The organism is Desulfobacter latus (assembly GCF_013389365.1).
Taxonomy (GTDB): domain Bacteria; phylum Desulfobacterota; class Desulfobacteria; order Desulfobacterales; family Desulfobacteraceae; genus Desulfobacter; species Desulfobacter latus.
Map to the genome: position 1 here is coordinate 1 of NZ_JACADJ010000009.1, position 57,671 is coordinate 57,671.

Genomic DNA, 57,671 nt, shown 5'->3' on the forward strand with positions numbered 1-57,671 from the left:
GCCATGTATTACTATCTTTTATTTAAAACTAGTAATTTATAACTATTTGAATATACGTCAGAATACGTTTTCTATTGTGCATAACATAGATGATAAAAGTTACGTTTTTTTAGGTCCTGAATAATTCTTAAAATACTGATAACATGAACTATTCTGATCCTCTCTAAAAGAGCCACACCCTAATCATTTTCAGGTTTTCCTGGTGCCTTTACCGGTGGCGCAGGGTCTACTGCTGTCCGCTGGTGCAGGATACCTTCTGCCAAATATACCCCTTTTAATGAATAAACCTGGACGGTATCCTGGTTGGAAAAGGGATCATATCTGACCTCTACCCGATCACCGCGAAGCCTGGGATCTGTTTTGTAATATCGTTTGTTCAGCTGGATATCAGAAAATGTAGCGTGCACCGTTCGTTTGACGGTTTGCATAAAGGATGTACAAAAGGCATTTAAATCCATCCGGCGAGTAACACGAGTCCCTTGATGAAGAGCCTCTTCCGGTGTGGTTCCGATTTCTGTATGGCGGGTTTTATGGTAATCCTGTGCCAACCATGCAGCAAAAGCATGGTTTAACTCATCCAGGCTCAGAATGTCGCCGGCACGGACTTCCGCCTCAAATCGTTCCTGGATCGTTCGAAACAGGCGTTCAATGATCCCACCGCCTTCCGGGTCACCTTTTTTTCGATACAACAGACGGATACCGGTACGGTAACATGCGGCTTTAAGGCCGTTGGAATGGTAGACCTTGGCATTATCAATATATAAGCCAAGCGGCATCCCGTGGGTTGCCAGGGCGCGTAGCAATGTGTCGATCAGAACGTCCAGATTTTGCCGGTAATAATACCGTGCTGAAACCCCATACCGGCTGCAGCAGTCAATAAACGCCGACAGATAAGTAGGAACTGCATCCGGGCCGTTCATGACATAAGGCCCCTCCTCGAAGTCACCGACCCACATATCGTGTGCATTTTCACAGGTCCAGCGTTTACGCACCGGTTTTGTGGTTACCCCCAGTTTGAGACGGGTGGCACCGGCATCTTTTAAATGACGATAAAGGGTGGACCGGGGGATGGTGGTACCAAACTGTTCCTCAAGAATCCTGTTGATGGTGATATCCGACCGGTATGGCTGCTCTTTTTTTATGGCAATAGCCGCTTTGATGATCTCTTCAGCGACACTTCTGCTTTTCCCCTGATCATTCCTTTTTTTACGGCCCAGGGCGTCAAATCCTCCGATCCGGTATGCTGCCAGTTTTCGCTTCAGGGTCGAAAGGGAGGGTTTTTTGCACTTCCCGTCCGGATAAACGACGGGTTCTTGAGCCAGATTTTTCAGATACCTGTTCGTTTCTTCCGGCGATATTTCCGAATAAAGAATCGGTCGTAACAGGTCACACCAGAAAACTGCCAATTGTTCGTTTTTTGGGTCCATAATTGCCTCCTGTTTTTGGGTTCTGGAGGCAATATACGTCAGGTATAACCGGCACGGGTTGCCAACTTGGGGAAAATGGGGACCCGGAATTGGGCCAGATACAGGGGCACAAGAGTTACCAGCTGGAAACAGGTAAGAAGTATCTGTTTTCTTTTCGAAGACATGTATTTTAGAGGAGAGATTTTCAGGCCTGCCAGGTCACGGCACAAGGACGTCGTTGGATTCGCTTGAACCATCAGGTCTGTAGCATTTTGAACCACACCGGCATATCCGCCAAGGGTGGTGATCCACCTGTGAATAGTGGAATGTTCCATCATGGGCTCATGATCGGTCTTAGAATTTGGGTCAACCTGGTGTGGCAATGGACATTCATCTACCAACCGGCGGTACGAATGGGTAGGGTCATTGACATATGCCTGACTGAATGCCAGGATCGTGGGAATGGTATAGCGTTTGTACGGAAGGGCAAAATCGGGATAGGCTGTTGCTGTTTTATTGCACCCCGGGCACTTCCATCGCAGCAACAGTCCTTTTATAGGCACGACAGTTTGCTCGACAATCACGTAAAATGTACGTTTGCGCTTTTCGTGCGGCTTGAACCGGCTTGATTCAACATTGCAACGCGGACAATCCGGCAGTCAACAGGGCGACAGGCCTTGATTTACCAAATCCGTGTGATGTTGAATTTGGTCTTCAGTTGCTGATATCATAAGTTGGGGCTTGAGATTAGCAATGGATTTAGTGTAATTCATAGGAGTCCCCCTTTTTGGGTTTGAAGTTTGGGTTGTGGAGACTCATGACTTAGTGCCTTTTGGTGTAGTCGTCAACCTCAGACGAAAAAGGGGGGCTTTCATATCATGATGAGGGGCGCGGGGTAAGCGGGGGATTTCTAAACTCTTTTTTCGCGGGATATGCGGGGTCTGCTACCCTAAATATTCTCGGATATTCCACCCATTTATTCCAAGACTTAGCATCTCAGCGCAAGTTATCCCAACAAATAGATAATAATATCATTGAATTCGGTAGTATTGAGGGTGACAGGCTTGATCAACAAATGCCGGCAAAACTAATCACGCTTTGCGAGGATGAAACCTTTCATCCTGAAATTTGTCTTGTGGCCATGGAACCGGTATCAAACTTTATCCTTGTAGAGAAATATGCTCTCAATCGAGAGGCCAAAACCTGGAACGAGGCGGTAGACGATGCTCTTTCCAATTTACCGGTTGAGGTCATCCAAGTTACCAGTGATGAAGGTCGCAGCCTGATCAGTCATGCACTCAAAGGTTTGAAGGTTCACCATTCACCAGACTGCTTCCATGTCATCTATGAAATTGGGAGAGGTACTTGCGGAGCCTTGATGTCGAAAGTAAGACAAGCTGAAAAAGAACACGAGAAAATGGTCAAACAGACCCATATCATCAAGCAGAAAAAAGACAAATTCGACAATGCTGATAAACGGCCTCGGGGACGAAGACCCAATTTTGAAAAGAAAATCCAAGAGGCTGAAATTGCTGAGCAAAGCGCCAAAAAGAAGTGGGATCAAGCCAGCTTAAACCACGAAACTGTACTCACTGAAAAGGCCCAGATAGGGCAAGTATACCACCCATACAACCTTAAAACCGGCCAAAGGCAGGATTCAGAAACCGTCTCCGGTCTTTTGGCGGACTGTTTTGATAAAATTCACACTGCGACAACTGATCTCACGGATCGGTGTAAGGAACGCGTCAATAAAGCCCAACGTGTTGTGGGCAGCATGGTGGCAAGCATCGGTTTTTTCTTCCAAATGGTAGAAATTTATCTTGATAATATGCAAGTATCGACTCGTGACAAGCACTTGATGCACAACTACTTGATCCCGGGCAATTATTTAAAACTGGTTGCCAATAAAGAAAGGGATGTTCAACGAAAAGCCGAAATCCTTCAAGTTGCTCAAAAATTGCTATTGATTGTTGAGAGCACCGGTGACGCATGTTCAGATTGTAATATAGAGGAACTGAATAAAGCGGCTATTGAATGTGCCCAATTGTTTCAGAGATCAAGTTCCTGCGTTGAAGGGAGGAATGGGCAATTAGCACTTCGTCACCAAGGAATTCATCGGCTTAATGATCGACAGTTAAAAGCGTATACAATCATGCACAACTATTATATTCGAAGACGAGATGGAACTACAGCTGCTGAGCGTTTTTTTAATGCTAAACCGAACGACCTTTTTGAATATCTGTTGGATCATGTGGATTATCCAGTGCGACCACGGAACAGCTTAAAATCAGTTGCTTAGCACTTAGTGGGCGAAGTTAGAACCAAGCCCCCTTTTTTAATTTCTTCACGTTTCCGGCCTATATCTGGGCTTTCTGCTATCATTTGCAGCTTTTTTTCAATTAGTTTTAAGTAAGTGATGGTCTGTTGTTCACCAAATTTTTCAAATGAATAGGCTTTGATGTCACGCAAACTCTTTTGCGCATTGGGAGAAAGAATATATTGATTCATGTCAACCGATCAATTCATCCATAAAAGATTGGCCGTCAATCCCTTGTCCTTTGTCAAGCTGCGCTTCACCTTCAGCCAGTCTTGCGCGTAACACTTCCAGCTTGGTTTCTTCAACTTCTAGAAGCCGCAAACCCGCACGAACGGCTTCGCTTGTATTATCAAAACGGCCTTGTGAAATTTTTGATTTGATAAAGTCGAAAAAATGATCACCCAAGGTGACATTGGTATTTCTTTGCATGGCAGGCTCTCCAAATTTTTTTATACCAATATATAATACACAGTTTTTAATATAATATACAGTTTTTTCCCTTCACATGATTACAACTCTTTCAATGCGAGACAGAAGACCGTTGACTTTGTCTATGAAAAAACTCTATTGTTCCAAAAAACCCCATGAGCACTGGCGTTTCTATTGTTGGGGATTGGAATCACCCCAATCCCCTTCGATTTTTACCGGTAAATATTCTCAATCCAATACATGGCCTCGGTGTCGCTGGTTTTTCCAAGATACCTCTGGGTGGTGGACAGGTTAGAGTGCCGGAGGATAATTTTTGAAACGATTTCAATCGGAACTCCTGATCGGCTTGCATAAGTGGCGGCATGTCTGCGGAGGTCATGAGGCTTTACATCAATTCCGATTTTCCTGCCTGCGCTTTTAACTATCTCCCTGGCCCGGGTATATCCCAGAGGGAAAATACGCTTATCATCCAGGATATTCTCAGCGGCAATATAATCACGCAACCGGTCTGCCACCTTTTGGGGTATAAAAACGACTTCGGAGGTACGGCCACTCTTGGGATTGGGCAAATGAAGTTTTCGATCCTGGACATCTTGAGGCTTCAATTTCAGAACTTCACCGATCCTCATTCCACCCCTTGCCATCAGTTCAAGCATCAGCCGGTTTCTGGGACTCTCCGTTTTGAAAATGAATTCATCAACGGCATCTCGTTCCAAGATTGTCCAGGGCGGCAACTTGGAAACTCGAAATGTTTTTGATAGGACTGCGGACTCACATGGATTGGGAAGATCGGGCACGGCAGTATTTTTCACAAAATTGAAGAGGCTTTTGAGAAGGGAATATTTGAGTTTCTTGGTTGAGGGTTTCAGGCCTTCAGCGATTTTGACCAGAAACTCCATGATTTCGTCCGATGTTACTTCCGATACATCCCGTCTGCCGAATTGCTTTTGGAAGACCGCCAGAAAGTACCGATAATTTTGAATGGTGTTTTTTTTGAATTGAGTTCTTGATACGCCAGAAAATTCTTGATTGCCTGTGACATTTTCATGATGATGCCCTCCTTTTTAAAATGTTGGAATCATCCTGATGGATCAGGACAAAGACAGTATACAAAATTTCCGGGGTAAAAAAACTAGACTTTTTTCAGAAATGCTCAGAAAAAGCCAGATCCGAAGGCATGTGTACTTGATCTGTTATTGGTGAGGTAGCCGAAACGCAGAATTGAGTTTTTTCATACCATTATTGTTTAGCCAACTTTCAATAGAAAAAAATGGGCAGGGTTATTTGAAAACCCTGCCTATAAAAAAATTATTCAACTTTAAATTATTGTCTTTTTCTGCTAAATCCAGCAATTCCTAACAGGCCAAAGCCAAATAATAACATTGTAGCCGGTTCTGGGACTGGGCTATTCGATTGTAGAACAATAGATGTATCAATTCGAAAGTTAGATGTAGTTGTATGGCGTTCAGCAAAAAACAAATCAAAATCGTACTCATTTCCACAGGGTCGTTCACCTTTGAAATCATTAAGGTTCAGTCAATTTTATCCGGTATTAACTTGAATCTGATGAATGCGCTCGGTTAGTATCATGTATTTCATCGGAAAGTATGTTTAATGATTTTGCTAATTGGCCACATTCCTCACAGGATTTGTTGATATGATTAAACATACTTGGGATATCATGCATATATTCCTTCATTTTATTATTAACGTTTATATCAAGTATTAATTGTTGTAATGTTAGTCTTTTGGCAGAGATATTAACAGCATCGCTTATATATTTCATATACAAATCTAAATGCTGTTTAGCTATCCCGGAAAAGTACTTTTTATTTTTAAAATAAAAAGTGCTCACATGAATTTTAAAGGCAGATAGGTCTTCATGTGCCATATTAAGTTCATCTACGCATTTTTGATAAACTCTCTTGTCAAAAATAGCATGGAGAATCCGCCAAAAGCTGTCAATTCGGCCTCTGGTTTCGTGGAATTTTTTTATTTTATCTTCACCGAGTTTCAGAATTTTATTAAACTCTTTTCCAATATCCTTTTTGGGCATATGAACTCAACTTTAAAATTAATTTTTTATATGAAAGAATTACCTAACATGCTGCTTTATTTCATTTTTTGTTGCGCCTATCAGGCGTATGGCCGTTATTGGAAATTAAACATTCTCTGCTAAAAATTGTAATAGTCAACTTTATGCTCTGTTAAAATTTCATTTTATTCTGGGCCAGAAAAACTGTTGACTATGTCTATCATCGGTCGTGATAGAGCTTTCAAGATTCTGAGCCATAGGTCTTCAAATAGTTTTCGATCTTTGCTTTCATTTGGTCATCCAGAACAATTTTGCCCCCGATATCCCGGTTGTGCAGAAAATCAATGATCTCCCGTATGGTAACAATGGCAAAAATGGGAATGCCAAGGGTGTCTGCCACCTCTGCCAGGGCATTTTTGTCTGTTTTTCCCTTTTCCTGGCGGTTGACGCTGATGATAATGCCGCAAACCTGGGGATTGCCGCAGCCTTTCAGAACTTCCAGGGATTCCCGGATGGCCTTGCCCGAGGTGATGACGTCATCCACCAGGATCAGCCGGGTGTCGGAGGTCAACGGCATGCCCACCACAGCGCTTTTGTCTGCATAGGTTTTGGCTTCCTTGCGGTTGAACACATACCCTTTGTCAATACCCATGTCGGCCAGGGCACAGGCTGCTGTGATGCAAAGAGGAATACCCTTGTAGGCAGGTCCGTAAATTCCGTGAAATTCTTCTTTTTTAAAACGGGCGTCGATGGCCCTGGCATAATAGGTACCCAGCTTTTTAATCTTTGATCCAGTGTCAAACATGCCGGTGTTGATAAAATAGGGGGCAATTCGGCCGCTTTTCAGCTCAAACTCACCAAACTTCAGGGCGTTGCACTGAACCAGAAACTCAATAAATTCCTCTTTATAATTCATCTTTCTTTTTTAACCTCTTATTTTCATACACAAACTGATTCAATTGAATATTTTATTTTACCATGAAGGACATGAAGAGCATGAAGAATATCAATCTTCATGTCCTTGTATGGTTGAACATAAACTACTGGCAGCGCCAGGACGCATATTCATCTAAAGGAACCGGCTTTCCGGTTTTCAACAGTGCCCGGGTATTAAAATCCGCCATGGTTCTCAAGGCCTTTGATCCAAACACCGGTCCGTCCATGCACACCACGGCATGACCACAGACACAGGCCCCGCAAACCCCGAATCCGCATCGCATGTACCGTTCCAGGGAAACCTGGCAGGGGATACCGTGGGCTTCACAGATATCAAACACCTTTGCCATCATGATTTCCGGGCCGCAGGCATAGACCATATCAAAATCAGGGCTGCCGGCAGCCGACAACGCTTTGATTTTTTTCACCAGGATATCCGTCACAAACCCTTTATATCCTTTTGATCCGTCATCCGTACAAATTTCGACGTTTCCCGTAAACCGGTCCGGGTAGAGCAGAAAAGACTTGGAGCGGGCCCCCTGGATCAGCAGAATATCAGGCCCGTTACCGGCCTGAAAGGCCTCCACAAGAGGGGCAAGCGGTGCCATGCCGCAACCGCCGGCCACAACGGCAACCTGTTTGTGATCGCTTCCCATATTAAATCCGTTGCCAAAAGGCCCGCGGATACCGATTTTATCACCAGGTCCAAGGGATACGGCTTTTTTAGAAAAAACACCCTTGGCCTCCACGGTAATGCCGAAGCGGTCCGGATTGTGATGGGAAATGGTATACGGTTTTTCATCCACGCCGGGAATCCACACCATGACAAACTGCCCCGGTTTAAAGTCAATGGCCTGGTTGACATACAGGGTGGCAAACTCAGGGCTGTGAACTTCCTTGTCCGCCACCTCGACCATGGCGGGCATCAGCTGCGTAATCATAAGACCTCCCTGTGAGCTGCACCCCGGATCTCTTCCATGGTGGTGTCGTGGGCCGTCAGCCAGTCGTTGATCTCTTTATTTACCTTATCAAACACGTTTATCCCCCGGTACCTCACGGCCGTGCCGATTCCCACAAGCGTGGCCCCGGCCATGATGATCTCTATGGCGTCTTTCCCCGTGCTGATGCCGCCCAGGCCAATGATGGGAATGGAAACGGACCGAAAAATATCGTACACACAGCGCACGGCAATGGGTTTGATCATGGGACCGGAAAGCCCGCCCGTTTTAAAGGCAAGCACCGGACACCGGGACTCAATGTCGATAATCATGCCCGGCCCGGCCGTATTAATGGCGCAGATGGCATCGGCACCGGCATCCTCACACGCCTTTGCTATACCTGCGATATCCGGGGCCGCCGGCGTCAGCTTGGCAATCAGGGGCACATCAATCACTTTTTTTACCGCGGCCACAACATCATGGGAAGACTGGGCGTTGACCCCGAACAGCATGCCGTGCTTATCTGAATTGGGACAGGAGATATTCAGTTCAATAAAGTCCGGTCCCTGGGCTGCTACAAATCCGGCCACCCGGACAAATTCGTCCACAGACCCGCCGTAGATGCTGGCGTTTACGGGAAACGCCCGGCCTGACAGCTCCTGCCATTCGTCTTCCATATTCAGGTAGCCCGGGGAAGGCAGTCCCACGGCATTGATCATGCCGTTGCCAAGGTCAATGACCGTTGGATTCTTATGGCCCTCCCGGGGGGCAGGCCCAATGGACTTCATAGTGGGCAGCCCGCACCCGTTTTCCCAGACCCGTTCCAGAATGGCTTTATTGTTGCCAAGCACGCCCGATGCCAGCACCAGGGGCGTGTGCAGGGTTTTCCCTAAAAACGTGGTTTGCATCAATATCCTTTTAAATTTTTCGTATCATCTTTCACCGTTGATAAACCCAGCCTAAGCGGTTCAGTTGTCCGATGCCTTGTGCTCGAACAGAACCACATGGTAGAAAAAATCAGGATTTTTTTCCACCAATTTTATGGAAGTCCCAATAAGTTGTTAAGCGACATTGCAATTGCCCTTGATTTTCCGGCGTGGAAAGCATAAAAAATAGATTTGACCTAGCGAATACACTGGCCATAAAAAAAGGATAGATAAAACATGGTTCAAAAAGATTTTGACAGCATACTCACCCAGGAATTTTTAGATGAACTGTTGCCGCCTGAAAGAAGTGATCAGTTTTTTGAAGCGCTGTATGGTGATGCGTCAGAAGGTGCCTATGACATCAGATTGGAGCCTATCAGTATTTCCGGCAGCCGGATTGTCCTTGGCTTTAATTTGCAGGGCCGGCCGGACAAATGTCTGGTGTGCAGCCTGACATATGGACTGCCGAATGTATTTACCCGGCACCCCCTGATAAATATCAAAGGCATCATTGAAAGAATCAAAGACGCCGGAATTCCGGTTAAAAATTGGCGTTTAGGGGATACCGAGGAAAATTCCGCCTCTCTTCATATTATCCCTTTCTACATTGACCTGGACTGATAAACCGGTTTCTACATATAAAAGCCCTTCTGTCGCATGATCAAGCGGCAGAAGGGCTTTTTGTTTGATCGTGACTTATGCTTTGGGAAGATTGGGAAAGGACTTATTCAACGTTTTATTCCACTCATCCAGTTTAGGTTTAACCTTTTTGAACACAGAGCCGACATTGCCTTTGATGGTAATGCTTTCAATGGTATCTCCCTGGGTAATACTGTTGACCACATCCTGGTCTGCCCGGCTGACAACGGCCCCAAATACCGTGTGCATACCGTCGAGATGAGGCGTGGGCACATGGGTAATAAAAAACTGGCTGCCGTTTGTCCCGGGGCCGGCATTGGCCATTGACAGGATGCCGGGCTTGTCATGTTTAAGATCTTTTTTAAATTCATCTTCAAATTCGTAACCCGGACCGCCCATACCATTGCCGTAAGGACATCCGCCCTGGATCATGAAATCCGAAATCACACGGTGAAAGGTTAATCCGTTATAATATTCCCGTTTGGCAAGGTTTACAAAATTCCCCACGGTATACGGGGTCTTGTCTGCAAAAAGCGTAATGTTAATGGTACCTTTTGAAGTTTCCATAATTGCTGTCAAATCGGCCATGTTTTTTTCTCCTGAAAGTTAAAAAAATTTACTTGAACTTAATATAAAATCGCCGGATGTCAAACATAAAAAAGAAAAACCAGCAACGCAGCGGTCCGGCGCACCGCTATCCAACCCCTTTGAAAATTTCGAATATGCTGATAAAGTAAATACGTGGATTCAAGTGCAGTCAACAAAAAAAGACGTGAAAAAAATGATAAACAAGCTTTTGCCGCTGGATCTGACCCCTGAAACAGAAATCAGCCGGCGGATACAGAACCTGAAAAAGAAAATGGCCCAAGCCGGCATGGACGGGGTATTCTTGACCCACAGACCGGATTATTACTATTTCAGCGGCTCAGGCCAGGATGCCTGGTTATATGTGGCCCTGGAGCATGAGCCCCTTTTATTCGTAAAAAGATACCTTCCCAGAGCGGTCGCCGAAAGTCCGTTGACCCAAATTGTCCCGGTTCATTCAGTCACGGAAATTCCCCAGATCATCAAGGACAGTCACGGCGATTCTGCAAAAAACATGGGCGTCGCCTTTGATATTGTTCCGGTCAGGGATTTCAGGTTTTATCAGTCGTTGTTTTTTGGCTGTAACTGGCAGGATGCCGGCCCGTTGATCATGTCCTGCCGGGCAATAAAATCAGAATATGAACTTACCATTATGCAGGATGTGGCAAAAATATCCAACCGGGTGTTTAATTTTATTGCGGAGAACCTTGAACCCGGCATCCGGGAAACAGACCTGGCCGGGCGCATTGAGGCTTTTGCCAGGACCCAGGGCCACTCGGGCCGCCTTCAAACCCGCCATTATAGATCCGTTGGGTTTAGCTTCCATATCATGAGCGGTGAAAGCGGGGGGAAGTCAGGGGCTCTTGATTCTCCGGTATGCGGCACCGGTATGTACACCGCCTACCCCTTTGGTGCAGGCACCCGGGTAATTAAAAAAAATGATCCCGTACTCATTGATTTAGGCACCATGGCCTTTGGCTATCACATGGATGAATCCCGGATGTTTGTGGCTGGAAAAATGGAAACCCAGGCAGCAGGTGCAAGCCAGGCAGCTATTGACATTCTTTACCATGTCAAGGATGCCATGAAACCAGGTGTTGCCATGAAAACGATTTTTCAAATGTCCGTAACCATGGCGAACAAGCTGGGATATGAGGAACAATTTTTAGGCCTTTCCGGATTAAAATCTAAATTTTTAGGGCATGGCATTGGTGTTGAACTGGTGGAAGACCCCATCATTTCAAAGGGACGAAACACAGCGCTTGAACCGGGAATGGTGTTTGCCGTAGAGCCGAAATTTATTTTTAAAGACCGGTTTGCCGCAGGCATAGAAAGCGTAATTCAGATAACGGAAACCGGCAGCCGTTTTCTAAGCATAATACCCAACAAGGTGTTCATGGTCTAATTTTTTACGGCAACGGTTGCGTCTGGGTCAAAAGGATTGGTACGAACCGCCAAAGAGAAAAGATAACCGTAATTCTCTTTAATATAGAGCAGATAACGCAGCCATTCAACGATCAACAACTTATAGACTCTTGAAATATCCCCTTCAAGATGTTTACGATCAGAATCCAATAATTCAGATAAATTATTGCGATGTAACAGTTCATCTCGCAAATGAAAGATTGCACGCAGCAATTCGGTAAAATTTTCATGTTCTTGAATAATAGGATTTTCAATTAATCTTAAAAGCAAATCTGATCGACTTTGCATACATGCGAATACCGCCTGTAAATCTCCTTTATGGGAATTGATTGAGATATGATGTTTTTTTAAAAGATCATATGCGTTGTTAAAGTCTTGATGTCCCCATTTTAGTGACACCTTGAGGTCTTTGTATAGCAATTTAACGTCATTATCAAATTTGACAAAATGTTTCAAAAGGTCGTTCCCCATTTCGCTGAAAAACAATCCCAATACCATATTGACTTTTTCTTTCCGAATTTTTTCCTCACGACGATTGACAAACACGTCTGTAATACTGGCAACGACACTTAGAAATGTCCCGACCCCACCAATGATAATGATAATGGTCAGTATTTTACCGATTTCAGTTTGAGGATGGATATCACCATAGCCCACAGTTGCCATCGTTACAATTGAAAAATATATCGCATTGGTCAATGACATATTTTCAAACAGCATGAATCCAATGATACCAACTGCAAGTAAAACAATAAAAATTGCAAAATATATTTTTAATCGAAATTTCATAAATTTATAGTATAGGAATTTCCATTCCCCAGCACCCAGCACCTAACAGCCCGCCCAAAGGGCGCTAATTTAAGAGTATAGGAATTTCCATTTCCCAGCACCCAGCACCCAGTACCCAGTACCCAGTACCCAGTACCTAACAGCCCGCCCAAAGAGCGCTAATTTAATAATACCCTCCTTTTCTTGGCATCCTTCATATCACCCCCAAAGTACTTTACACTTTTTTGGGGAATGATTGCTAAAAAATAGGGTGCTTGCTCCAAAAAGTGTAAACCGGCAAATGAAGGATGCCCTTTTCTTGACTTTTTTACAAGTACATCTTATACCTTAGAGCCGGTTTAAAAATCGAATAGATGGATCGGCTGCAATCACATAAGAATGGCCCTAATCCTTAATTTTTAAACAGGCTCCGAGCGATATTTAATCTGTCAACTACCCCTCGGCTGAAGACCGAGGGGCTTGAAAAAGCCCCAAAGTTGACCAGTCTAAGTGCTTCGAACACTACGTTAGATCGGAAATAGGTACCCTGGGGTGCTCGCCAGCTCCAGGTTCTACGGCAAGTGGTTAAACAGGTCTAAGGGGTTAAGCCGGTGCTGCTTGCGCCAAACCCGGTCATAACATTGACGCGGCAAACATTACCTTGGAAACAAGAGGACTTTAAAATTGAGCGTATTTGTTCTGGATACAAACAAAAAACCGCAGAATCCGGTACATCCGGCAAAGGCAAGATTGCTTTTGACAGAAGGGAAAGCCGCGGTTTTCAGACAGTTCCCCTTCACGATCATTTTGAAAGAGACCGTCTTGAACGTGGCATCAAACCCATTGCGGATCAAGATTGATCCGGGCAGTAGAGAGACCGGAATTGCCGTGATTAACGACGATACCGGAGAGATTGTTTTTGCCATGGAACTGAGACATCGAGGCCAACAAATCAAAAATAATCTGGAATCAAGACGAGCCATCAGAAGATCCCGGAGAAACCGGAAAACGCGATACCGGAAGCCGCGCTTTGATAACCGGACCAGGGCGGAAGGATGGCTGCCGCCTTCATTAAAAAGCCGGGTTCACAATATCGAAACCTGGGTCAAGCGGTTGTGCCGGTTTTGCAATATTCAGGCAATTTCAATGGAGTTGGTTCGGTTTGACATGCAGAAGATACAGAATCCCGAAATATCCGGTGTCGCGTATCAGCAGGGGGAACTCATGGGGTATGAGGTACGGGAATACCTTCTGGAAAAATGGGACAGAACGTGTGCCTACTGCGGAAAAACAGATATCCCATTGGAGATTGAACATATCGTGCCGAAATCGAAAGGCGGTTCAAACAGAGTCAGCAATCTGACACTGGCCTGTACGGCGTGCAACAGGAAGAAGGGGAATAAGTCGCTCGAACAGTTCCTTTTAAAGAAACCGCGACTGTTGAAACGAATTCAAAAGCAGTCCGGCGTGCCGCTCAAGGACGCGGGCGCCGTCAACACGACCCGATGGGACTTGTTCCGTACCTTGAAAAAAAACGGACTGCCGGTTGAAACAGGCTCCGGCGGTCTGACAAAATTCAACCGGACGACCAGGGGACTTCACAAAACGCATTGGCTCGATGCCGCCTGTGTCGGGGAAAGCACACCTGAAAAGATGTTTCAGATCGACAAAACCGTGTTGATTGTAAAGGCAGACGGCCATGGTTCAAGGCAGATGTGCAGGGTAAACAAGTTCGGATTCCCCCGGACAACAGCAAAGTCAACTGAAAAAAAAAGTCAAAGGCTTTCAGACGGGCGACATTGTCAAGGCGGTTGTCACTTCCGGCAAAAAGGTCGGAACGTACATCGGACGTGTCGCTGTCAGAAAAAGCGGATCGTTTAACATTAAAACAGTGGACAAAACAGTACAGGGCATTAGCTGGAAATACTGCAGGCTGCTTCACGCATCTGACGGCTATTCCTACAATACGACGTGCTAAGGTCCGGTACCTGGACTACTAAATTATTATAAGGAGGGCGGCAATTCCTCCCCTGAGCTAAAGACTCAGGGGTTTCCTTGCCGCATTTTATGAAAAAGACAACTGCAGTCTCAACCCTTAAAGCCGGATTTGAAAACAGTTTCGCAGCGCTTCCGAAAAAATTTTATGAAGCAATTACGCCTGAACCCGTACAGAACCCTGTATTGCAAAAATACAACTGGAAACTGGACCGGGAACTGGGGTTAAATTTTACGAAAGAAACCGAAGATCTGGCAGATTGTCTGGCAGGCAACCTTGTTTTTGCAGATTCCACCCCCATTGCCATGGCCTATGCCGGGCATCAATTCGGCAACTTTGTTCCCCAACTTGGCGATGGACGGGTCATTCTTCTCGGAGAAAAAATCACCCCGGATGGCAAACGTTTGGATGTTCAGCTCAAAGGTTCCGGCAGAACCCGGTTTTCACGTGGCGGAGACGGTAAATCACCTCTTGGGCCTGTGATCCGTGAGTACATTATCAGTGAAGCCATGCATAATTTAGGCGTACCTACCACCAGGGCCTTGGCTATCATCTCCACAGGAGAACAAATTCTGCGTCCGGATGGGGTCCATCCAGGGGCGATCATGGCCCGAGTCGCATCGGGGTTTGTCCGGGTGGGCAGTTTCGAATATTTTGCTGCCCGGGGCGATGAAACAGCAATACGAGAGCTTGCCGACTACGTCATTGGCCGCCATTATCCTGAACTTATACAAAAAAAAGACCGGTACAGGCAATTTTTTTCATCGGTGGCCAGAAAACAGGCCCGGCTTGTGGCCAAATGGATGCATTTGGGATTTATTCACGGTGTTATGAATACGGATAACACTTCAATTTCAGGGGAAACCATTGATTATGGTCCCTGTGCCTTTATGGATTATTATGACCCCGACATGGTCTTCAGTTCCATTGATACCATGGGAAGATACCGGTATGCCAATCAAGGCGCCATCATGAAATGGAACCTGAACTGTCTTGGCATTTGTTTACAATCGCTTTTAGGAAAAACCAATGAAGCGGCTGCGGATGTGATTGATGCCACCCTGTCCGAATTTGAGCATGAATTTTTAAACGCCCAACGCATTGGTCTGCTTAAAAAAATCGGGATAGAAAATCCGGGTGACCAGGATTCTTCCCTTCTTGGGGAACTGCTTGCCCTTATGCAGAACCAAAAAGCCGATTTTACCCTGACGTTTCGTTATCTGGCAGATCATATCAAGCCGGATTCAGATATGACGCCGCAATTTCAAAAACTTTTCAAAACGCCGGTCGCGGTTACGGCCTGGCTTGAATCATGGCAGCAGCGGCTGGTTGAAGAAAATAGTCCAGAGGTCATTCAGGCACAAATGAACCGGGTTAATCCTCTTTTTATTCCAAGAAATCACCGGGTTCACAAGGCGATTGAGAATGCGGAAGACAGAGATGACTTCAGTCAGGTACACTTGCTGACCACGCTTTATGAAAACCCTTTTACGGAACAGCCGGATTTTACCGATTATGCTCAAGCACCCGCCAACCAAGAGCGGGTCACCCGGACCTTTTGCGGGACTTGACCTATGGGTCTGGCAAGCCTTGAGCAGTGTTAATGAGAAACGAAAAAGACGGATGAAAAGGCAAACCATATGGGAGCGTTTATTTTGATTATGGGCCTTATGCGCCGGACGGGGTGTCCCGGCTTAAACCGGTAGCCTGATTTTCTATGGGTTGAGCAATTCAAATCCTGTAATTGGATCAAATATACGTACAGCACTGGTATCAATTAATTCAAATAAAATGATCTCTAATATATGCCATGTCCTGACACCGTTACGGATACATCCGGTTACAGTTGAATCTTCTCTTCCACAAGCTATGTGCATGTGTAATTTGGGTTCCCCTTTATCATTAGGAAAGATTGTGCCTGTTCCCACTATTTCATTCACATTGTTGAGAATATGTTCCATTGGCGTAATTGATTCTGTTCGTCCATGTTCCGGCCCGACAATCAGCTTACTATCTTTATCAGCGCCTCCAATAATGGTTAATGCAGCAGCTTTTATTGCTTTTTTATCAGCAAACTTTTCAATCTCTTCGTGTATGATATCACCGTCTTCAAGACGTATAATGTATATTCTTCCTTGTTTTGCCTGTGAGTATTTCATGTGTCAACTTTTCTCTTGTTTCCTGTTTCCTATAAAATTAATATAATTAGCTTATGAGCCTGGACTATATCCCATCTGGACACAATTTCAAATTAAAAACGCAACTCGATTCAAAACACCGCCATAAGCACCGACATCTTAAATAACAACAAAAATGTTACTATATTATATACAATAGCAACATGCTCAGTGACTGCAGGGCATTGATGGTCACCGGACTCGGTGACAGCCCGCGTCGTGTACTCAGCCCAAAAAAAATTGATGTTTTAGAATTGGACGGAACAATCATAGAGGCCGCTGAAGCCGTTTTCGAGGGGCACAGCATGGACTTTATGGTCCAGCGAGATGTCCAGGCATGCAACAAAAAGAATCCCATGGACGGGATTATGGGGTGTGGATTTTGATCATCCGTGGTAAACATCGTTGAAACGATTTTAGAGTCCCCCCAAAAAAGAAAAGAGGTTGAATGTGAAACTGCTAAAAACAAAGTATGGCGAAATACCCGGCTATCAAAATCTGGAGAAATACGCATCCGGCAATCCCGCATCCCTGATTTTTACTGAACCAATTAAGATCGAAACACCCGTCGGGGTCATTGTCCCCCAATATTCGGTCGATGATCATGGCAGAAGGGCATTAAAGCCGGTTAACTTTTATGATAACGGAAATTTGAAAAAAGCGCCGCTCCAGGAAGCAGCCGATATCGAAACAAAATACGGAAAAATATCGGCCGAACTGGTCATGTTTTATGATGATGAAGTCTTAAAAAAGCTTTTTCCCCTTAATGGTAAGCTAAGCGGTTACTGGGGCGAGAAAGACGAGTACGCCCTGGCCGAGGATCTTGAATTGCAGCTGCCCTGCGGAACAATTAAGGCCAAGATAATTAATCTTGTATTTTATAAAAACGGCAATATAAAAAGCATCACCCTATGGCCCCAGGAGACGGTAGATGCCCGAACGCCTTTGGGCACAATGCGTATTCACGTTGGCATTTCATTTTATGAAGACGGTTCTGTTAAATCGGTTGAACCGGCTGAGCCGTATACTGTTGATACAAAAATCGGGCCAATATCGGCCTATGATAATGATCCCGAAGGCATTATGGGGGATATTAACTCTTTACAGTTTAACAACCAAGGAGACGTAACAGCGCTAAGCACCACTCAAAATGCCATAATATTAAGAAACGAAGCAGGTGGAGAGATAAGATATACCCCTTATAGAAAAGAGAGTCTTTGTTCCGAGAACGTAGCGGTAACCATCCCGCTTCAAATTGAATTTACAGATGAAACGGTCCGCTTTAATCACAGTGTTACCGAGGAGTATAATTTGTCGGAATGCTCATTCGAAGTAATCGAATATGGAAGAAAAGCAGTAAACCCCTTTTTTATATGTAATTGTCATTAGGCTCCACTTTAATTCTGATCATGGGCCTAAAACCAAAAAAGGCTGCCGGATATCGGCAGCCTTTTTTGGAAAAGGAAAAAAAGATGAATTGGTTTTTTATCTTAATTACAGATAATATAAAGCAAGCCATGTGCCAAAGAGATCAAATTTCTTCTCAAAAAAATAAAATATTGTATCTTATTGATTTTTTTAAAAAATACTATTTCAAATATTTTTTTGCATGGCGAATGCATCTTCATTTACCATTTTTCACCAGGAAAAAGTTTAAATTTTTGAACTTTCATATACCATAGCATTAACCCAGAAATCATAACACACTTATAATATAGATAAAAAAGTCAATTCATTTTCTTGAATCATATCCCTACACCTGGTTTATTTTTATGAACGCTTTGAACAATCAGCTCGGTTCAGCACACAAAAAGGCGGCCCTTTTTGCAAAGACCGCCTTTTTTACTCGACTATCAAGTCTTATATTATTTCCGGCCGGGAACGAACTAATACCGGTAATGATCCGGCTTGAACGGTCCCTTAAGAGGCACACCAATATAATCGGCCTGTTCCTGGGTTAGCTCTGTCAGGGTAACGGGCAGATTTTTCAAATGCAGTCTTGCCACCTCCTCGTCCAGTTCCTTGGGCAGGGTATATACTTCGTTTTCCAGATCTTCCTGGGCCAGTTTGATCTGGGCCAGGGTCTGGTTGGAAAAACTGTTGCTCATGACAAAACTGGGATGTCCTGTGGCACAGCCAAGATTGACCAGACGCCCTTCGGCCAAAACAATGATCGAACGCCCGGAGGGCAGTGTCCACTTGTCCACTTGAGGCTTGATCGTAATCTTTTCGGCATTGGGATGGTTATCCAGAAAACTCATTTCGATTTCACTGTCAAAATGCCCGATGTTGCAAAGAATAGACTCATCTTTCATCTGTGAAATATGTTCACCGGTGATAACATGGTAATTGCCTGTGGCTGTAATAAAAATATCGCCCCGTTTTACCGCCTCATCCATGGTGACCACCTCGAAGCCCTCCATAGCAGCTTGAAGTGCGCAGATCGGATCAATTTCGGTGATCAGTACGATGGCACCATAGCCTTTCATGGAATCAGCACATCCTTTACCCACATCACCGTAGCCGGCCACGACCACTGTTTTGCCTGCAAGCATTACGTCTGTGGCCCGTTTGATACCGTCGGCCAGAGATTCCCGGCAACCGTAAAGGTTATCAAATTTGGATTTGGTCACTGAATCATTAACATTAATAGCCGGAAACAACAGTTCCCCGGCAGAGGCAAGGTGGTATAACCGGTGAACGCCGGTGGTGGTCTCCTCAGACACGCCGCGGATCTTTTTGCCGATATTTGTCCAGCGCTGTTTGTCCTGATTATAACTTACCTGCAGCCGATCCATGAGGCACCGCTCGTCCAGGCTGCCGGCTTCATTATCAAAGAGAGACGGATCCGCTTCAACCCTGGCACCCTGATGAACAAACAGGGTGGCATCCCCACCGTCATCCACGATCAGATCCGGCCCGGAGCCGTCCGGCCAGATAAGTGCCTGTTCCGTACACCACCAAAATTCTTCAAGGGTTTCGCCCTTCCATGCAAAAACGGCAGCCGTGCCCTTGTCAGCAATAGCGGCAGCGGCATGATCCTGGGTGGAAAAAATATTGCATGACGCCCAGCGCACATCAGCACCCAGCTCATATAAGGTATCAATAAGCATGGCTGTTTGAATCGTCATATGCAGGCTGCCGGTAATTTTCAAGCCCTTGAGGGGTTTCTCCGGCCCGTATTTTTCCCGGATGGCCATCAGCCCGGGCATCTCTTTTTCAGACAGCTGCATGTCTTTGTGTCCGTCTTCGGCCAGACCAATATCTTTGACTTTATAGGGCAAAGACAAATCCAATTTTATATATTCATTATCTTTTTTCTGACTCATAAAAACTCCTTTTACTTTGACTCGCTCATCAAATTTTAATTATAATCCTGCAAGTGATTTGATCTGGTCGGCCTTAGTGGTTCTTTCCCAATAAAAATCCGGATCTTTGCGTCCAAAATGCCCATAGGCAGATGTTTTTCTGTAGATGGGACGCAGCAGGTCCAACTCGGAGATAATGCCTGCCGGGCGCAGGTCAAACACCTCTTTAATAATGTCAGCCGCTTTTGATTCTGAAATCTTTCCGGTTCCCATGAAATCTACCATCATGGATACAGGTTCGGCCACGCCGATGGCATAGGCGATCTGCACTTCGCATTTATCGGCAACCCCTGCTGCCACCAGGTTTTTGGCCACATACCGACCCATATAAGAAGCGGAACGGTCAACTTTGGAAGGATCTTTTCCGGAAAAACAACCGCCGCCGTGGCTGCCCTGACCACCATACGTGTCCACGATGATTTTACGTCCTGTCACACCACAGTCACCCATGGGGCCACCCACAACAAAACGGCCGGTGGGATTGATGAAAAATCGGGTATCACCGTCCATCATCTCCTGGGGGATCACCTTTTTAATCACTTCTTTGACGACTGCGGCCTTAAGGTCTTCATAAGAGACATCCGGTGAATGCTGGGTAGAGACAACTACGGTGTCAACCCGTTTGGGTACGCCGTCCACATATTCGATGCTGACCTGTGATTTTCCGTCAGGACGTAGAAAGTCGAGGGCTCCGTTCTTCCGAACCTGGGTCAACCGTTTGGTCAATTTATGGGCATAGATGATGGGCATGGGCATCAATTCTTCGGTCTCATTGGTGGCATAACCAAACATCAACCCCTGGTCGCCGGCACCCTGTTCCTTGTATAGTCCGTCACCTTCATTTACTCCCTGGGCAATGTCGCTGCTCTGCTGATCAATACTGGTGATCACAGAACAGGTCTTCCAGTCAAACCCCATGTTGGAGGAATTGTAGCCAATATCCTTAATAGTGGATCTGACCACTTCGGGAATATCCACATAGCAGTCGGTTGTAATTTCACCGGCCACCATGGCAAGACCCGTAGTAACAAGTGTCTCACAGGCCACACGACATTTTTTATCTTCAGCCATGATGGCATCGAGAATACTGTCCGAGATGGCATCCGCCACCTTGTCAGGATGACCTTCGGTCACGGATTCGGATGTAAATAAAAAAGATCTGTTTTCTGACATGATATCTCCTTACGCTATTAATATGGGTGAGTTATTTATTCATGCGTTTTAGTATATAAAATCTTCCGACTTCGGCATTGCAATATTGAAATTTAAAAGCGATCAAATCCAATACGGAAAAATTAAAAATCGATATATTAATGACAGTTATCATCATCTTTGTCAATGGTTCATAAAAATATATCAAGATATCTGTATATTTGCATAGATTTTATAAAAATAACTTGACAAGCGAGCCTGAGTTTTAAATGATAGCCATCATTTAAAGAAAACACTTAAAATTTGGAGATATATTATGCCTTCTAATACCATCACAGGAATCGGCTCAGCTTTAGTGGATGTTCTGATTAACGATACCGATGACTTCTTGCAAAAATTCAACAAAGAAAAAGGCGGAATGACCTATGCCACAGCAGATGAACAACAAGCCATCATATCAGCCTCATCCCAGGTACCGGTAATTGTGCCCGGCGGAGCTGCCTGCAATACCATTTTAGGTGTGGGCAAACTTGGCGGTTCAGCCAGGTTCATCGGGGCCCGGGGCAAAGATGATTACGGGGATATTTTTGAAAACGAAGTCCGGGAGTGCCGGGTGGAACCTGTTCTCAGTTACTTTGACACCCCTACAGGCAAGGTGTTATCCGTTGTAACACCGGATGCCCAGCGCTCCATGTTCACCGATCTTGGTGCGTCAAGTCTTCTGGACCCTGCCGCTGTTACCCGTCAGATGTTTTCAGACACGGCCATTGCCCTTGTGGAAGGCTATCTGCTGTTTAACCGCGACCTGATGATGGCCGCAGTCAAAGCCGCAAAAGCGGCCGGTGCCCTGGTAGCACTGGATCTGGCAAGCTTTGAGGTGGTCAATGCATCCAAAGACATTCTGCAGGATTTGGTCAAGGACTATGTGGATATCCTTATTGCCAACGAGGACGAGGCAAGTGCCTATACCGGGGAATCCGATGAAAATACCGCCCTTGAAAAGCTGTCCGACAACGTTGAATATGCCGTTTTAAAAGTGGGAGAGCGCGGCAGTTATGTTCACCACAACAATTCAGTCACCCGCATTGCGCCGGTAAGAGGCAATGCGCCGGTTGACACCACGGGTGCCGGGGATTTGTGGGCCGCCGGCTTTTTATACGGCATTGCCAACGACCTTCCTATCGAAAAAAGCGGTCAATTGGGATCAATATGCGGATATGAGGTATGCCAGGTCATGGGTGCCCAGATCCCGGGGCCGGTGTGGGAAAAAATCAAAGCAACTGTATAAATAATGCCGTCCCGAAGCCGTTAAAAAGTTCGGGACGGATTTCTTAATAAAACATCATCTACCCAAAAACTATCTTGTAAATCTCTTTATATTTTTTAACAAAATGAAACTCAATACCCTCTTTAATATGTTCGGGCAGTTTCTTAAAATCACTGATACACCCATGGGGCAGGATGATCTCTTTGATACCCACCCGCCGTGCGGCAATAATTTTTTCCTTGATGCCGCCCACGGGCAGGACATCGCCTGTAAGTGTAAGCTCGCCGGTCATGGCCAAAGGTCTTTTAATCTGCCGCCCCGACGCCAGGGACACAATGGCTGTGGCAATGGTGATACCGGCACTGGGACCATCCTTGGGCGTAGCCCCTTCGGGCACATGGATATGGATAAAGGCCTCATCAAAATAGTCATCCCTGATACCGTAATGTTTTGATGACGAGCGCACATGGGAAAGCGCAATGGAGGCGGATTCCTGCATCACGTCCCCAAGCTTTCCGGTCAGCTTGAATCCGGCACTTTTTCCATGCACCTTCACCGCCTCAATGGACAACGTAGCACCGCCCATGGCGGTCCAGGCAAGACCTGTCACAATGCCTACGCCGCTCATCTGCTTTTCGGAGGTGAATATGGGGGGTCCCAACAGATCTTCCAGGGACTTGATGTTGATCTGAATTTTCTCTTTATCCTCCTTTAAAATCTTGACAATACTTTTGCGAATGATCTTGTTCAAAGACTTTTCAAGGTTACGAACCCCGGCTTCCCGGGCATAGCCCTCAATGAGATGCCGGATGGTGGGGTCGGTGATGGTGATGGTGGACGCATTGAGCTTATTTCGTTTCAAAAGCTTGGGCCACAGATGCTTTCTGGCGATCTCCAGTTTCTCGGAGGTGATATACCCGCTTAACTTAATACGATCCATACGGTCCAGCAAGGGGGGCGGGATGGTGTCTAAAGTGTTGGCCGTACAGATGAACAGCACCTTGGACAGATCAATGCGAAGATCCAGATAATGATCCAAAAATGCGGAATTCTGTTCGGGATCCAGCACTTCCAGCAATGCCGAAGCAGGATCTCCCTGGTAGGATGCCCCTATCTTATCAACCTCATCAAGCATGATCACAGGATTGGCTACGGCCGTATCTTTCAGTGCCTGGACCATTTTGCCGGGCAGTGCCCCGACATAGGTACGTCGATGCCCCTTGATCTCGGCCTCGTCACGCATTCCCCCTAATGAAAACCGATAAAACTTTCGGCCCAGGGCTTCGGCAATGGACTTGCCAATGGAGGTTTTTCCCACGCCGGGCGGTCCCACAAACAAAATGATGGACCCTGAAATATCCTTTTTATACACGCCTGCGGCAAAGAATTCGATGATCCGCTCCTTGACATCGGAGAGCCCGGCATGGTCCCGGTCAAGCACCTTTTCGGCCCGCGCTATATCAATATTGTCTTCGGAATATACCCCCCAGGGAAAAGAGGTGACCCAGTCCAGATAGTTACGGGTCACCCCGTATTCTGAAGACCCGGTTTCCAGCACAGACAGTTTTTCAATTTCCTCGGCAAAGCGTTTGATCACATGTTCCGGCGGGTCAAGTTCTTCAAATCGCTCTTTGAACTTATCGACATCAGATGTTTTGTCATCCTTTTGAATACCAAGCTCTTTCTGGATGGCCTTAAGCTGCTCTTTGAGAAAAAATTTACGTTTATTGTCATCCACCTTGGTGTTGATGTCCTTCTGGATTTTTGTCTGCAGCTTGGCGATCTCAATTTCCTTTTGCAGAAGCAGCATCACCTTTTTCATCCGGTCCAGAATGGATTCGGTTTCAAGGATATCCTGCAAATCATCCCCGGACGCCGTGGTAATGCCTGCCGCAAAATCAGTCAAGGGCGACGGCTGGTCCGGTGAAAACCGATTCAGATACTGCTTAAGCTCTTCGGAATATAACGGATTCAAGGATAAAAGCTGCTTGATATTTGAAATAATGGAAATGGCATAGGCCTTAACCTTATCCTCATCATCCTTGGATTCAGGGAAATATTCCACCTCCGCGACAAAGGGCGGCTTGTCGGACAGAAACTTTTTTATCTTAAACCGTTCCAGGCCCTGGGCAATGAATTGCAGGTTGCCATCCACCTCCTGGAGATTGAGCATGCGTACCACACATCCGATCTCGGGAAAATCTTCTTTATATACATACTTTCCCTTGACTTCACTGAAATATGTCAGCCCTAAAAGCCCCTGGTTCTCTTTGGCTGATTTGGTCAAAGTTTCTTCCCAGCGCTTCTTGTTGACAAATAACGGCTGGACCTGTGCCGGCAGATGGGGACGTCCGGTGATAGGAACCAGATACAAAAATTTAGGTTTTGTGCTCTGGGTAATCAACCCGCCGTTGTTTTCCTTTGCCTCTTCCTCTTCTGTTACAATCTCGGGCGTAATGGGTCTGGAATCATCGCTCATGGGTTTACCTCTATCATGAAAAGTTATTGTTTTCTGGTAAAGTTCGCAACAACATGTTCTAATACTATAATCAAATTTTACGCTCTGACAACACTTTAGATTTGGCTTGTAAAATGAAAGACAATGCCTAATTTTTTTTAAATCTTTTAAAAAATATATTGATAAACTTATCAAGACGCTTCATTATAATAAATGTTAAAGATCAACCGGAGATAAGGTCAGACACCTATGCCTGACGAGCTTGGGCTTGTTTCGGCAAGCCATGTGCTGACCCAGTCAAAATACCTAAAGGGGTTTTTTTATGACAAAATCACTTGACCTATCCGAAAGCCTGGAAGATTATCTTGAAACCATACTTCAACTTCAGACAACCAATACAGTTGCCCGGTCAAAAGATATTGCCGAACGGCTTGACATCAAACGGGGCTCCGTCACCGGAATGCTCAAAAAACTGGCGGCCCAGGAATTAATTAACTATGAACCCTACGGCTATGTAACCTTGACACCCAAAGGTGAAAAAATAGCAAAAGAAATTGAAAAGCGCCATATTATGTTAAAGGATTTTCTGATCCGCTTTATCGGTGTGGATGAACAAAAGGCTGACGAAACCGCATGCCGCATGGAGCATGCCATGGACACATCCACCTTTAAAAAATTCCAGGCCTTTATTAAAAACATGGATGACTGCCCCCACCGGGAAGATAATTAATCTCAGGGTACATCTGATCCGCCTGTTAAAAGTAAGGTCCATTCATGAATCACTGCATACAGAGCCGGTACAAAAATCAGGGTCAGCAACGTGGCGGCAACCAGACCGAAACTGATACTGACGGCCATGGGAATAAGAAATTTGGCCTGGAAACTTGTTTCCGTTAAAAGCGGGGCAAGACCTGCCACAGTGGTGAAAGAGGTCAAAATCACAGGACGGAAACGGGTTTCACCGGACTTGACCACAGCCTCAAACACCCCTGTTCCCTTAGCGACTTCAACATTAATAAAATCAATGAGAATCAGGGAGTCGTTGACCACAACACCGGAGAGCGCCACAATGCCGAAAATCGAAATCATGGTAATATCCAAACCCATTATAAAATGGCCGACAATGGCCCCGATCAGACCAAAAGGGATCGCGGTCATAATAATAAACGGCTGACTGTAGGAACGAAACTGGCTTGCTAAAAGCAGAAAGATAATCATGGCTGCCACAATAAATCCTTTCATCAAGCTGTCCATGGACTCCTTGCTGCGCTTGGCCTGGCCTTCAAGGTCATAGTCAACCCCGGGAAAGCGTTTGATCATGTCGGGTAGAAAGTTTTTACTTAAGTCATTTACAATATTCCGGGCATTGGCAATATCCTCATCAAGATTGGAAGTCACTGTGATTACCCTGTGCCTGTCTACCCGCTTAATTGTGGCGTATCCTCTCTGGGTTTCAATGCGGGCCACCTGGTTCAAGGGTATTTCCCGGTTGTCCTTTGTCCGTACGCGAAACCGGTCTATGCTGGATTCGGTCTCCCGCTCCTGCTTGGCATACCGGACCATGACCTTGACATCATCTTTGCCCCGCTGAATTTTAAGGACTTCATCACCATAATAGCCCTGGCGAAGCTGGGTGGCGATGTCGGCCATGGTCACGCCTAAAGATTCAGCACCCGGCCGGATATAGATCTGTTTTTCCATCTTTCCGGACCGGAAATCATCGGTAATGTCAAAGGTGCCTGGATAGGATGCAATCTCCTGCTTAAGAACCTGGGCTGCCGCTTTCATTTGGGAAAGCTCACTGCCGTGCAGACGGATTTCAATAGGGTTACCCCCGGGACCGCCACCAATAATGGTAAATGAGGATTGTTCCGCCCCAAGAATATCACCGGTGAATTCCCGCCATTTGGCCGTTACCTCCGAAGCCAGGATATCCGGACGTTTTGCAGCTGGTAAGATCTCGATCCAGGCTTGACCGCAATGCCCGCCGGACACCCCCTCTTTCCAATCCCGTCGTGGTATAACCCCTACCAGGGAAAACGTATTTACAATCAGATCTTTTTTATCCTCAACCCGGTCCCTGAAATAATCGTTAAGTTTAAACGCACCGGCTTCAATCTGTTTAATAGTGTTCTGAGTCGTATCAAAAGGGGTGCCCAAAGGGTATACAATTTCTGAAAGCATCCAGTCAGAATCAGTTTTCGGAAAAAAAGTATACGGGACATGCCCACCGGCAATCAACCCTAAACTGATGATCAGGCACCCCACACCCAGGACCAGGGTAAAATATTTGTTTTTAATACAATAGCGCAATATTGGAAGATAATAGGCGTAGATGACGCGATTCAGTCCTTTTTCCATCCGAATTCTCAGAATGCCGTGAATATAGGCGATATCTTTTTTGAGCCAGTGGACCCAGAAAAACAGCACCTTGTAAATCCTTGGCCTGCGGCCACCTGCAGATGAGTGGGACAGGGTGCCTTCCAGGTGCGCCGGCAGGATAAAAAAGGCCTCAATAAGGGATATGAAAAGAATACAGATCACGGACTGGGGCATGACAGCGATGAATTTTCCCATGATGCCGGTGATATACATTAAAGGCGAAAACGCCACGATGGTGGTGGTCACGGCCATAACCACAGGCCCCCCCACCTGTTCCATGGCCGCCATGACAGCCTGCTTGGCGGTTTTACCGGCAGCATAGTGGGTATACACATTTTCCCCCACAATAATAGCGTCATCCACAAGGATACCCAGGGTCATGATAAACCCGAACAAAGAGAGCATATTTACTGACGCACCAATGTACTCCAGAAAAAGAAACGCACCCATAAAGGTAATGGGAATGCCCGAGGCCACCCAGAAGGCAAGGCCTAAATCCAAAAACAGGGCCAGTACCACAAACACCAGAACAATGCCCTGGATTCCGTTTTTCAACAAAAGATCAATGCGGTCCTGGACCATATTCGCTATATTGTACCAGTGTCCAAGACGGATTCCTTTGGGCAGATCATCCCGGACATTGTCAATATAGGCGAGTACCCGGTTGGAAATGGCAATGGTGTCCTGGGAACTGGTGCGCTCCACCACCACCATGGCAGCCGGTTGTCCATTAAAACGAGATTGGAGATCCTGGTCCTCAAATCCGTCAACCACCCGGGCTACATCCCCGAGCCGGACCACAGTGCCGTCAGCCCTTGTCACCAGAGGAATCTGTTCATATTCAGCACCGGTATACCGTTTGCCTTTGGCCCGGACTAGAAACTCGCCGCCGCTGGTTTTAATCAGTCCGCCAGGCAGCTCAAGGCTTCCAGAACCCACGGCACGCACCACGTCATCAAAAGAGAGAGAAAATTTGCGCAAATTATCTTCGGAAATTTCTACTGAAATTTCATACTCCCGGACCCCCATAAGTTCTGCCAAGGAGATCTCGTCAAAACCGACCAGGTCATTCCTGATTTTGTCGGCGGTCTGTTTAAGGATACGTTCGGCCACATCACCGTAAACAGCCACATAAATTGCGGGCTCATTGTTTTTAATCTCAATCACCACAGGATCTTCGGCCTGGGTGGGAAAAGAATCGATCAAATCAACTTCGGTTCGAACCTCATTGAGCTTATCGGTGATGTCCGTGCCGGCATCAAGCTCCAGCGTCACCACGCCATGCCCTTCAACTGCAGCGGAATACATGGTTTTGATATCTTCAAGGCTTTTGAGCTGCTCTTCAATTTTAATGCAGATACCCTCTTCCACATCCTCAGGGGAAGCCCCCGGATAATCCACGGAGATACTGATCATATCCAAAGAAAACTGTGGGAACATCTCCCGTTTCATATTGATGGCCGTGAACATTCCGGCCACGATCAGAAACACCATAACCAGGTTCACCGTGACCCGGTGTTCCACTGACCATTTTCCCAGGGGTTTCATCGGTCGTCTCCGGCCTTTTGAACGGTGATAGCCATACCGTTCAAAGCCCCGGGCAAAGGAGATTTAATAATCAGGTCACCGGGGGCCAGACCCCTGGCGATATAAACATCTTCTTCAAACCGACGAATAACGTTGACCTTTTTAATCACAAGATGATTTTCCCGTGCCAGATACAGGGTATCCGGGGAGCGCATGAGCGTTCGCGGGATTTTAAAGAGGTTTTCCTTTTGTTCCCCTTTAACACGGCATCTGACAAAGACACCGGGCCTGAGCAGCATCAAAGGGTCTTTGACATCAAGGGCGCCGATTTCAACAGTCATGGGCATGGTCCGGGTTTTTTCGTCAACAGCGGCTTTAATTCCGGCCACATGGCCCGGCCATACCAGAGAGCGTCCGCCGTCCAGATTGGCGATGGTCAAATTTACTTGGGGGCGTCCCCCGTCTTTAAAAACAGAACCCAACCATTGAAGTTCTTCAAGGGGAATGCGGATATCAACATCCAGGGCATCTTTTTCATATATAACCCCAAGCACCTGGCCCGGATGAACATATTCCCCAACCTGGACCTGTTTCGTCATCACAACGCCGTAAAAGTCTGCTTTAATTTGAGATTTTTCAAGCATCAGAGAAGCCGTTTCAAGCGCAGACCGGGCCGAAGCCAGGGTCGATTTTTTCAAGGCCATGCGTGAAGGGACAAGCGCCTGGGCATTGGTGATTTGCTGCAACTGATTTTTTGCGGACAGATACTGTTGTCTCGCCTGATCCAAACTGGTTTTAGACGCAAACTGATTTTCAGCCAATGCCCTGACCCGTTCCAGTTCCTTGGCGGTTAGCTGCAGGTTAGAGCGGGCAAGCCCGGCATCTGCCTTTAAATTCAAGGCTTCCTGTTCAAGCAGATCAATATCAGCCTGGGCCTGAACCACCTGAACCCGGGCATTTTTCTCATTAAGGACAAGGGTTCGCTGATCAATACGCAAAAGAATTTCACCGTTACGAATGCGTGCGCCTTCCCGGAAATCAGGATGGATATAATCAATGCGGCCGGCAACCTCCATGGATAGCTTTACACTGTTTCGGGGGGTAACCGTCCCAAAGGCTTCAACAATCATATCATAAGTGCCCGATACTGCCGGAACACATAACACTTTTGGCGGCGTGTCCGCCATTTCCTTCTTTTGAGGTTTTTCCCTGGCAACAAACAGCCACAAAGCCACACCTGCGGCAAACAACAAAACAACAAGCACACGCATCAGTCTAAATAAAAAAGAAGGCATCTGTATTTCCTTTGGCAAAGAAACCGGTACCGGGATTTATTTGAAGGCACTTAGGGCCATGGAAACAATAAAATCCGCCCTGATCCATATTCGCCCTGAACAGGGCAGATATGGAGTCCGCCCCGACTCAATACGTGGTCGAAAGGATGATCAAGGCCCAAAAATCATAAAATGCGGCAAGGAAACCCCTGAGTCTTTAGCTCAGGGGAGGAATTGCCGCCCTCCTTATAATAATTTAGTAGTCCAGGTACCGGACCTTAGCACGTCGTATTGTAGGAATAGCCGTCAGATGCATGAAGCAGCCTGCAATATTTCCAGCTAATGCCCTGTACTGTTTTGTCCACTGTTTTAATGTTAAATGATCCGCTTTTTCTGACAGCGACACGCCCGATGTACGTTCCGACCTTTTTGCCGGAAGTGACAACCGCCTTGACGATGTCGCCCGTCTGAAAGCCTTTGACTTTTTTCTCAGTTGACTTTGCTGTTGTCCGGGGGAATCCGAACTTGTTTACCCTGCACATCTGCCTTGAGCCATGACCGTCTGCCTTTACAATCAACACGGTTTTGTCGATCTGAAACATCTTTTCAGGTGTACTTTCCCCGACACAGGCGGCATCGAGCCAATGCGTTTTGTGAAGTCCCCTGGTCGTCCGGTTGAATTTTGTCAGACCGCCGGAGCCTGTTTCAACCGGCAGTCCGGTTTTTTTCAAGGTACGGAACAAGTCCCATCGGGTCGTGTTGACGGCGCCCGCGTCCTTGAGCGGCACGCCGGACTGCTTTTGAATTCGTTTCAACAGTCGCGGTTTCTTTGAAAGGAACTGTTCGAGCGACTTATTCCCCTTCTTCCTGTTGCACGCCGTACAGGCCAGTGTCAGATTGCTGACTCTGTTTGAACCGCCTTTCGATTTCGGCACGATATGTTCAATCTCCAATGGGATATCTGTTTTTCCGCAGTAGGCACACGTTCTGTCCCATTTTTCCAGAAGGTATTCCCGTACCTCATACCCCATGAGTTCCCCCTGCTGATACGCGACACCGGATATTTCGGGATTCTGTATTTTCTGCATGTCAAACCGAACCAACTCCATTGAAATTGCCTGAATATTGCAAAACCGGCACAACCGGTTGACCCAGGTTTCGATATTGTGAACCCGGCTTTTTAATGAAGGCGGCAGCCATCCTTCCGCCCTGGTCCGGTTATCAAAGCGCGGTTTTCGGTATCGCGTTTTCCGGTTTCTCCGGGATCTTCTGATGGCTCGTCTTGATTCCAGATTATTTTTGATCTGCTGGCCTCGATGTCTCAGTTCCATGGCAAAAACAATCTCTCCGGTATCGTCGTTAATCACGGCAATTCCGGTGTCTCTACTGCCCGGATCAATCTTGATCCGCAACGGGTTTGATGCCACGTCCAAAACGGTCTCTTTCAAAATGATTGTGAAGGGGAACTGTCTGAAAACTGCGGCTTTCCCTTCTGTCAAAAGCAGTCTTGCTTTTGCCGGATGTACCGGATTCTGCGGCTTTTTGTTTGTATCTAGAACAAATACGTTCAATTTTAAAATCCTCTTGTTTCCAAGGTAATGTTTGCCGCGTCAATGTTATGACCGGGTTTGGCGCAAGCAGCACCGGCTTAACCCCTTAAACCTGTTTAACCACTTGCCGTAGAACCTGGAGCTGGCGAGCACCCCAGGGTACCTATTTCCGATCTAACGTAGTACTCGAAGCACTTAGACTGGTCAACTTTGGGGCCTTTTCAAGCCCCTCGGTCTTTAAGCCGAGGGGTAGTTGACAATATTATGCCTATCAATTATGACGTTTACTGTAAAGCCGTTTTCCGACTGAAGTTGGTATGTAAATTGCCAAACTAATTTAAGAGTATAGGAATGTCCAGCACCCAGCACCCAGCACCCAACACCCAACAGTCCGCCCAAAGGGCGCTAATTTATAGTTATATGTGTTTAAAATTTATCATCTTTTTTATCCATTGGTTTTGTGGTATTTTAATTTTTTTGAAATTGGTTTATTTGGTTAAAAAGGATTCAAAATGAGAAAAGAAAATATTCTGGTGGGGATACTGGTGGTGCTGGTGCTGGGTGGAATATATCTATACAACCGGCCCGTGGCGGATTTGGGTGCCCAGGTCACCCAGGTAAATGTTGAACCGCCTGCTGTTGGAGATCAAGCCTCTCAAAATTTATCAATGGCAGCCCCCAAAAATATTGCCTGGAATGATTACACCCCGGGCATGGCCCTGGCCGGGGAACAGGATAAAAACATTTTTCTTTATTTCCATGCGGCCTGGTGCGGATACTGTGTTAAATTAAAACGGGAAACCTTCACGGATGACCGGATCAAAGCCTACCTGAACGACCATTTTGTCAGTATTGGCGTGGATACGGACAAACGACAGAAACTGGCCCAGCAATGGGGCGTTCGAGGGCTTCCAACCCTGTGGTTCCTGGACGCAAACGGGAAAAAAATCAATACCCTCCCCGGATTTGTTGGTGCGGATCAGTTGCTTTCAATTTTGCAGTATATTCATACCCAAAGTTATAAGACCATGAATTTTCAAGAATATGTCCGACAAAAAAAATCTTGATTCAATCTTTTGATAAATTCGTGCTTGAATATCTTATGAGATTTATGATAGCGCAAATGTCGGTTTGATTTGTTTTTATTTTAGGAGAATTGACCATGATACGGGTCGGCATTATTGGCGGGTCAGGACTGGATGACCCTGATATTTTAGAAAATTGTGAAAAAATTGAGGTAGACACCCACTATGGTCCACCGTCATCAGATATCATGACCGGTCTGATCAACGACACCCAGGTACTGATTCTGGCAAGACACGGCCGCAAGCACCAGTACAGCCCCACCCAGGTGAACAACCGGGCAAATATATATGCCCTGAAACAGGCCGGTGCCACACATATTATTGCCACAACAGCCTGCGGCAGCCTGAAGCAGGAAATCGACCGGGGGCATTTTGTGATCCTGGATCAGTTCATTGATTTTACCCGGTTTCGTAAAAATACCTTTGCCGATTCTTTTGAAAAGGGCGCGGTGCATACGGCCATGGCCCGTCCCTTTGATGAGTTTCTATGCAATGTACTCTACAGATCCGCCATGGATCTGGGATTGAACGCCCATGACAAAGGATGTGTGGTTACCATTGAAGGCCCCCGGTTTTCAACCGTGGCGGAATCCAATATGTTCAGGCTGTGGGGCGCGGATGTCATCAATATGTCTACAGCACCAGAGGTCATGCTGGCCAATGAGGCGGGTATCCCTTATGCCGCCGTGGCCATGGCCACCGATTATGACTGCTGGAAACAGGATGAAGCCCCGGTCACCTGGGATGAGATTTTATCAGTGTTCAACAAAAACGCGGATAATGTCAAACAACTGTTTATCAAGGCTGTTTCACAAATAACCGCCATGGGCTGAGTTGCTCTATTCACAGCCTGGCTCAATCCGAAAAAATATAAAGCCAATTCTTGTAAATTAGGAGAAACAACACAAAATGGATTTAAAGCAGAACATCAGAAGCATTCCGAACTGGCCCATAGATGGCGTTGTTTTCAGGGATTTGACCACATTGATGCAGGACCCCGCAGCATTTAGTTATTCTTGTGATATCTTCTACGACCGCTATAAGGACAAGAATCTTGACAAGATGGTGGGTATTGATGCCAGGGGCTTTGTGTTTGGTGCTGTGGTGGCCTATCGCCTTGGTATCGGTTTTGTCCCGGTGCGTAAGAAAGGAAAGCTGCCCCACAAGACCATTGCGCAGAGCTACAGTCTTGAATATGGAGATGACACCCTTGAAATGCATGAAGATGCTGTTGCCCCCGGTGAAAAAGTGGTTATTATGGACGATCTCATTGCAACCGGCGGCACTGTGGGGGCCACGGTCAAACTGGTAAAGCAGCTAGGGGCTGATCTGCTGGAATGTGCCTTTGTTGTGGAACTGCCTGATCTTAAGGGCCGGGATCAGATCCCCGGTTGTCCTGTGTTCAGTATCACTGAATTTGGGGGCGTGTAATTTCCCTGGGAACAGTGCCATGCTCAATCTGATCAAAAGCAACCGCATGGAAAATCTGGCCCGGGCCCTTTGTACCGTAATCGGCGATACCCCCGGCAATCCCCTTTCCCCCGAATTCATCGGCATCCAATCCCGGGGAATGAAACAATGGCTTTCCCAGGTGATCGCCCGGCATTTCGGGATATGCGCCAATGTGCGCTTTATGTTTCCCCGGCAGATGCTTGAATATATCCGGGAACACAGCTGCGAAAGCCAGGGGGCAGGCCTGACGGAATCGGGTTTTCTGAACCGGGACATGATGGCCTGGGCCGTGCTGGATGCATTGATGACCAAAGCATCAAAATCGAACCAATCAGACAGCCGCCTTTGGGGGCCTGAAACTTACCTTGAACACGACGACACCGGCACCAAGGCCATGGCGTTAAGCCGCAGGATCGCCGTCGTTCTGGATGATTACCAGGTATATCGTCCGGACATGCTGGCAGCCTGGGGCAGGGGAGATAACCAGGCATTTGAAGATCCCCATGCCTTATGGCAGGCTGCTTTGTGGCAGGACTTGATCAATAAAGGCATCTCTTTGCCCGACCAGATGCAGGCCTGTATTGCCGCACTTGAATCCGGGGCCGTCAATCCCATGGCTTTGCCCCGGCGCATCTCCCTGTTCGGGATCTCTGCCATGCCCCCGTTTTTTTTAAATCTTTTTAATCGGTTGGGCCGGAACATGGATGTTTTTCTGTTTCTGCTCACGCCGACCCATCAATTTTATTTTGATCTGCCTTCGCCCCGGCAACAGGAAAAGGCCGCATTGAAAAATAAGGCCCTTTCAGAGCTGCCGGAAGAGGGTAATCCCCTGCTTGGTGCCCTGGGTCAAAGCAGCCGGGAGACCCAGGGACTTCTGGAAAATTTTGACTATGACGAGCCCATGGGCGACCTGTTTGCTGACCCGGTTGAACTGGGCGTTACCGATATGCTCAGCGTGATCCAGTCCGATATCCTGAACCTTGTCTGGCGGGGCAGAGGCAGGACGGATGCCCCCATGGCCATTTCACCCGGCGATAATTCCCTGGCCGTCCATGCCTGCCATTCCCCCATGCGCGAAGCCCAGGTACTAAAGGATCTGATCCTGGATGCGTTCAACAATGATCCCGGCCTCTGCCCCCATGATGTGGTGGTGATGATGCCCGACATTGAGGCCTCTGCCCCTTTTCTGGAGGCCGTATTTTCCCAGTCGCCGGCATTGCCCTTTACCGTGTCGGATCGCCGCCGCCGTTCTGAGTCCTTAACTATTTCAGCCTTTTTAAATATCCTTGAGATAAAAGAGACACGTCTTGAAAAATCAAAGATCATGGGACTTTTATCCTGCCCTGTCATTGCGGATAAATTCGGCCTGACCATGGGAGACCAGGAAGTTGTTTCCGCCCTGTTTGACGCAGCCGGAATTTTGTGGGGCAAGGATGGTGCCCATCGCCACAAGATTCTGGGTCAGCCCTATGAACACAACTCCTGGACCTTTGGCCTGAATCGGCTCATGACAGGATTTGCCCTGCCCGAAGCAAGTGCCGTGTTTGTCAATGATGTGCTTCCCTGTGATGGGATTGAAGGGCTTGAAGGGGAAATTTTAGGAAAATGCGCCCATTTTATTCATTCTTTGTTCAAGGCCCTGGAATTAATGGATTCCCCCGGCACGGTCCAGGCGTGGGCCACCCGGTTCCGGACTATTATTGCGGATATGCTGGTAAAGGATCTTGGTAATGACGGGGATATGGCGGTGTTGCTCAATGCCCTGGATGATATGGAAAAAGAGGCGAATCAGGCTGAATTTGAACGACAGGTCTCTTTTTCCGCCGTTCGCCTGGCCCTGACGGCCAAGCTTGATGTGAATATTTCCCAGGGCAGTTTCCTCGCCGGGGGGATCACGTTCTGTAATCTGATGCCCATGCGCAGCATCCCGTTCAAGCTTGTCTGCCTGATGGGAATGGATGCCCAAAGTTTTCCCAGGACCGGCAGCTCCCCCGGCTTTGACCTGATCCGCCAATACCCCCGGCTCGGGGACGAACAGGATCGCCTGGAGGATTGTGAGCTTTTTCTGGAGGCGTTGTTGTGCGCACGTCTTCGGCTTATTATTACCTATACCGGCATGCACATCAGTGATAACACGCCTGTTCCCGTGGCCTCTCCTGTGGCGGAACTAATCGATACCGTTGAAAACAGCTTTATATTTCCCCAGGGGTTCCAATGGCAGTTTACCCATCCGTTGCACCCGTTCAGCCCGGTCTATTTTTCAAATACCGGCGTGCCGGGTTATTTTTCCTATTCAAATGCCCAGTGCCGGATCTGCAGCAGCCGGCGCACCCGAAACAATGGAAACAATGGACATGGAGATAAGGCGGCCGGGGTCCCTGATTCTTATTTCCGGAACCCGACGGGTGATAACGTCCTGCAACACCAGGTGTCAGAAGAGGCGCCAATGATTGCACTTGCCGATCTCATTGCATTTTTCAGGCATCCTGTTCAATATTATGTCACCGGTACCCTGGGCGTAAGTTATCCTGAACCGGGAGAGGAGACCGATGAACGCGAACCCTTCAGGCTCTCCGGAAGGAGTCTTTATCAGTTGGGTTCCCTGGCGGTTTCAAACCGCAAAAAACTGAATCTTTACCCCATGGTAAAGGCCCAGGGCCGGCTGCCTTTTGGAAAAAAAGGAGAACAGGAATGGGCCAGAATCAATGATCTGGCAGAACCTGTCACGCATCTGGCCCAAAATGAATGCCCTGACGGGGAGCCACGCACACTTGAGATCTGTTTACAAACAGATGCCTGCTGCATCACAGGCCGAGTGACCGATGTGTATGACCAGGGCCGGGCCGTGGCTGGTTTTGGCAGATTGAATCCATCCCGGCTGCTGACCCAGTGGATCATACACCTGGCGTATGCGTGTGTTGAAGACCACCCCGGCCCCACCGTGATGGTGGGGCAGGATCCCCAAAGCCGCAAGCCTGCGGTGAAATTTGAATTTTACGCTATTGCAGAAAAGAGCCGTGCCCAGGCGTTGCTCCGGGACCTGGCCGGAGATTACCTGGATGGAAAGGCGAGGATTTTTCCCTTTTTTGCCGATCTTTGTTTCCAGCTGGTTTTGGATCTATCCTCACGGGACTATGACCTGTCAACACCATCCCTGGCAAAGGCCTTAAGCAAATGCGCCGGTTTGTGGCGCAACAATTTCAGTTCAACCGGGGAAAGTTTTAATCGCTACACAACCCTTGTTTTCGGGCAGGACAACCCCTTTTCAGATCCGTTGGCCCTTGAACATTCCGGGGTGCTGGATGCCGGTCTTGCCGTGTACAGGCCCATGCTGGAGCATTTAATCTCATGAACAAACCTGCCTCGCCGTTGCCCCTTGATCCCTTTGCCCTGGATCTTGAAAAGATCAGTCTGATCGAGGCCAGTGCCGGAACCGGAAAAACATATACCATCACCACCCTGTTCGTCCGGCTGGTGGCCATGGGATATCAGGTGGAATCCATCCTGGTGGTGACATTTACCGAGGCAGCGGCCGCAGAGTTGAAATTAAGAATCCGCAAACGCCTGGTACACTGTCTGATGGTTCTTTCCGGCCAGGCGAGTGACGAATACGCGGCAGACGATCTTACCGATTTTCTGCAACAACAAAGCGATGCGGATCAAATCCGTCGACGGCTGCGTCTTGCGGTGACCTGTTTTGACCAGGCCGCGATTATGACCATTCACGCGTTCTGTTTTTCCGTGCTCAGGGAAAATGCCTTTGAAAGCAATGCCCATTTTGACATTGAACTGATGACAGATAACCGGAACTTTGTTGACCAGGTGGTCCGGGATTTTTTTTCAGGCCGCATCAATCATCTGGATTCATTATTTTTATCTTTTCTGGACCGGAACAATATGACCCCGGACACTTTTGCCAAGGGTCTTGTCCAGGCCGCGTCCCGGCCGGAAATCAGGGTGGTGCCGGAACCGCCTGCGTTTCAGGAAATCTGGGATGATTACAGAAAGACCGTCAAGTCAGCAGCAAAAATTTTGAACCGTGAACTGGAAGAGGTTCGAAATCTGATCCAGCACCATGCCGGGATAGATAAACGAAGTTATAATAAAAAAAATCTGTCCAACTGGCTGGATGCCTGTCAAAATAAATTTGAACAAAATCCCGGCACGGACCTGCTGTTTGATATGAACGAAAAGGGCGATGCCCTGTATAAATTTACCCGGACCCGGCTGACGGAAAAGACAAAAACCGGTCATACCCCGCCGAGCCATGTTTTTTTTGACTTATGCGAACACCTGCTTGACCTGTCTCGATCCATGGCGGCAAACCTGATTGCATTACAATATCTGTTTCTTGATGATTATGCCGCCGCCCTGGCGACCATGAAGCAGGGGCAGGGCGTCTGTTTTTTTGATGATCTGATCAATGATCTTGCCACCGCCCTGGACGGCCCGGGCGGCCATGCGTTGAAAACAGCTGTGAGAAAACGGTTCCATGCCTGCCTTATTGATGAGTTTCAGGACACGGACCCGGGCCAGTACAAAATTTTTTCCATTCTGTTCACGGACCCGGGTACGGCTTTTTTCATGATCGGCGATCCCAAACAGGCGATTTACGGGTTCAGGGGCGGTGATATTTTTACCTATATGACGGCGTCCAAGGCCTGCGACCAAGGCTTTACCCTGACAAAAAATTATCGTTCCGCACCGGCCATGGTGCGGGCTGTGAATACCATTTTTTCATCAAAAAAGAATCCGTTCGGATTCGAACTCATTCCTTTTTTACCCGTGGGAACACCTGAAACCGCGGTTAACCGGCTGGTCTGCAACGGTATTCCTGTTCCGCCGACAACTTTTCTGGTTTTGGACACACAAGGGGTACCCTGTAACAAAAACGGTGTAATCAATAAATCCGATGCCCAGAATCTTATATTGGACATCCTTGCAAAGGATATACTTTCCCTTTTAAAGGATACTGATATTCGTCTGTTGGACAAAGAGACTCCGGATGATAAAAACGGGATAAGTCCTGTGACGCCGGGGGATATGGCCGTGCTGGTGCGCACCAATGTCCAGGCCGAAGCGGTACAAAAGGCCCTTGTTAACCGCGGTATCCCCTGCTTTTTATCCAAAACCGGGTCGGTGTTCGATGCCATCCAGGCCCAGGAGCTTTATGACATCCTTTGTGCCGTGAATCGTCCCGGAGATATGAGTCTGATCAAGGCGGCTTTGGTCTCTTCCGTGTACCAGGCCAATGAGGCGTTTTTAAGGCGTATGAATACCGACGACACCCTTGCAGGGACCTGGCAGGACCGGTTTGCAGACTACAGGCGGATCTGGGAGGAACGGGGCTTTATTCCCATGATCACGGCCCTTTTGTACCAGACGGATGCCCAGCCGTGCCCTTGTATCCATATGGATGAACGGGGCCTCACCAATTTGTTTCATTTAAAAGAGCTTTTGGCCCAGGCTGCCATGACCCTGGGGAAAGAGACGCCGTCTAAGATTGCTTTATTGATTGAATGGTTTCGAAAGCAGCTGTTTGAACAGACCCGGCAGGCAACCGCTGATGAACTGCGCCTGGAAAGTGATGCCCGGGCCGTGGCCATTGTCACCATCCACAAAAGCAAGGGGCTTGAATATCCCATTGTGTTTCTGCCTTTTTTGTGGCATGCCCGCACGGTTAAGGCGACCAATGCCCCTGTGCTATTCCATGACCCGGAAGACAATCATGCCCTGGTGATGGATCTGGGCTCGGAAGAGAGGGAACGGGCCATGCAGCTGAATCGGAACGAAGCGGTTGCTGAAGATATGCGTCTGCTCTATGTGGCCCTGACCCGGGCGTCCTCAGGCGTCAGGATATACTGGGGGGATTTTGCCGGCATTGAAGGCTCGGCCCTGGGACAACTTTTGCACCCCGGCGGTTCAGGTAAAGACCGGTCCCTGTTTGCAGACCTTGAACAATTGTGTGCAAGGTCAGACCAAAGCATTGACGCCATTATGCTGCAACCGGATACGTTGCCCGAAGGCCTCTTTGATGCGCAAACGGTTGAGGATCGTGCGTTTACCCCAAAAACCATGACCCGGAAGGTTGCCCCTGCATGGCGGATATCAAGTTATTCCGCCCTTGCTGCAGGGCACATCCATGATCCCGTGCAGGACGGGCAAAAGGAGCGGCAGGAGCCCAATCCCGATCTTTTTTTGACGGATGCCGCCCCTGACATGGATATTGTGCCCCTGTCCACTTTTCCCAAAGGTCCGGGGGCAGGCGATTTTTTCCATAAGGTGTTTGAAGACATTGATTTCTGCGATCCGGCCACCATTGAACCCTCTGTTGTCAGTAATCTTGACCGGTTTGGATTTGCCATGCCAAAGGCTGTTGCGGATATCTGCAATGCTGTCAAGGGGGTTTTATCCGCCCCCCTTGATACGGGGCGGGGCCATTGTTTTTGCCTGGATCAGATTACGCCGGCCCACCGGCTGGTGGAGATGGAGTTTAATATGACCCTGGACCGGTTTAACCCGTCAGCCCTTGGCCAGCTGTTTGAAACAGTTGAAACAGATGAAAAAATCGCCGGTTACGGCGCCAGGATTTCATCCATGCAGGTCTCCGGGTTTAAAGGATTTTTAAAAGGATTTATAGATCTTGTGGTCTGTCATGAAAACCAATGGTATATCCTGGATTACAAGTCCAATTACCTGGGGCCTTGTTTCAGTGATTACAACCCTGCCGCGCTGACGGCGGCCATGATCAGCCATGATTACATCCTGCAATATTATCTTTACCTTGCGGCCCTGGACAGGTATTTAAGGGTACGTTTGAAAGAGTATCATTATGCGGATCATTTTGGCGGCGTCTTTTACCTGTTTATCCGGGGGATGGCCGGGGACAAAAACACCGGGATCTATTTTGACAGGCCCGGCAATGACGTTATAAAGCAGTTGAGAACGATTTTAGCTTGAAATATCAGGAGGAACCATGACTTTTCTATTGAATCTGCTCTGGTTTGTACTTGGCGGGGGATGGGCGGCAGGCCTTTTATGGATTCTTACGGGCTGTATTCTGATGCTCACGGTGGTGGGCATTCCTTTTGGCTGGGCTGCGTTCAGAATTGCAGGCTTTGCCGCCTTTCCCTATGGCAAGACACTTGTGGATGCCAGGGCTGTGGGCGAAGAGGTGATAACCGGTACGACCCTGGCGAACATTTTGTGGATCATTTTTGCGGGGATATGGCTGGCCATCTCGCACATCTCAGCCGGGATCGCCCTTTGTCTGACCATTATCGGCATCCCCTTTGGATTTGCCCATTTCCGGCTGGCTGCCGTATGCTTTGCGCCCTTGGGGACGCGGACGGTTTCGATTTGATATATAATGCCGGTATAAATTTTTATGGGCAGTACGAGTGGAATCCAAAAGGTGGCGTTATTCACTGGACTCACCATGATCCCAATGGCCAGCATGAAGGCGGTTGGTTAAATCATGGCGGGAAAATTTATCAATAAAGAATATCAGGAGGCAATCTTTTATGCAGAAAATTATTTTTTGGGGAAATGCGTATGCTCAAAAGTTGTTAAAATCGATTAAGGCAGGTTCAAGTTTCATACTTGTACTTGCCATGATTTTTTGTTCGATTCACAGTGTATTTGCCGCTGAAAACGGCGGTTCCGCCTATCTGGGCGGCAACGAGGATTTCATGAGCGGGGCCTTGCCCGGCCCGGGGTTTTATCCCATTGTTTACGCGTTTCATTACACTGCAGACGAATTGATGGACAGCAACGGCGACAAAGTGCCTGTGGATTTTGATCTTGATGTCACCGGAACAACATTCCGTTTTATTTATGTCTCTGATATGACCCTGTTCGGGGCCAGTGTCGGCTGGCACGCCATCATACCTGTTCTTGATACCGAGTTTAATGATGCATCCACAACCGGACTTGGAGATATTGAAGTCTCCGCAATGATCCTGGGCTGGCACCTGAGCAAAAATTTTCATCTTATCGGCGCACTGGACATCTGGCTTCCTGTGGGAGAATATAGTGTCGATGATCCGGCTAAGATTGGCCGAAACTACTGGACTGTGGCACCTGTTATTGCGCCAACCTACATCAGTAACACGGGGTTTGAAATTTCGGCAAAACTGCAATATCTGATCAACTTTGAGAATTCAGACACCGATTACACCACAGGACATGAATTCATCTGCGATTACACGGTTGGACAGCACTTCGGCCGCTGGATGTTCGGCCTTAACGGTATGCTCTACCTTCAGTCAACGGATGACGAAGATTCGGGAGACGATATCGGTAACAAGGGCAAGGCATTTTCCATTGGTCCTGCCATTCAGTACAACTACAAAAATATGTTTTTCAACGCAAAAGTACAGTTTGATACCAACGTTGAAAACAGACCTAAAGGCGAAAAATTCTGGTTTAAATTCATGTATGCCTTCTAAGGGGGCCCATAATCAAACTAACTCTTGTTTGCTCAAATTCTTGATTTAGGACCGGTTGATTCAAACATACATTCACCGGGATCTGCGCCACATCCAAATTCATAAAATGCGGCAAGGAAACCCCTGAGTCTTTAGCTCAGGAGAGGAATTGCCGCCCTCCTTATAATAATTTAGTAGTCCAGGTACCGGACCTTAGCACGTCGTATTGTAGGAATAGCCATCAGATGCGTGAAGCAGCCTGCAGTATTTCCAGCTAATGCCCTGTACTGTTTTGTCCACTGTTTTAATGTTAAATGATCCGCTTTTTCTGACAGCGACACGCCCGGTGTACGTTCCAACCTTTTTGCCGGAAGTAACAACCGCCTTTACGATGTCGCCCGTCTGAAACCCTTTGACTTTTTTCTCAGTTGACTTTGCTGTTGTCCGGGGGAATCCGAACTTGTTTACCCTGCACATCTGTCTTGAGCCATGACCGTCTGCCTTTACAATCAACACGGCCTTATCGATCTGAAACATCTTCTCCGGTGTGCTTTTCCCAACACAGGCGGCATCGAGCCAATGCGTTTTGTGAAGTCCCCTGGTCGTCCGGTTGAATTTTGTCAGACCGCCGGAGCCTGTTTCAACCGGCAGTCCGGTTTTTTTCAAGGTACGGAACAAGTCCCATCGGGTCGTGTTGACGGCACCCGCATCCTTGAGCGGCACTTTGGACTGCTTTTGAATTCGTTTCAACAGTCGCGGTTTCCTTGAAAGGAACTGTTCGAGTGACTTATTCCCCTTCTTCCTGTTGCACGCCGTACAGGCCAGTGTCAGATTGCTGACTCTGTTGGAACCGCCTTTCGATCTCGGCACGATATGTTCAATCTCCAATGGGATATCTGTTTTTCCGCAATAGGCACACGTTCTGTCCCATTTTTCCAGAAGGTATTCCCGTACCTCATACCCCATGAGTTCCCCCTGCTGATACGCGACACCGGATATTTCGGGATTCTGTATTTTCTGCATGTCAAACCGAACCAACTCCATTGAAATTGCCTGAATATTGCAAAATCGGCACAACCGGTTGACCCAGGTTTCGATATTGTGAACCCGGCTTTTTAATGAAGGCGGCAGCCATCCTTCCGCCCTGGTCCGGTTATCAAAACGCGGTTTTCGGTATCGCGTTTTCCGGTTTCTCCGGGATCTTCTGATGGCTCGTCTTGATTCCAGATTATTTTTGATCTGTTGGCCTCGATGTCTCAGTTCCATGGCAAAAACAATCTCTCCGGAATCGTCGTTAATCACGGCAATTCCGGTCTCTCTACTGCCCGGATCAATCTTGATCCGCAATGGGTTTGATGCCACGTCCAAGACGGTCTCTTTCAAAATGATTGTGAAGGGGAACTGTCTGAAAACTGCGGCTTTCCCTTCTGTTAAAAGCAGTCTTGCTTTTGCCGGATGTACCGGATTCTGCGGTTTTTTGTTTGTATCCAGAACAAATACGTTCAATTTAAAAATCCTCTTGTTTCCAAGGTAATGTTTGCCGCGTCAATGTTATGACCGGGTTTGGCGCAAGCAGCACCGGCTTAACCCCTTAAACCTGTTTAACCACTTGCCGTAGAACCTGGAGCTGGCGAGTACCCCAGGGTACCTGTTTCCGATCTAACGTAGTACTCGAAGCACTTAGACTGGTCAACTTTAGGGCTTTTTCAAGCCCCTCGGTCTTTAGCCGAGGGGTAGTTGACGACCATTCCTCTGTAGTTGACCTCGTTGGACGAAGCCGCTATGCGGAGACAGCCAGCACTCTGCACCCACCTCTTTTAAAGTCATTTAAAATCATTACATTGTAACTCTGGATTTTCATAGTAGTAAACCCGAAAGGAAGATGCAAGCGCATCTGCCATTGACAAACTATTTCAAAAACGGAGGTTACAATGAACATCAACATCCCCAATGATCCGCAATTCAAAAAATATTACCGCAAGCATATCCAGTGCTTGAAATTGGCAGGCCTGCAACCCAAGACCATTGAAGCCTACTCTCGGGCTATAAGGCGGATAGGTAACTATTTCGACTGCCAAATCTATAATCTGACCGCTGACCAACTCCTTGATTATTTCAACGACCTGCTCGAAAAGCGTTCCTGGAGCGCAGTCAAACTTGATCTCTATGGTCTGAAGTTCTTTTACACCAACGTGCTGGACAAACCCTGGGAGGATATCCCCCTGATTAAACCGCCAAAGACTACCAAAATTCCGGATATTCTCTCAGTAGAGCAACTCCAGCAATTAGTCTGCACCACGCAACAATTGAGTTATAAAGTTTTTTTCTTCACCATCTACTCCCTGGGCTTGCGCCTTGGCGAAGGGATCGGGTTGAAAACCGGAGATATCGATTCTGTTAACATGCGGGTCCACATCCGCGATGCCAAGGGCAACAAGGACAGGTTAGTTCCCCTGCCGGAAAAGACCTTGCAGACCCTGAAAAACTTTTGGGCTGTCCATCGGCACCCGGAGTTCCTCTTCCCTAACCGGAAGCGGGGGGTGAAAAATGCACATCTGGTTGATACTCCCTTGGATAGAGGCGGTATTCAGGCCGCCATGAGGGCTGTGGTCAGGCAACTGGACATTAAAAAAAAATTTCATGCCACTCCCTGCGCCACAGTTACGCAACCCATATGCTGGAATCCGGTGTAGATCTGGTTGAACTCCAGAAAATCCTTGGGCATGTCAGTATCCTGACCACCTCCAGATATACCCACCTGACCACCGTCACTGAAAGCAACGCCCACAAGGCGGTCAACGCCTTGACCGATACCTTCGATATTACCTGGGGAGGTGTCAAATGATTCTGATCTCAACAATAATCAACAAATTCAAGCAAGGTTTTCTGGAGCAATACAAGAATTTAATCTTACCCAGTCACCAAAAGGCCCTCTGGGCCATGGAGCAATGCAGGCAGACGCATGGCCCGCATATGCTGGCAGAATGCACCAACCATGACTGCGGCCAAAGAAGCTATATTCCCCATTCCTGTGGCCACAGAAGCTGCCCTCATTGCCAGAACCATGAAAGTCAGCAATGGATCGAAAATCAGCTGGACAAACGGCTCCCGGCAGACTATTACCTGATTACCTTCACACTGCCAGAGCAACTCCGGGCCTTGGCATGGAAGCACCAAAAAATCGTCTATTCCCTGATGTTTGATTGTGTCCAGGCTACTTTGAAAACCTTTGCTCTGAACGACAAAAAACTTGGCGGAGAAGCCGGGTTCACTGCCATACTCCACACGCATTCACGAGAGCTTGAGTATCACCCTCATATTCATATCGTCATGCCCGGGGCAAGCATCAACATGCAGACAGGTTTATGGAAAAAAAAGACCGGATATCTTTTCAACGAAAGAGCATTAGCAAAGGTCTTTCGGGCAAAAATGCTGGAAGCCTTGGTCGATCAAGGTCTGAAATTGCCCGGAGATTGCCCCAAAAAGTGGATTGCCCATTGCAAAAACGTTGGCAATGGCGACAAGGCCATCATCTATCTTGGAAGGTATTTGTACCGGGGAGTTATTCAGGAAAAGGACATCCTGCGATGCGAAGATGGCATGGTGACCTTTCGCTATCTGCCCGCAAAGTCAAAAAAGTACAAAACCCGGACCGTGACTGGAGAAAAGTTTCTTTATCTGCTCATGTGCCATGTCCTGCCTAAAGGTTTTCGCAGAGTCCGGTGTTATGGATTCCTTCACCACTGCAGCAAGAAACTCATTAAATTTCTTCAGGTCGTACTGCGAGTCAATCCGCTCCGCATGCTTGCCGACAGACAAAAAGAAAGACCCTTTATCACCTGTCCCACTTGTGGTGCAAAGATGAAAATAATTAAAACACAAATTCTCCTGCCCTTGCTGGCCTGACCCGCATAACCGCGTCGAAAGGAGGTGTTGACTAATCCCAAATCCGCACAGCACAGCACTGAGCGTGAAACAAAACCGGTTCTTCCGGCAACGCATACCTGCGCGCAAAAAACAGCCTTTTTGCGTTCAAAAGGCCTCAATAATCTGATGGATCTATTTCAAAGATCAATTTTTCAGAAAAAGAACCGGTCCTGGCCGACAATTATCTGATCAGGGGCGCTTGCTCCGAAAAAGCTATTTTCTATATATTGTGTGACCGGGCTTGTCCAACAAACGGTTCAGATTGTGGTTCGCTCCGCTCTCACAATCTAACCTTATTCGTTGTACGGTGGCCTGCCCCCCCCCCCTACAGCGGCCGATGTTAAGGCCATGGAAACCAATTCCTATATTTTTATTGACATGATTTGAATAGAAAGGCCATAATATAAAGTATAATAACAAGGAAAAATTCTATGACATCCTATTCTGTTATTAAAAATTGTTCATATTGTTTAGCCCATGTTCCCGATCTTGTTCGCTATGGTTCAAAACCGCGCCGGGAAATCGCAAAATATCCCGATCTTGAAGGAAAAATAACTGGGTTGCTTCGTTCTTTTCATGACGCTGCATATTATCCGCCGAATCAGACCTTTCTGGGAAACTATTCTCCGGAAAGGTTGTCCCAAATTCCACGTCCTTGGTATTCGCACCAGGCGGGGATGGTGGCGGAACATGAAAAGCGAATAGGTAAATTCGGTGAAATTGTTGATCAGGAGTTTTTCCTTGCTCTGCTTAAGTCCGCTGATGTATTGAACCCGTCCCTTTTCCAGACAGATGAACATCACACAAGACAACTGAAAACAAGGTTGGAAGCCCACCCGCTGTTTGGTGCTGGTGCAAATCAAATGATCCGGGAAATAGACGCGGATATGTCGGCAGTTCCCTCCGGTTCAGCACTTCCCATATATCATAAGCGAAGAATGTACGGATATTTTCACAGGGATGAACGGGTTGAAGGGGGAGACGATGAAAATCTTGAAGCCCATGATCTTTTGGAAAATCTCTGTACCAAAGCATCCGGTGTATTGGCGCTCAAATGGCTGTTGCATAGGGAAGCAATTGCTCCTGAACAAATTGATTATATCATCAGTTGCGGCGAAGAAGCCTGCGGCGACAGGTATCAACGAGGCGGTGGCGGTATGGCAAAAGCCATAGGTGAAATGTGCGCTTGTGTTAATGCTTCCGGTGTTGATGTCAAAAATTTTTGCGCGGCGCCGGCAGCAGCGTTAATCATGGCTGCTTCATTGGTACAGGCCGGGGTATATGAACGAATTGTCGTCGTTGGCGGCGGTTCCCTGGCCAAACTTGGCATGAAGATTAACGCCTTTTTGACGAACAAGTTGCCCCTTCTGGAGGATTGCCTTGCATCCATGGCCTTTCTGGTTACGTCTGATGATGCAATAAGCCCCATCATCAGGCTTGAATCCGGGGCCGTGGGCAATGTGACCATAGGAGCCGGCACCTCCGAAGAGGCAGTTTATCGTTCCTACCTGTTGAAGCCTTTACAGAATCTCGGATTGCGTTTTACCGATATTGATAAGTATGCAACGGAATTACATAACCCTGAGATAACCGAATTCTCGGGGTCAGGCGATGTTACTAGAAAAAATTACCGGAAAATTGCTGCAATGGCAGTTTTGTCCCACGAGTTGAAGAAAGAGGAGATGAAAGACTGGATTTCTGCCATTGGTATGCCGGGATTTGCGCCAACCCAGGGACATATACCATCGGCTGTGCCTTATGTTGGCCATGCGATGGAGGCTATGCGGGATGGTCATATTGAGCGTGTCATGTTTCTTGCGAAGGCAAGCCTTTTCCTTAATCGATGCACCAATCTTTTTGACGGTGTTTCTTTCTTTTTAGAGCGAAATCCTCGGCTTTCAAAAAAGTGGGGCAAAAAGTGAATGACAGGGCAAGTGATACACTCGATCATCAAGTTTTTTGATCATCGAGATACAGTTAACCAAACAAGACGATGGGGGAAGCAATTATGATAAAAGGAAAAAAAATTTGGGTTTTCGGAGAACGGGATGATATTACTGCTACAGCAGTCAGCACTTGTCTCAAAGCAGCCGGCGCTAAGGTCGTGTATGAGAATACGGCCTGTTTTGTCTGAACTTCAGCAGGCGCTGCAGGTCTTGCAGAACAGGAAGAGGTGAAAAAAATAGCCGATAAGTATGGCACCACTGACTTGCTCGTCGTCTTCGGCTTGAACCAGCCGGCCACCGTAGAGATTTTGGCTAAAACGTTTCACGACGGCGACCCGAGCTATGCTGGTACTCTGGGCGGTGTGGCTCTTGAGTTAAAAAGTTATCATATTCTTGAACTCAAAGCGTTCATTCCTGATGATGTTTGGGAAGAACAAATGGCAATGCATGAACTGGAATTTGAAGATGAGCTTTGGGAGGAGATTCGCCGGATCTTAACGGAAATCCGGGGTGAATAAGCCATGCCGATGCCGGGGCGCAAGATGCTTGTAACTCGACAGTATAGGAATTTCCATTTCCCATTTCCCATTTCCCAGCACCCAGTACCCAGTACCCAGCACCTAACAGTCCGCCCAAAGGGCGCTAATTTAATGATCGAGTTACACGTCAAACACTGTCTGTTGTTCAATATCGGTCATCAATCCTTGCAAAGCAATGCCGACCCGATGATATCGTAATTTCCATTGCTCTTCTTTTGGGGTATTCGGATCTCCTAATGGGTGGGGTATGGAAATAGTCGGGACAATTCTGTTTGCGCCAATATTTTTTGCCACGAGAACTAAATTTGCCATTTGCACGATTGGAATACCGGCACGCTCAACTTCCTTGACCATCGTTGCACCGCAACGCGTACAGGTTCCTCATGTAGATGTCATTATGACCGCATCTATACCGGCAGAGAGCAGATCCGCGACGATTTCTCTGCCCATTCGGCCGGCATCACTTTGGGTAACCCCTGTTCCCACGGTTGAATAAAAGAAGTCATACAGATGACCTATCTTCCCCTCTGTCTCATAGGCCCTTAACGCATCAATGGGCAAACATCTATTGGGGTCCGCGTTGATTGCCGTAGGATCATAGCCGCCGTGGATGGTTTTGAAAACACCTGCTTCTAATCGTTGCATCCCCTCAATGCTGTATTTGCCCCATCTTGTCGCGGAAGCGGATTGTATGTGATCCGGATTATTCACAGGAACAACCCCCCCGGAGGTCAGCACGGCGATTCGCGCTGTCGTCAGGTCCGATACCGGCGGTGCAATGGGCACACGATCCATTTCAGGAATGGGCAATTCCGACTCAAAGGGCTGATCATGAATCTTTTTCAACAACATGTCGACAACACGATCCGCCGCACACACCTTGTCCTCTCTCCAGATTTGATGGCGGTTCCCGCGGACATGATATCCTTCTTCTTCTGCTGTTCCCAGCGGTTGATCTGTCAAAATTTTATCCGCATATGCTGCGAGCTTCCTGAGATCTTCAACCATGGACATGACACTTTCGCCACCGGAAAAGATGATCAAATCCTGCTTATACATATCCACACCCGGATTTTCCGTGTGCATGGAAGTTAAAACAGGTACTGAGAAAGTATCATGAACGGCTTTATTGACGGCTCCGCATGCAAGCCCGTATCGTCCCGCCTTAAAAGCCGGTCCGGAAATGAAAATATCAAACTCTTTATCAGAAAGCAGTTTTAATATCTGTGTTACGGCGTCTTCTTTATTTTCTGATATATAGTTATCGCCACATACGACTGTATGAGTTATCTGGGCATGCTGCAATTGACGATCCAACTCCAGAGCGGGCCCAACGCCTCCTTCTTTGATTTCAGGCAGATGATCTGCACTGCTTTCGCCTCCGATTTGACCAAAAAATTGATTCAGGTATACTATCGCTTTTTTCATGACCTAATCCCTCAAAATTCCTTTATTGTTTTTGTTGACCACCCCACGACCTGGTCACCACAGAACATTGCATTATTTTCCATAATGATCGAACCGTCCGGTCTGACGGAAGGACCTAACAATTCGTCGTCCGACCAGCCCCCCGACATCCCGTCTCTAACGAGTGCCTGTAAATTGCCTAATACAATCCCTGCCGGCGGCAACTCGATCAATTCGGATACATTGCCACAAGAAACAATGGCATTTGCCTTTTCATGCAGATACACTAACGGCTGACTCCTGCCGTCTTTTCCGGTACATTCATTCGTTACCCCTACTGTTTTAATTCCCGCATCTTCCAAGGCGACAATACAGGACGTAAAATCGGAATCCGGATTACCATACCCCTCTTCTGCGACAATGGCGGCCTCAATTCCCAGGGTTTTGGCCATATTAACGACAAACAGCACGGATCGCTCCTTTTGCTCAGATGCGACATTGAGATTGGAGAGAATTACACCGATAAAATTCAATGTCTTACCATGCTCGTTATACAGGCGCTTAATCAGTGGAAAATTCTGAAAATCATAAGTTGACCATTTGGAGGAACTTGGCATAAAACTTCCCGAAACCATTGCACCGTCAAGAATTTCATTGGGATTGATGAGTGTCGGAACGATGTGATTGCAGTCCCAGCCATAGCATAAGGTGTTGTAACCAGGTTCTTCCATTTGTGACTGGACCTGTAGCACCAAGGCAATATTCGGCAACGATGTTATCCTGTCGGGAACACACACCATCTCGTATTCTTCCAGTTCTTCCGGCGCCATGGACTTTACCGAAGAACCTATATATTCTGCCAGCCGCATTCCAGCCCGCCGCAGCGCACGATTTTTCTTTTGAAGGGCTTTATGTTCAAATGTTTCGTCCGTATCTGCAACAAGAGCAATATTATGTAATTGTGAAAAATAGGTGTATTTTGCCCCTTCACCCCCCATATCAATCAGACCGTCCTGATACCCACCCCACTGTTGTCCCACCACAACAACACTACACCCTTTAAGCGCGTGTGTATTCCCCCTGCCGCATTGCGCCAAATGCCCTGTAACCCCGGGAAAAAGCGGCGTTCCGTCCAGTTTAATCCGGGGTTCAAAAGCATCTTTGACAGGTACCAGGCGAACATCATCGCCCGGACGGACAAGAAAGATGTCTGCTTGGGTTATGTGTTCATCTTCATAGACAATGTCTAATGCCTTGCTTTTGTCGATGGTCAGCAGGCCTTTGTGGTATGATAAATTGGTGCCGAACCGAATTTCTTGAACAATAAAATTACCAATTCTGAATTTCAAAGTCAGCTTTCCTCCTTATCCTCAATGAGTCAGGTGAGTTATTCAAATATATCCCGCAACCAAACTTTCTGGTATGCAAGAGTAATAATTTTATTGATGATAATATTGGCCGCTTTTTAATTTGTTAGGATAAAAAAATATATCGTAGTCAGTTTAGACTTGTCAATAGAACGTTTCGCATAATTCAGATTGACCTGTTTTTATAAAGCTGATACGAATACAATTCAAATTTAAACGATTATAAAAAAGGTATCGCCATGCTTAAAATAAAATTTGCTCTAATTATGTTTGCTTTGATCATCTTTGTTTCATTGATTGTTATACCCGTAACTCAAGCGGGTAACACTCTATATTTTGGCGTGATCCCCCTTGAAAGCCAAGATATCATGTTTAAAAAATTTATCCCGCTGGCAAAGTATCTGGAAAAAGAACTCGGAATGGGGGTCGAGCTGGTCATTGGCAAGGATTACCAGGATACAATGGATGCTATTGGGGGCAATAAAATACAGATGGCATACCTCACGCCTACGACATACCCTAAAAGTAAAAAACAGAATCCGGATTCAGATATCCGTTCCCTGGTCCGTTTCCAGTCCAAAGGCCACGGCACCTACCGCTCCTGTATCATCGTACCCATTGACGGCGATGCCGAAGGTGTCGCAGATTTAAAGGGGAAAAAATTCGCATTCGGCAGCAAAAACTCCACCTCATCCCATCTTATGCCACGCTCCATCCTGGCCGCTAAAGGCATTCAATTTAAGGATATCCAGGCTGAGTACCTTGGCAGCCACAGTAATGTTGCTGCCGCAGTCAGTGCAGAACAATTTGCCGGAGGCGGTGTTAAGGAGTCTGTGGCCGAAAAATTTGCCGCCGACGAAGAGGTGAGAATTCTGGTGAAATCAGCGCCTATCCCTGAATTTCCAATCTGCATTAACAAACATGTCAGTTCCGAATTGGAAACAAAAATCGTGGCGGCCTTTAAAAAATTGAACACCGGCAGCGATGATGCAAAGACGGTAATGACGGCAATCAATAAGAAGTACACCGGCGTGGAAGATGCAACGGATGAGGACTACGATGTGATCCGCACAATGATCCTGAATCTCTACGGTGAGGCGTTTTACAATAAATAATTATTAATAAGTACGGGATGCGCATGTTTCGGTTTCAGACAATTAAATTTAAGATACTGCTCCCTTTTTTCATTATCTGGATATTGGTGATCCTGGGGTTGTCTTTTACCATTATCTCCATGCAGACCAACAATACCAGAGCATTGAACAAGGCGGTGGCCGGCACCATGAAAGCCAATGGTGATGAAAATAACCGGGAATTGGTGACCCTGGGCAGTAAACTGACTGCCCAGATGGAAAAAATGGCGGAACTTACCGCCCTGCAGGTCGGAGAACAGATAAAGGAAAATCTGGATCAGGAAGCCCATTCCATTTTAAAGGACTGGGAAGAAAATCTGGTTCAGCAGGGCAGGGCAACCGCTCTACTGTTGAGTCAGATCGCACCGTCGGCCGTTGTGACCAAGGATTATGCTCAGTTGAGAATGCTTGCAAAGTCAGTCAATAATCAAGCCGGGGTCCTTTTTGTTATGTTCCGCAATAAATCCGGCGAAATCATTTCCCGGGCCTATGACCGGAAAAACCCAAGAATCAAAGCCTATAAAACACAGGGAAAGGGGAAAAAGACAGCAGACAAGATTCTTGATGCAGCCGTATCCGACCCGAATCTGATGATTGTTCAACAGGAAATTGCCTTGTCCGGGGAAGTGATTGGGAAAATTGTTCTGGGAATGGATAAAAAACTTTATAAAGCCAAAGTTTCCGAAATTTCCAAACGGTTTAAAGAGATGATTGACGGTAGCCAGGCCAAAATCCGTGATGTCATCGGCACAGAAACGAGTGAATTTCAAACGGGCCTCAATTTGGCAATCAACGGCATCAAAAAAGCCAATGCCGAAGCTCAAAAAATGGCTGGCGCCAGCATTACGGCTGAATCCAGAAAATTCAGTACGTCTATGCGGAACACGATTGTTTTGATCGGCTCCATATCCTCGTTGATTGCCCTGTTTATATTATACGTTTATATCTCCCGCAATATTTCCAACCCATTGGAAAAAATAGTTTCTTTGATCGAGGTCATGAGCAAAGGCGATATTTCGTGCAGATTCCCGGATAATTTAAAATCCAAACAAGATGAAATCGGAACACTGGTCAATTCATTGACCCAAATGATCACAAGCTTCGGGGAGATCATTTCTGATATTGCCCACAGCACACAGACCCTTACAGCCTCTTCTAGCCAGCTTTCAGGGATTTCCGGACAGATGACCGTAAATTCCGGCCAGACCGCTGAAAACGCAATTAGTGTTGCAGGTGCAGCAGAAGAAATGGCAACCAACATGACCAGTGTCGCTGCTGCCACAGAACAGGCAAGTGTGAACATTCAGATGGTGGTTGCTGCAGCAGAAGAGATGACGGCTACGATCAATGAAATCGCAGGTAACACGGCCAGGGGAAGTGAGACAACGGCCCGTGCCGTGGAAACAGCCGGGCAGGTATCTGAAAAGGTCGATAAGCTCGGCACCGCTGCCGGAGAAATCAGTCAGGTGACGGAAGCCATCACCCATATTTCCGAGCAAACCAATCTTCTAGCCTTAAATGCAACCATAGAAGCGGCCCGGGCCGGCGAGGCGGGAAAAGGGTTTGCCGTGGTAGCTGGAGAAATTAAAGATCTTGCCAGGCTGACGGCCGAAGCCACCAGTGAAATAAAAACAAAAATAAGCGGTATGCAGGCAACGACCCAAGAATCTGTTCTTGCAATTGAGACAATTGTTGAAGTGATAAATGAGATAAATGAAATTGTAACCTCTGTTGCAACTGCCATTGAAGAGCAATCGGCAACAACACAGGAAATCACGAATAGTGTCAGTCAGGCTGCTGCCGGGTTGGAAGAGGTTAGCGAAAATGTCAGCCAGACGTCTTCAGTGACAGGTGAGGTCACCCGGAATATCGCCAATGTCAGCCAGGCTGCAAATGAAGTGAAGTCTGATAGCGAACAAATTATGGGAAGTGCTGCCGAATTATCAAATTTAGCTGATAAGCTTAATGAAATGATAGGGCGTTTCAAAATTTAGGCCTTGGTCATATTTTAGGCCATACGGATTTCCGGTAGGTTGGGTTGAGGAACGAAACCCAACGCCAATAAGTTGTTGGGTTTCACTTCGTTCAACCCAACCTACGCTGTGGCCAATGTTATGACCAAGCCCAAAATTTAAATTCAAACTTGCTGTGCTGTTTGAGAGGCAAGGTTGTTAAAAAGTGCGGGATAATAAGGGACTCGGAAAAAATAAGTGTCATAGATTTTTTTTCCGAGTCCCTGAAATTAAAAAATGTCTAAGAGGGGTGGGCCACAAGAACAGGAACATTTGACGCATGGATGACACCCTGGGCCGTACTCCCTAAAAGGATATCCTCAAACCCCTGATCCCCGTGGGTGCCCATAATGATCAGATCAAAATTTCCCAGGGCCGCCTCTTTGGTGATTTCTTCCACCGGGTCTCCTGTTTTGACCATGATGCGGTCTTTCGATAAAGGGCAAGCCGGCATTTCCCGGATCACCTGTTCCGATGTGGTTCGGATACGTTCCGCCAGAACTTTTTCAGCATTTTCAACTGCATCCCGGTTGAATTCCGCCTGTTTTTCAGGGTCCTTTATGTCAAAACCCGCGCCTGCTGAAAATTCTGCTAAAAGATCCGGGATCACATGGATGGCCCATACCTTTGCGTTGAATTTGTTGCCGATGGTACAGGCATAGCGGGCCGCATATTTTGCCGTAGGCGTAATATCCGTGGCAAAAAGGATTTTTTTAATATCTACAACCATAGACCCTTGGGCCTGCTCCGGGGTATCCGGGGCAGGCGCCGCCATTTTGGGAGGCACTGTTTCAGGCCGTCGTTTGTCGCCCAGGGAAGCCGGCCCAAATATTTTATCCGTCAGTTTGACATACCAGGCTGCAGACTGGACCTGGATGATATAGGCCACAGCCACAACCAGCGCCGCCGAGGCCCCTTCTTTGCCGAATGCGTTTATGGCAATGGCCAGGGCAATAGACAGGTTACGCATTACAGAACCGTAAACAAGTGCAATGGCATCCCCCCTGGATAAAAATCGTTTACCCACAAAACTGCTGAAGGTGAAGTTGAATCCGTAAATAATCACCAAGGGGATAAGGATGTAAGCTAACATGGTTGGGGCTGCGGCAATGGCCCGGGCCTTAAGCGCCATGGCAATGAACACGATCCCCACAACGCCCAATGTAGACAGTGGCGGAAATTTGGGTGCCACGGATGTCTTAAATCCTTTTTCTCCATGTTTTTTTACCAGGGTTCTGCGGGTCAGATAACCGGCTGCCATGGGAATAAAGACAATGACCACAATCTGTTTGAAAATAGCGGCCATGTCAATTTCAATGCTTGTGCCCATGAGCATGCGGACATATAACGGTGTGGCAATGGAGCCCAGGGTCAGGCCGATAACCGTCATTTTTACGGCAGCCGCCAGGTTGCCCTTTGCAAATCCGGTCCAGGAAATGGTCATGCCCGAAGTGGGTACCAGCCCTGCCAGAAGCAACCCAAGGGCCATGTAGGGCTGGTCTTTAAAAAAAATCAGGCCCGCAGCATAGGCCAGAAAAGGGACCACGCCAAAGTTGATCGCCTGGGTAAGCACCTGGGCTTTAACATCCCCGCCCTCAAATACCTTCTGGATATTCAATGTTACCATCATGGGGTAGACCATCAAAAAGGTAAATGGAATAATCAGGCTTTTTAAAAAAGCGGCATCCATGAAAATGCCGAATAGAAAGCCGGCCAGCATCATTGCCGGAATTGCCAGGGTCAGATTTTTACTCATTTTCCGCAGCAGTGTCCACATCATTAAATTGTCCTTTTGTGTTAAAGGTTAAATAAACAACATCTCCATACAATGTTAACGCAAAAATAAAAATTTTGGAACAAGCCTTTTTGGGGATTTGGAATATTCAACTTCGTTGCAAGAAACTTGGCAGGGCGAATGGTTTCATGTTAATAAACGCCATACCGTAGGTTCTACGAGATTTTAAGCCTGTGGAGAGGAAATGAGACCTAAGCAGTTTGTTCGGGCACACTCTATGAAGCAGGAATTTCTCATCATTTACGCCTAATAGGTAAGAATGAGTAAGAAGAAAGGAACAGTCGTTGAAAATGATCAAAAAGACATTCAGGCGTTTTCTGTACTATTATCTGTTTCCCTATACGGGCTTATTTCTTGTCAAACTTCTGTCAGCCACCTACCGAGTCAGGATTGTTGATCAGTACAATGAACAGAACATTTTAAAGGCCGGTGGGCGGCTGGTTTATGCCTCATGGCATCAGCGGTTTTTCCCGGGGCTCACCTTTTTGTCAAGCCGTAAGCCCATTACCTGTATCATTTCCCAGAGTCATGATGGTGAAATAGTGGCCCGGGCTGCAACTATTCTTGGTTGGCGGGTCGTGAGGGGCTCTTCATCCCATGGGGGCGGACAGGCCCTTGAAACCGTTAAAAGCCTGGTTGACCAGGGTTACAAGGTCGGTCATGCAGTGGACGGACCCCAAGGGCCGTTCGGCATGGTGAAACCCGGTTTGATCCGCATTGCCCAGTATGCAGATATGCCCATTGTGCCCACCATTATCTCCGGGCAGAACCGTTGGGTTTTCAATTCCTGGGACCGTTTTATGGTACCCAAACCCTTTTCCCGGCTAATCATCCGATTTGCTTCACCTATCCATGTGCCCCGGGATATGGGGCAGGGCGGATTTGAGCAGATGCAGGCGCGTGTGGCCCAATGCCTTAAACAGCTTTATGAGGATACAGATGATATATGGCGGGATGACGCACGTATAAAAGAAATTTTCGGTTAGGGACTCGGATAAAATAAATACCCCCTTTATTATATATT

Annotated in this window: 46 protein-coding genes and 2 pseudogenes; 24 read left to right on the forward strand and 24 right to left on the reverse strand. The window is 47.2% G+C overall.

Annotated elements, in window-relative coordinates; all coding sequences use genetic code 11:
* Positions 1–179 precede the first annotated feature (179 nt).
* Both HXW94_RS04310 and HXW94_RS04315 read right to left on the reverse strand, forming a co-directional pair.
* Positions 180–1,427: a Mu transposase C-terminal domain-containing protein gene (locus HXW94_RS04310; protein WP_178365667.1), complete on the reverse strand. Its 1,248-nt coding sequence runs from the start codon at positions 1,425–1,427 to the stop codon at positions 180–182.
* Positions 1,428–1,465: 38 nt separating this feature from the next.
* Entirely contained in the window at positions 1,466–2,065 is a 600-nt protein-coding gene (locus HXW94_RS04315) for a DUF6431 domain-containing protein (RefSeq protein ID WP_246293742.1), read from the reverse strand.
* A gap of 416 nt (positions 2,066–2,481) precedes the next feature.
* Here HXW94_RS04315 and HXW94_RS04320 point away from each other — a divergent pair, with 416 nt between their 5' ends.
* Positions 2,482–3,705, forward strand: coding sequence for a DUF6399 domain-containing protein (locus tag HXW94_RS04320; RefSeq protein WP_178365669.1), 1,224 nt, complete (start codon positions 2,482–2,484; stop codon positions 3,703–3,705).
* Here HXW94_RS04320 and HXW94_RS04325 read toward each other — a convergent pair.
* From HXW94_RS04325 to HXW94_RS04360, 9 genes and pseudogenes are all read right to left on the reverse strand, one after another.
* Complete coding sequence (locus tag HXW94_RS04325; RefSeq protein ID WP_178365670.1) at positions 3,702–3,914, reverse strand: type II toxin-antitoxin system RelE/ParE family toxin; 213 nt, start codon at positions 3,912–3,914, stop codon at positions 3,702–3,704. The genes HXW94_RS04320 and HXW94_RS04325 overlap by 4 nt on opposite strands.
* A gap of 1 nt (position 3,915) precedes the next feature.
* A complete protein-coding gene (locus HXW94_RS04330) occupies positions 3,916–4,152 on the reverse strand; it encodes a type II toxin-antitoxin system ParD family antitoxin (protein ID WP_178365671.1) in 237 nt (78 codons plus the stop codon).
* Between the two features lie 212 nt (positions 4,153–4,364).
* The gene (locus HXW94_RS04335) at positions 4,365–4,964 is read right to left on the reverse strand and encodes a tyrosine-type recombinase/integrase (RefSeq protein WP_343054552.1); all 600 of its coding nucleotides are present in this window, start codon (positions 4,962–4,964) and stop codon (positions 4,365–4,367) included.
* Positions 4,962–5,144: pseudogene (locus HXW94_RS19805) on the reverse strand (phage integrase N-terminal SAM-like domain-containing protein); the annotation flags it as partial. The pseudogene HXW94_RS19805 and the gene HXW94_RS04335, both read right to left, overlap by 3 nt.
* 331 nt (positions 5,145–5,475) lie before the next feature.
* Positions 5,476–5,631 (reverse strand): PEP-CTERM sorting domain-containing protein, encoded by a 156-nt coding sequence (locus HXW94_RS20290; RefSeq protein WP_218576563.1) that lies wholly within the window; start codon positions 5,629–5,631, stop codon positions 5,476–5,478.
* 73 nt (positions 5,632–5,704) lie between these two features.
* Positions 5,705–6,208, reverse strand: coding sequence for a hypothetical protein (locus HXW94_RS04345; protein WP_178365672.1), 504 nt, complete (start codon positions 6,206–6,208; stop codon positions 5,705–5,707).
* Positions 6,209–6,428: 220 nt separating this feature from the next.
* The gene (gene pyrE / locus HXW94_RS04350; RefSeq protein ID WP_178365673.1) at positions 6,429–7,103 is read right to left on the reverse strand and encodes an orotate phosphoribosyltransferase; all 675 of its coding nucleotides are present in this window, start codon (positions 7,101–7,103) and stop codon (positions 6,429–6,431) included.
* A gap of 124 nt (positions 7,104–7,227) precedes the next feature.
* Entirely contained in the window at positions 7,228–8,064 is an 837-nt protein-coding gene (locus tag HXW94_RS04355; protein ID WP_178365674.1) for a dihydroorotate dehydrogenase electron transfer subunit, read from the reverse strand.
* Positions 8,061–8,969 carry a dihydroorotate dehydrogenase gene (locus tag HXW94_RS04360; RefSeq protein WP_178365675.1) on the reverse strand — a complete coding sequence of 303 codons (909 nt, stop codon included), beginning with the start codon at positions 8,967–8,969 and terminating at the stop codon, positions 8,061–8,063. Before HXW94_RS04360 ends, HXW94_RS04355 begins: the two co-directional genes overlap by 4 nt.
* Positions 8,970–9,224: 255 nt before the next feature.
* On the opposite strand from HXW94_RS04360, the gene HXW94_RS04365 reads away from it, so the two are divergent.
* Positions 9,225–9,608, forward strand: coding sequence for a pancreas/duodenum homeobox protein 1 (locus HXW94_RS04365; protein WP_178365676.1), 384 nt, complete (start codon positions 9,225–9,227; stop codon positions 9,606–9,608).
* Positions 9,609–9,683: 75 nt separating this feature from the next.
* Here HXW94_RS04365 and HXW94_RS04370 read toward each other — a convergent pair whose 3' ends face one another.
* Positions 9,684–10,214, reverse strand: a complete 531-nt coding sequence (locus HXW94_RS04370; RefSeq protein WP_178365677.1) for a peptidylprolyl isomerase — start codon at positions 10,212–10,214, stop codon at positions 9,684–9,686.
* Positions 10,215–10,407: 193 nt separating this feature from the next.
* On the opposite strand from HXW94_RS04370, the gene HXW94_RS04375 reads away from it, so the two are divergent.
* A complete protein-coding gene (locus HXW94_RS04375) occupies positions 10,408–11,616 on the forward strand; it encodes a M24 family metallopeptidase (RefSeq protein WP_178365732.1) in 1,209 nt (402 codons plus the stop codon).
* Here HXW94_RS04375 and HXW94_RS04380 read toward each other — a convergent pair.
* Positions 11,613–12,467, reverse strand: a complete 855-nt coding sequence (locus HXW94_RS04380; RefSeq protein ID WP_218576564.1) for an ion channel — start codon at positions 12,465–12,467, stop codon at positions 11,613–11,615. The genes HXW94_RS04375 and HXW94_RS04380 overlap by 4 nt on opposite strands.
* Before the next feature lie 621 nt (positions 12,468–13,088).
* Between HXW94_RS04380 and iscB (HXW94_RS04385) the strand changes: the two genes are divergently transcribed.
* On the forward strand, positions 13,089–14,285 hold the full coding sequence (iscB, locus tag HXW94_RS04385; RefSeq protein WP_218576565.1) for an RNA-guided endonuclease IscB: 1,197 nt from the start codon (positions 13,089–13,091) through the stop codon (positions 14,283–14,285).
* Positions 14,286–14,459: 174 nt separating this feature from the next.
* Complete coding sequence (locus HXW94_RS04390) at positions 14,460–15,971, forward strand: protein adenylyltransferase SelO (protein ID WP_246293732.1); 1,512 nt, start codon at positions 14,460–14,462, stop codon at positions 15,969–15,971.
* 144 nt (positions 15,972–16,115) lie between these two features.
* Here HXW94_RS04390 and HXW94_RS04395 read toward each other — a convergent pair whose 3' ends face one another.
* The gene (locus HXW94_RS04395; RefSeq protein ID WP_178365679.1) at positions 16,116–16,559 is read right to left on the reverse strand and encodes a PPC domain-containing DNA-binding protein; all 444 of its coding nucleotides are present in this window, start codon (positions 16,557–16,559) and stop codon (positions 16,116–16,118) included.
* A 206-nt stretch (positions 16,560–16,765) separates the two neighbouring features.
* Here HXW94_RS04395 and HXW94_RS04400 point away from each other — a divergent pair, with 206 nt between their 5' ends.
* On the forward strand, positions 16,766–16,963 hold the full coding sequence (locus tag HXW94_RS04400; protein WP_246293733.1) for a hypothetical protein: 198 nt from the start codon (positions 16,766–16,768) through the stop codon (positions 16,961–16,963).
* A gap of 64 nt (positions 16,964–17,027) precedes the next feature.
* Positions 17,028–17,966 carry a hypothetical protein gene (locus HXW94_RS04405; RefSeq protein ID WP_178365680.1) on the forward strand — a complete coding sequence of 313 codons (939 nt, stop codon included), beginning with the start codon at positions 17,028–17,030 and terminating at the stop codon, positions 17,964–17,966.
* Positions 17,967–18,463: 497 nt separating this feature from the next.
* On the opposite strand, the gene ahcY is transcribed toward HXW94_RS04405, so the two are convergent.
* Both ahcY and metK read right to left on the reverse strand, forming a co-directional pair.
* Positions 18,464–19,906 (reverse strand): adenosylhomocysteinase, encoded by a 1,443-nt coding sequence (ahcY, locus tag HXW94_RS04410; RefSeq protein ID WP_178365681.1) that lies wholly within the window; start codon positions 19,904–19,906, stop codon positions 18,464–18,466.
* Between the two features lie 39 nt (positions 19,907–19,945).
* Positions 19,946–21,118 carry a methionine adenosyltransferase gene (gene metK / locus HXW94_RS04415; protein WP_178365682.1) on the reverse strand — a complete coding sequence of 391 codons (1,173 nt, stop codon included), beginning with the start codon at positions 21,116–21,118 and terminating at the stop codon, positions 19,946–19,948.
* Between the two features lie 295 nt (positions 21,119–21,413).
* On the opposite strand from metK, the gene HXW94_RS04420 reads away from it, so the two are divergent.
* A complete protein-coding gene (locus HXW94_RS04420) occupies positions 21,414–22,385 on the forward strand; it encodes an adenosine kinase (protein ID WP_178365683.1) in 972 nt (323 codons plus the stop codon).
* Positions 22,386–22,443: 58 nt separating this feature from the next.
* On the opposite strand, the gene lon is transcribed toward HXW94_RS04420, so the two are convergent.
* Positions 22,444–24,843, reverse strand: a complete 2,400-nt coding sequence (lon, locus tag HXW94_RS04425; protein WP_178365684.1) for an endopeptidase La — start codon at positions 24,841–24,843, stop codon at positions 22,444–22,446.
* A gap of 301 nt (positions 24,844–25,144) precedes the next feature.
* On the opposite strand from lon, the gene HXW94_RS04430 reads away from it, so the two are divergent.
* Positions 25,145–25,552 carry a metal-dependent transcriptional regulator gene (locus HXW94_RS04430; protein ID WP_178365685.1) on the forward strand — a complete coding sequence of 136 codons (408 nt, stop codon included), beginning with the start codon at positions 25,145–25,147 and terminating at the stop codon, positions 25,550–25,552.
* A gap of 2 nt (positions 25,553–25,554) precedes the next feature.
* Here the strand turns inward: HXW94_RS04430 and HXW94_RS04435 are convergent, their stop codons facing one another.
* From HXW94_RS04435 to iscB (HXW94_RS04445), 3 genes are all read right to left on the reverse strand, one after another.
* On the reverse strand, positions 25,555–28,752 hold the full coding sequence (locus HXW94_RS04435) for an efflux RND transporter permease subunit (protein ID WP_178365686.1): 3,198 nt from the start codon (positions 28,750–28,752) through the stop codon (positions 25,555–25,557).
* Positions 28,749–30,026, reverse strand: a complete 1,278-nt coding sequence (locus tag HXW94_RS04440) for an efflux RND transporter periplasmic adaptor subunit (RefSeq protein ID WP_178365687.1) — start codon at positions 30,024–30,026, stop codon at positions 28,749–28,751. Before HXW94_RS04440 ends, HXW94_RS04435 begins: the two co-directional genes overlap by 4 nt.
* Positions 30,027–30,283: 257 nt before the next feature.
* Positions 30,284–31,576: an RNA-guided endonuclease IscB gene (iscB, locus tag HXW94_RS04445; protein WP_178365688.1), complete on the reverse strand. Its 1,293-nt coding sequence runs from the start codon at positions 31,574–31,576 to the stop codon at positions 30,284–30,286.
* Between the two features lie 491 nt (positions 31,577–32,067).
* Between iscB (HXW94_RS04445) and HXW94_RS04450 the strand changes: the two genes are divergently transcribed.
* The 8 genes from HXW94_RS04450 to HXW94_RS04485 all read left to right on the forward strand — a co-directional run bounded on the left by HXW94_RS04450 (position 32,068) and on the right by HXW94_RS04485 (position 42,542).
* Positions 32,068–32,622 (forward strand): thioredoxin family protein, encoded by a 555-nt coding sequence (locus HXW94_RS04450; protein ID WP_178365689.1) that lies wholly within the window; start codon positions 32,068–32,070, stop codon positions 32,620–32,622.
* A gap of 95 nt (positions 32,623–32,717) precedes the next feature.
* Positions 32,718–33,473 carry an S-methyl-5'-thioadenosine phosphorylase gene (gene mtnP, locus HXW94_RS04455; protein WP_178365690.1) on the forward strand — a complete coding sequence of 252 codons (756 nt, stop codon included), beginning with the start codon at positions 32,718–32,720 and terminating at the stop codon, positions 33,471–33,473.
* 76 nt (positions 33,474–33,549) lie between these two features.
* The gene (locus tag HXW94_RS04460; protein ID WP_178365691.1) at positions 33,550–34,071 is read left to right on the forward strand and encodes an adenine phosphoribosyltransferase; all 522 of its coding nucleotides are present in this window, start codon (positions 33,550–33,552) and stop codon (positions 34,069–34,071) included.
* A 19-nt stretch (positions 34,072–34,090) separates the two neighbouring features.
* Positions 34,091–37,444: an exodeoxyribonuclease V subunit gamma gene (recC, locus tag HXW94_RS04465; RefSeq protein WP_178365692.1), complete on the forward strand. Its 3,354-nt coding sequence runs from the start codon at positions 34,091–34,093 to the stop codon at positions 37,442–37,444.
* On the forward strand, positions 37,441–41,052 hold the full coding sequence (gene recB, locus HXW94_RS04470) for an exodeoxyribonuclease V subunit beta (RefSeq protein ID WP_178365693.1): 3,612 nt from the start codon (positions 37,441–37,443) through the stop codon (positions 41,050–41,052). Before recC ends, recB begins: the two co-directional genes overlap by 4 nt.
* Positions 41,053–41,068: 16 nt before the next feature.
* Positions 41,069–41,455 carry a YccF domain-containing protein gene (locus tag HXW94_RS04475; RefSeq protein ID WP_178365694.1) on the forward strand — a complete coding sequence of 129 codons (387 nt, stop codon included), beginning with the start codon at positions 41,069–41,071 and terminating at the stop codon, positions 41,453–41,455.
* Positions 41,416–41,592, forward strand: coding sequence for a DUF3465 domain-containing protein (locus HXW94_RS20295; RefSeq protein WP_178365695.1), 177 nt, complete (start codon positions 41,416–41,418; stop codon positions 41,590–41,592). The genes HXW94_RS04475 and HXW94_RS20295 overlap by 40 nt, the downstream gene beginning before the upstream one ends.
* A 23-nt stretch (positions 41,593–41,615) precedes the next feature.
* The gene (locus HXW94_RS04485; protein WP_178365696.1) at positions 41,616–42,542 is read left to right on the forward strand and encodes a SphA family protein; all 927 of its coding nucleotides are present in this window, start codon (positions 41,616–41,618) and stop codon (positions 42,540–42,542) included.
* A gap of 192 nt (positions 42,543–42,734) precedes the next feature.
* Here the strand turns inward: HXW94_RS04485 and iscB (HXW94_RS04490) are convergent, their stop codons facing one another.
* Positions 42,735–44,027: an RNA-guided endonuclease IscB gene (gene iscB / locus HXW94_RS04490; protein WP_178365697.1), complete on the reverse strand. Its 1,293-nt coding sequence runs from the start codon at positions 44,025–44,027 to the stop codon at positions 42,735–42,737.
* Positions 44,028–44,452: 425 nt separating this feature from the next.
* On the opposite strand from iscB (HXW94_RS04490), the pseudogene HXW94_RS19810 reads away from it, so the two are divergent.
* The 4 genes and pseudogenes from HXW94_RS19810 to grdA all read left to right on the forward strand — a co-directional run bounded on the left by HXW94_RS19810 (position 44,453) and on the right by grdA (position 48,912).
* Positions 44,453–45,366: pseudogene (locus tag HXW94_RS19810) on the forward strand (tyrosine-type recombinase/integrase).
* Positions 45,363–46,427 carry an IS91 family transposase gene (locus HXW94_RS04505; protein WP_178365700.1) on the forward strand — a complete coding sequence of 355 codons (1,065 nt, stop codon included), beginning with the start codon at positions 45,363–45,365 and terminating at the stop codon, positions 46,425–46,427. The pseudogene HXW94_RS19810 and the gene HXW94_RS04505 overlap by 4 nt, the downstream one beginning before the upstream one ends.
* Before the next feature lie 452 nt (positions 46,428–46,879).
* Complete coding sequence (gene grdC, locus HXW94_RS04510; RefSeq protein WP_178365701.1) at positions 46,880–48,370, forward strand: glycine/sarcosine/betaine reductase complex component C subunit beta; 1,491 nt, start codon at positions 46,880–46,882, stop codon at positions 48,368–48,370.
* 86 nt (positions 48,371–48,456) lie between these two features.
* Positions 48,457–48,912 (forward strand): glycine/sarcosine/betaine reductase complex selenoprotein A, encoded by a 456-nt coding sequence (gene grdA, locus HXW94_RS04520; protein WP_246293734.1) that lies wholly within the window; start codon positions 48,457–48,459, stop codon positions 48,910–48,912.
* A gap of 141 nt (positions 48,913–49,053) precedes the next feature.
* Here grdA and HXW94_RS04525 read toward each other — a convergent pair whose 3' ends face one another.
* Both HXW94_RS04525 and HXW94_RS04530 read right to left on the reverse strand, forming a co-directional pair.
* Positions 49,054–50,361: a glycine/betaine/sarcosine/D-proline family reductase selenoprotein B gene (locus HXW94_RS04525; RefSeq protein WP_178365704.1), complete on the reverse strand. Its 1,308-nt coding sequence runs from the start codon at positions 50,359–50,361 to the stop codon at positions 49,054–49,056.
* Between the two features lie 11 nt (positions 50,362–50,372).
* Positions 50,373–51,689, reverse strand: coding sequence for a glycine/sarcosine/betaine reductase component B subunit (locus HXW94_RS04530; RefSeq protein WP_178365705.1), 1,317 nt, complete (start codon positions 51,687–51,689; stop codon positions 50,373–50,375).
* 284 nt (positions 51,690–51,973) lie between these two features.
* Between HXW94_RS04530 and phnD the strand changes: the two genes are divergently transcribed.
* On the forward strand, positions 51,974–52,822 hold the full coding sequence (gene phnD, locus HXW94_RS04535) for a phosphate/phosphite/phosphonate ABC transporter substrate-binding protein (RefSeq protein ID WP_246293745.1): 849 nt from the start codon (positions 51,974–51,976) through the stop codon (positions 52,820–52,822).
* A gap of 23 nt (positions 52,823–52,845) precedes the next feature.
* Positions 52,846–54,834: a methyl-accepting chemotaxis protein gene (locus tag HXW94_RS04540; RefSeq protein WP_246293735.1), complete on the forward strand. Its 1,989-nt coding sequence runs from the start codon at positions 52,846–52,848 to the stop codon at positions 54,832–54,834.
* 259 nt (positions 54,835–55,093) lie between these two features.
* Here the strand turns inward: HXW94_RS04540 and HXW94_RS04545 are convergent, their stop codons facing one another.
* Complete coding sequence (locus HXW94_RS04545) at positions 55,094–56,632, reverse strand: universal stress protein (protein ID WP_246293736.1); 1,539 nt, start codon at positions 56,630–56,632, stop codon at positions 55,094–55,096.
* 305 nt (positions 56,633–56,937) lie between these two features.
* Here HXW94_RS04545 and HXW94_RS04550 point away from each other — a divergent pair, with 305 nt between their 5' ends.
* Complete coding sequence (locus HXW94_RS04550; protein WP_178365707.1) at positions 56,938–57,633, forward strand: lysophospholipid acyltransferase family protein; 696 nt, start codon at positions 56,938–56,940, stop codon at positions 57,631–57,633.
* Positions 57,634–57,671: the final 38 nt, after the last annotated feature.

Bases quoted from the DNA above. Each gene is read 5' to 3' on its own strand.
- HXW94_RS04375 (WP_178365732.1), top strand. From the start codon at position 10,408: ATGATAAACAAGCTTTTGCCGCTGGATCTGACCCCTGAAACAGAAATC.
- HXW94_RS04475 (WP_178365694.1), top strand. From the start codon at position 41,069: ATGACTTTTCTATTGAATCTGCTCTGGTTTGTACTTGGCGGGGGATGG.
- grdC (WP_178365701.1), top strand. From the start codon at position 46,880: ATGACATCCTATTCTGTTATTAAAAATTGTTCATATTGTTTAGCCCAT.
- phnD (WP_246293745.1), top strand. From the start codon at position 51,974: ATGTTTGCTTTGATCATCTTTGTTTCATTGATTGTTATACCCGTAACT.
- HXW94_RS04320 (WP_178365669.1), top strand. From the start codon at position 2,482: ATGCCGGCAAAACTAATCACGCTTTGCGAGGATGAAACCTTTCATCCT.
- HXW94_RS20295 (WP_178365695.1), top strand. From the start codon at position 41,416: ATGCTTTGCGCCCTTGGGGACGCGGACGGTTTCGATTTGATATATAAT.
- HXW94_RS04310 (WP_178365667.1), bottom strand. From the start codon at position 1,427: ATGGACCCAAAAAACGAACAATTGGCAGTTTTCTGGTGTGACCTGTTA.
- HXW94_RS04345 (WP_178365672.1), bottom strand. From the start codon at position 6,208: ATGCCCAAAAAGGATATTGGAAAAGAGTTTAATAAAATTCTGAAACTC.
- HXW94_RS04545 (WP_246293736.1), bottom strand. From the start codon at position 56,632: ATGATGTGGACACTGCTGCGGAAAATGAGTAAAAATCTGACCCTGGCA.
- metK (WP_178365682.1), bottom strand. From the start codon at position 21,118: ATGTCAGAAAACAGATCTTTTTTATTTACATCCGAATCCGTGACCGAA.
- HXW94_RS04400 (WP_246293733.1), top strand. From the start codon at position 16,766: ATGGTCACCGGACTCGGTGACAGCCCGCGTCGTGTACTCAGCCCAAAA.
- HXW94_RS04550 (WP_178365707.1), top strand. From the start codon at position 56,938: ATGATCAAAAAGACATTCAGGCGTTTTCTGTACTATTATCTGTTTCCC.
- HXW94_RS04430 (WP_178365685.1), top strand. From the start codon at position 25,145: ATGACAAAATCACTTGACCTATCCGAAAGCCTGGAAGATTATCTTGAA.
- HXW94_RS04460 (WP_178365691.1), top strand. From the start codon at position 33,550: ATGGATTTAAAGCAGAACATCAGAAGCATTCCGAACTGGCCCATAGAT.
- HXW94_RS04325 (WP_178365670.1), bottom strand. From the start codon at position 3,914: ATGAATCAATATATTCTTTCTCCCAATGCGCAAAAGAGTTTGCGTGAC.
- HXW94_RS04435 (WP_178365686.1), bottom strand. From the start codon at position 28,752: ATGAAACCCCTGGGAAAATGGTCAGTGGAACACCGGGTCACGGTGAAC.
- HXW94_RS04360 (WP_178365675.1), bottom strand. From the start codon at position 8,969: ATGCAAACCACGTTTTTAGGGAAAACCCTGCACACGCCCCTGGTGCTG.
- HXW94_RS04440 (WP_178365687.1), bottom strand. From the start codon at position 30,026: ATGCCTTCTTTTTTATTTAGACTGATGCGTGTGCTTGTTGTTTTGTTG.
- ahcY (WP_178365681.1), bottom strand. From the start codon at position 19,906: ATGAGTCAGAAAAAAGATAATGAATATATAAAATTGGATTTGTCTTTG.
- HXW94_RS04330 (WP_178365671.1), bottom strand. From the start codon at position 4,152: ATGCAAAGAAATACCAATGTCACCTTGGGTGATCATTTTTTCGACTTT.
- recB (WP_178365693.1), top strand. From the start codon at position 37,441: ATGAACAAACCTGCCTCGCCGTTGCCCCTTGATCCCTTTGCCCTGGAT.
- mtnP (WP_178365690.1), top strand. From the start codon at position 32,718: ATGATACGGGTCGGCATTATTGGCGGGTCAGGACTGGATGACCCTGAT.
- HXW94_RS04365 (WP_178365676.1), top strand. From the start codon at position 9,225: ATGGTTCAAAAAGATTTTGACAGCATACTCACCCAGGAATTTTTAGAT.
- HXW94_RS04450 (WP_178365689.1), top strand. From the start codon at position 32,068: ATGAGAAAAGAAAATATTCTGGTGGGGATACTGGTGGTGCTGGTGCTG.
- HXW94_RS04370 (WP_178365677.1), bottom strand. From the start codon at position 10,214: ATGGCCGATTTGACAGCAATTATGGAAACTTCAAAAGGTACCATTAAC.
- HXW94_RS04505 (WP_178365700.1), top strand. From the start codon at position 45,363: ATGATTCTGATCTCAACAATAATCAACAAATTCAAGCAAGGTTTTCTG.
- pyrE (WP_178365673.1), bottom strand. From the start codon at position 7,103: ATGAATTATAAAGAGGAATTTATTGAGTTTCTGGTTCAGTGCAACGCC.
- HXW94_RS04420 (WP_178365683.1), top strand. From the start codon at position 21,414: ATGCCTTCTAATACCATCACAGGAATCGGCTCAGCTTTAGTGGATGTT.
- HXW94_RS04485 (WP_178365696.1), top strand. From the start codon at position 41,616: ATGCAGAAAATTATTTTTTGGGGAAATGCGTATGCTCAAAAGTTGTTA.
- lon (WP_178365684.1), bottom strand. From the start codon at position 24,843: ATGAGCGATGATTCCAGACCCATTACGCCCGAGATTGTAACAGAAGAG.
- recC (WP_178365692.1), top strand. From the start codon at position 34,091: ATGCTCAATCTGATCAAAAGCAACCGCATGGAAAATCTGGCCCGGGCC.
- HXW94_RS04395 (WP_178365679.1), bottom strand. From the start codon at position 16,559: ATGAAATACTCACAGGCAAAACAAGGAAGAATATACATTATACGTCTT.
- HXW94_RS04540 (WP_246293735.1), top strand. From the start codon at position 52,846: ATGTTTCGGTTTCAGACAATTAAATTTAAGATACTGCTCCCTTTTTTC.
- HXW94_RS04355 (WP_178365674.1), bottom strand. From the start codon at position 8,064: ATGATTACGCAGCTGATGCCCGCCATGGTCGAGGTGGCGGACAAGGAA.